The organism is Candidatus Phycorickettsia trachydisci (assembly GCF_003015145.1).
Lineage (GTDB): Bacteria > Pseudomonadota > Alphaproteobacteria > Rickettsiales > Rickettsiaceae > Phycorickettsia > Phycorickettsia trachydisci.
Genome location: NZ_CP027845.1, coordinates 634385 through 692055, shown reverse-complemented (window position 1 = coordinate 692055; position 57671 = coordinate 634385). Strand labels below are relative to the sequence as shown.

At 34.5% G+C, this 57671-nt stretch carries 38 protein-coding genes and 2 tRNA genes (2 of these 40 running past the window's edge); 21 read left to right on the top strand and 19 right to left on the bottom strand.

The annotated features are described in order from the left end of the window. The 3 genes from phytr_RS02995 to phytr_RS02985 all read left to right on the top strand — a co-directional run. Positions 1–1042, top strand: the 3' portion of a protein-coding gene (locus tag phytr_RS02995) for a complex I subunit 4 family protein (RefSeq protein ID WP_106874409.1). It extends 410 nt beyond the left edge of the window; 1042 of the gene's 1452 nt are visible here — the last part of the coding sequence; the start codon falls outside the window, past its left edge; the stop codon is at positions 1040–1042. Between the two features lies 1 nt (position 1043). Next, positions 1044–2426, top strand: coding sequence for an NADH-quinone oxidoreductase subunit N (locus phytr_RS02990; protein ID WP_106874408.1), 1383 nt, complete (start codon positions 1044–1046; stop codon positions 2424–2426). A 272-nt stretch (positions 2427–2698) separates the two neighbouring features. After that, entirely contained in the window at positions 2699–3097 is a 399-nt protein-coding gene (locus phytr_RS02985; protein ID WP_106874407.1) for a hypothetical protein, read from the top strand. Positions 3098–3170: 73 nt separating this feature from the next. Here phytr_RS02985 and rdgB read toward each other — a convergent pair whose 3' ends face one another. Genes rdgB through phytr_RS02970 form a run of 3 tightly spaced genes read right to left on the bottom strand, consistent with a single transcriptional unit; the run spans position 3171 to position 7795 of the window. Next, positions 3171–3767 (bottom strand): RdgB/HAM1 family non-canonical purine NTP pyrophosphatase, encoded by a 597-nt coding sequence (rdgB, locus tag phytr_RS02980; protein ID WP_106874406.1) that lies wholly within the window; start codon positions 3765–3767, stop codon positions 3171–3173. After that, complete coding sequence (locus phytr_RS02975; RefSeq protein WP_106874405.1) at positions 3764–6796, bottom strand: efflux RND transporter permease subunit; 3033 nt, start codon at positions 6794–6796, stop codon at positions 3764–3766. Before phytr_RS02975 ends, rdgB begins: the two co-directional genes overlap by 4 nt. A gap of 3 nt (positions 6797–6799) precedes the next feature. Further along, a complete protein-coding gene (locus tag phytr_RS02970) occupies positions 6800–7795 on the bottom strand; it encodes an efflux RND transporter periplasmic adaptor subunit (RefSeq protein ID WP_106874404.1) in 996 nt (331 codons plus the stop codon). Between the two features lie 85 nt (positions 7796–7880). On the opposite strand from phytr_RS02970, the gene phytr_RS02965 reads away from it, so the two are divergent. From phytr_RS02965 to phytr_RS02930, 8 genes are all read left to right on the top strand, one after another. Then, on the top strand, positions 7881–8864 hold the full coding sequence (locus tag phytr_RS02965; protein WP_106874403.1) for a mitochondrial fission ELM1 family protein: 984 nt from the start codon (positions 7881–7883) through the stop codon (positions 8862–8864). A gap of 6 nt (positions 8865–8870) precedes the next feature. Then, positions 8871–9827, top strand: coding sequence for a class II fructose-bisphosphatase (gene glpX, locus phytr_RS02960; RefSeq protein ID WP_106874402.1), 957 nt, complete (start codon positions 8871–8873; stop codon positions 9825–9827). 9 nt (positions 9828–9836) lie between these two features. Further along, positions 9837–12341: a leucine--tRNA ligase gene (gene leuS, locus phytr_RS02955; RefSeq protein WP_106874401.1), complete on the top strand. Its 2505-nt coding sequence runs from the start codon at positions 9837–9839 to the stop codon at positions 12339–12341. 2 nt (positions 12342–12343) lie between these two features. Beyond that, positions 12344–12811, top strand: coding sequence for a hypothetical protein (locus phytr_RS02950; RefSeq protein WP_106874400.1), 468 nt, complete (start codon positions 12344–12346; stop codon positions 12809–12811). 116 nt (positions 12812–12927) lie between these two features. Beyond that, positions 12928–13212 carry a VirB3 family type IV secretion system protein gene (locus phytr_RS02945; protein ID WP_106874399.1) on the top strand — a complete coding sequence of 95 codons (285 nt, stop codon included), beginning with the start codon at positions 12928–12930 and terminating at the stop codon, positions 13210–13212. A 2-nt stretch (positions 13213–13214) separates the two neighbouring features. Further along, positions 13215–15623: a VirB4 family type IV secretion/conjugal transfer ATPase gene (locus phytr_RS02940; RefSeq protein ID WP_106874398.1), complete on the top strand. Its 2409-nt coding sequence runs from the start codon at positions 13215–13217 to the stop codon at positions 15621–15623. Further along, positions 15620–18397, top strand: coding sequence for a TrbL/VirB6 family protein (locus phytr_RS02935; RefSeq protein ID WP_106874397.1), 2778 nt, complete (start codon positions 15620–15622; stop codon positions 18395–18397). Before phytr_RS02940 ends, phytr_RS02935 begins: the two co-directional genes overlap by 4 nt. 16 nt (positions 18398–18413) lie before the next feature. Continuing rightward, entirely contained in the window at positions 18414–20324 is a 1911-nt protein-coding gene (locus phytr_RS02930) for a TrbL/VirB6 family protein (protein WP_106874396.1), read from the top strand. A gap of 77 nt (positions 20325–20401) precedes the next feature. Here phytr_RS02930 and phytr_RS02925 read toward each other — a convergent pair whose 3' ends face one another. After that, a complete protein-coding gene (locus phytr_RS02925; protein WP_106874395.1) occupies positions 20402–20854 on the bottom strand; it encodes a DUF6314 family protein in 453 nt (150 codons plus the stop codon). Positions 20855–20983: 129 nt separating this feature from the next. Between phytr_RS02925 and phytr_RS02920 the strand changes: the two genes are divergently transcribed. Next, positions 20984–21060 (top strand) — tRNA-Asp (locus phytr_RS02920). A gap of 21 nt (positions 21061–21081) precedes the next feature. Here phytr_RS02920 and phytr_RS02915 read toward each other — a convergent pair. The 5 genes from phytr_RS02915 to xseA all read right to left on the bottom strand — a co-directional run bounded on the left by phytr_RS02915 (position 21082) and on the right by xseA (position 26702). Beyond that, positions 21082–22695, bottom strand: a complete 1614-nt coding sequence (locus phytr_RS02915) for a type II secretion system protein GspD (RefSeq protein WP_106874394.1) — start codon at positions 22693–22695, stop codon at positions 21082–21084. 336 nt (positions 22696–23031) lie between these two features. Then, positions 23032–24396, bottom strand: a complete 1365-nt coding sequence (locus phytr_RS02910; protein WP_106874393.1) for a DNA repair protein RecN — start codon at positions 24394–24396, stop codon at positions 23032–23034. Next, entirely contained in the window at positions 24386–25192 is an 807-nt protein-coding gene (locus phytr_RS02905; protein ID WP_106874392.1) for an outer membrane protein assembly factor BamD, read from the bottom strand. The genes phytr_RS02910 and phytr_RS02905 overlap by 11 nt, the downstream gene beginning before the upstream one ends. A gap of 18 nt (positions 25193–25210) precedes the next feature. After that, positions 25211–25295 (bottom strand) — tRNA-Leu (locus tag phytr_RS02900). A 45-nt stretch (positions 25296–25340) separates the two neighbouring features. Further along, positions 25341–26702: an exodeoxyribonuclease VII large subunit gene (gene xseA / locus phytr_RS02895; RefSeq protein ID WP_106874391.1), complete on the bottom strand. Its 1362-nt coding sequence runs from the start codon at positions 26700–26702 to the stop codon at positions 25341–25343. A 112-nt stretch (positions 26703–26814) separates the two neighbouring features. Here xseA and phytr_RS02890 point away from each other — a divergent pair, with 112 nt between their 5' ends. Together phytr_RS02890 and phytr_RS02885 are read left to right on the top strand one after the other, a co-directional pair. After that, positions 26815–29214 carry a VirB4 family type IV secretion/conjugal transfer ATPase gene (locus phytr_RS02890; RefSeq protein WP_106874390.1) on the top strand — a complete coding sequence of 800 codons (2400 nt, stop codon included), beginning with the start codon at positions 26815–26817 and terminating at the stop codon, positions 29212–29214. Next, a complete protein-coding gene (locus phytr_RS02885) occupies positions 29192–35695 on the top strand; it encodes a beta strand repeat-containing protein (RefSeq protein ID WP_106874389.1) in 6504 nt (2167 codons plus the stop codon). Before phytr_RS02890 ends, phytr_RS02885 begins: the two co-directional genes overlap by 23 nt. Positions 35696–35718: 23 nt before the next feature. Here phytr_RS02885 and phytr_RS02880 read toward each other — a convergent pair whose 3' ends face one another. The 8 genes from phytr_RS02880 to phytr_RS02845 form a co-directional block, all read right to left on the bottom strand. After that, positions 35719–35931 (bottom strand): DUF378 domain-containing protein, encoded by a 213-nt coding sequence (locus phytr_RS02880; protein ID WP_106874388.1) that lies wholly within the window; start codon positions 35929–35931, stop codon positions 35719–35721. Between the two features lie 169 nt (positions 35932–36100). Further along, on the bottom strand, positions 36101–36925 hold the full coding sequence (locus phytr_RS02875; RefSeq protein WP_106874387.1) for a DUF1189 family protein: 825 nt from the start codon (positions 36923–36925) through the stop codon (positions 36101–36103). A 2-nt stretch (positions 36926–36927) separates the two neighbouring features. Next, positions 36928–38307, bottom strand: coding sequence for a UDP-N-acetylmuramoyl-tripeptide--D-alanyl-D-alanine ligase (locus phytr_RS02870; protein ID WP_106874386.1), 1380 nt, complete (start codon positions 38305–38307; stop codon positions 36928–36930). A gap of 4 nt (positions 38308–38311) precedes the next feature. Further along, positions 38312–39754 carry a UDP-N-acetylmuramoyl-L-alanyl-D-glutamate--2,6-diaminopimelate ligase gene (locus phytr_RS02865; protein WP_158706838.1) on the bottom strand — a complete coding sequence of 481 codons (1443 nt, stop codon included), beginning with the start codon at positions 39752–39754 and terminating at the stop codon, positions 38312–38314. 23 nt (positions 39755–39777) lie between these two features. After that, positions 39778–41439 carry a peptidoglycan D,D-transpeptidase FtsI family protein gene (locus tag phytr_RS02860; RefSeq protein WP_106874384.1) on the bottom strand — a complete coding sequence of 554 codons (1662 nt, stop codon included), beginning with the start codon at positions 41437–41439 and terminating at the stop codon, positions 39778–39780. Next, the gene (locus phytr_RS02855) at positions 41436–41669 is read right to left on the bottom strand and encodes a hypothetical protein (protein WP_158706837.1); all 234 of its coding nucleotides are present in this window, start codon (positions 41667–41669) and stop codon (positions 41436–41438) included. Before phytr_RS02855 ends, phytr_RS02860 begins: the two co-directional genes overlap by 4 nt. A gap of 47 nt (positions 41670–41716) precedes the next feature. Continuing rightward, positions 41717–42628, bottom strand: coding sequence for a 16S rRNA (cytosine(1402)-N(4))-methyltransferase RsmH (gene rsmH / locus phytr_RS02850; RefSeq protein WP_106874382.1), 912 nt, complete (start codon positions 42626–42628; stop codon positions 41717–41719). Then, positions 42625–43071 (bottom strand): division/cell wall cluster transcriptional repressor MraZ, encoded by a 447-nt coding sequence (locus phytr_RS02845; RefSeq protein WP_106874381.1) that lies wholly within the window; start codon positions 43069–43071, stop codon positions 42625–42627. Before phytr_RS02845 ends, rsmH begins: the two co-directional genes overlap by 4 nt. Positions 43072–43224: 153 nt before the next feature. On the opposite strand from phytr_RS02845, the gene ligA reads away from it, so the two are divergent. From ligA to phytr_RS02825, 4 genes are all read left to right on the top strand, one after another. After that, on the top strand, positions 43225–45291 hold the full coding sequence (gene ligA, locus phytr_RS02840) for an NAD-dependent DNA ligase LigA (RefSeq protein ID WP_106874380.1): 2067 nt from the start codon (positions 43225–43227) through the stop codon (positions 45289–45291). Next, positions 45288–46706, top strand: coding sequence for a cryptochrome/photolyase family protein (locus phytr_RS02835; RefSeq protein WP_106874379.1), 1419 nt, complete (start codon positions 45288–45290; stop codon positions 46704–46706). Before ligA ends, phytr_RS02835 begins: the two co-directional genes overlap by 4 nt. Before the next feature lie 110 nt (positions 46707–46816). Then, positions 46817–48793, top strand: a complete 1977-nt coding sequence (locus phytr_RS02830; RefSeq protein ID WP_106874378.1) for a hypothetical protein — start codon at positions 46817–46819, stop codon at positions 48791–48793. A gap of 246 nt (positions 48794–49039) precedes the next feature. Further along, positions 49040–50926: an ankyrin repeat domain-containing protein gene (locus phytr_RS02825; protein ID WP_158706836.1), complete on the top strand. Its 1887-nt coding sequence runs from the start codon at positions 49040–49042 to the stop codon at positions 50924–50926. Between the two features lie 9 nt (positions 50927–50935). Here the strand turns inward: phytr_RS02825 and infC are convergent, their stop codons facing one another. Together infC and thrS are read right to left on the bottom strand one after the other, a co-directional pair. Beyond that, entirely contained in the window at positions 50936–51463 is a 528-nt protein-coding gene (gene infC, locus phytr_RS02820; RefSeq protein WP_106874376.1) for a translation initiation factor IF-3, read from the bottom strand. 3 nt (positions 51464–51466) lie between these two features. Next, entirely contained in the window at positions 51467–53380 is a 1914-nt protein-coding gene (gene thrS / locus phytr_RS02815) for a threonine--tRNA ligase (protein ID WP_106874375.1), read from the bottom strand. 120 nt (positions 53381–53500) lie between these two features. Between thrS and phytr_RS02810 the strand changes: the two genes are divergently transcribed. The 3 genes in view from phytr_RS02810 to phytr_RS02800 are tightly spaced (at most 4 nt apart) and all read left to right on the top strand, a layout consistent with a single transcriptional unit that may run on beyond the window. Then, entirely contained in the window at positions 53501–56188 is a 2688-nt protein-coding gene (locus phytr_RS02810; protein WP_106874374.1) for a 2-oxoglutarate dehydrogenase E1 component, read from the top strand. Continuing rightward, on the top strand, positions 56188–57336 hold the full coding sequence (gene odhB / locus phytr_RS02805; RefSeq protein WP_106874373.1) for a 2-oxoglutarate dehydrogenase complex dihydrolipoyllysine-residue succinyltransferase: 1149 nt from the start codon (positions 56188–56190) through the stop codon (positions 57334–57336). Before phytr_RS02810 ends, odhB begins: the two co-directional genes overlap by 1 nt. Positions 57337–57340: 4 nt before the next feature. Continuing rightward, positions 57341–57671 carry the start of an ABC transporter permease gene (locus phytr_RS02800; RefSeq protein ID WP_106874372.1) on the top strand. It continues 1400 nt past the right edge of the window, so 331 of the gene's 1731 nt are visible here — the first part of the coding sequence; it begins with the start codon at positions 57341–57343; its stop codon lies beyond the right edge, outside the window.

Here is a 57671-nt window from a genome sequence, read left to right as displayed (position 1 = left end):
ATTAGTGCCTATGTACATAATGATACTGATTTGGGGAGGAGAGAATAGGGTATTTGCTTCTTACAAATTTTTCATATATACGCTTTTTGGATCGTTTATGTTCTTGGCAAGCCTTATGTTTATCTTTTCATATGCAGAAAGCTTAAATATTCTTGATTTATACGATATCGAAAATCACTTTAGCTCAGAAGCTCGTAGCTTGCTTTGGGCTGGATTATTTATTGGATTTGCTATTAAAATTCCAATGTTTTTCTTTCATACTTGGTTACCAGATGCTCACGTTCAAGCTCCAACTACTGCTTCAGTGCTTTTGGCGGGTATCTTACTAAAGTTTGGAGGGTATGGTTTTTTAAGGATATTACTGCCTTTGATGCCTTATACCAGTAAATCTTTTGCTTTTATACCTCTTATTTTAAGCGTCATCGCAATAATTTACGCTTCGTTTGTAGCTATGGCACAAGAAGATATGAAAAAAATGATAGCTTATTCCTCCATTGCTCATATGGGTTACGTTACTCTAGGTATATTTAGTCTAAATCATCTTGGTATTCTGGGGGCCATAATCCAGATGATAAGCCATGGGTTAATATCTGGTGGTTTATTTTTCGTAATAGGAATGTTATATGAAAGGATGCATACTAAGAAAATTGAAAATTACGGAGGCACATTAAAGGTTATGCCATCTTTAGGTGCATATTTTTTATTTTTAACATTAGGTAGTATAGGATTACCTGGTACAAGCGGGTTTATTGGTGAATTTCTATCTTTAAATGGGGCTTTTAAAGTAAGTTTCGTATTAACAACGGTTAGTTGTTTTGGGGTGTTGTTATCAGCAATTTATAGTCTTAATTTGTACAAAAATATTATGCTTGGTCCAGTAAAAAATCGTGATATTCTTAAAATATGCGATATTGGCTTATGCGAAAAAATTATTCTTATGTGTTTAGGAGCTTTGATATTGATAATAGGAATTTATCCAAACATCATTACTGAACTTCTTGGGCTGTCCATAAGCAATTTGGAAGCAATTCAAAGGTTATGATATGCATTATTTAGCGTCTATTGAATTGTGGTTATTTCTTTCATCAAGCCTTTTAATTGGCGCGGGAATATTGTGCCAATTTGATCAAAAGAGATTAGCAGGAATATCTAATGTGATGTTAGTGGCCGTATTTGCATTGCATCAATTTAGAGATGGTATTTTACCCGATCAGTTCATTGATAATATAGCAGGTATATATGGGTTATTTGTGATTGCTGCATGCGCGCTTGCTAATTTATTCTTCATATCTGTAAAAAATAAGAATTTTGCCTGGGAATACTTGCCTCTTAATTTGCTTAATTTACTTGGTGGGTTCGTCGTATTGCGTTCTGATAATTTATTAACTCTATTTTTAGGTTTAGAGATTCAGGCGCTAGTATGCTACATATTATGCAGCTTTTTACATGACTCATATCCTTTAGCATCGGAAGCAAGCGTAAAATACTTTAGCTTAGGTGCGATCAATACTTGCATAACACTGTTTGGTATTTCATTCATATATGGTTTTGTAGGGAGTGTCAATTATTCCGTTATTTCTTCAGCTGAATTAAATCTCGCAGCAAGACTTGGAATTTGTTTAGTAATTTTAGGTTTATTGTTTAAGTTAGCAGCAGCTCCTCTTCATACATGGATGCTTGATGTATATCAAGAAAGCTCTATTTTTGCTTTATCAACTTTCATGTCCATAAGTAAGGTAACGGCATTACTTGCCTTAATTATCGTATTACGCGAAACTATGCATTCTTGGCCTTTAGAAAGGATCGTAATACCTATTTTACAATTTTCAGCTGCTTTGTCCCTCTTTATAGGTTGCTTTGGAGCTTTGAGGCAAGAAAATTTTAAAAGATTTTTAGCTTACAATGGTGTATTCAATATAAGCTACGTATTAATGAGTCTGAGTTTATTAGAATATAATCTAGCTTTGATGTATTTAATGGTATATTCAATTAACTCACTTTTGGTATTAAGTATCCTTGCTTCTAGTAATATTGATGTTGATAATTTAGAGATAAATCACTTAAGCAAACTGAAGACTGTTAGTAAGAGTAGAGCATTCTTCTTGGGGATAAGTATCTTATCATTCATTGGAATTCCGCCTCTCGTTGGATTTAGTGCCAAATACTATGTATTGTACAGCTTATTCGTGAATAATCGTTACTTGTTAGTTTTATTAGGCTTATTAACAACTTTAGTTACATCGTTTTATTATCTTCGCATTATCAAAGTTTTATTTTTTGATAAATACCTAGAAGAAAGTATTCCTTCTTATGGTTCTTCATCCTACAAGCTATATGATTTAATCAATATCTGTGGTGCAGGATTCATATTATTTGGATGGTCTGCTGTTGATGTTATGTTGCAGTTTTTGGTGAGTGGAATCTAAATGTTATAAACACTTATCCTTCTTGGTCTCTGAACTTAGTTCATCGCATATGAGGCTTTTAGTTTTATCCTTGCGTTCTTATATGTAAGATAAATTTCTTTCTAATTTATCGAGTACTTTTGAATCTATTAAAAACTCTCTAAGCATAAATTTGGATGAAATTATCAAGTTACTAATTTTGTGATACTAAGCAAGATGTCAGAGATTGTGTGTATTTTTTTAATAAAATGCTATTATGGTATTAATAAAATCAATAAAATTTTAGGATTTTTATGAAAAAATTAGTCACAGGTACCGAAGTTAGGAAAGAAGAACATCCTATAACCGCTGAATATAAAGGTAAATTAAGCGATGAAATATTAAACAAATGTCTTGAATTTGATACTTTCTATTTTTCATTAAACCAAGGTTTTGATAATGTGAATGAAAAAAGGTCTGAATTAAAACATAAAGCAGAAGAACTAACGTCATTAGTTAATGACAGCAATAAAGAATTGTTCTTATCTTACTTGGAAGATCTAATACTTAGAAGTAGCAATTATGAGTTTTTAATACCATACTATATGTGTAACGAGTTACGCGATAATATCGACAGTAGTATAGTTATCCACCACGATTGCCATCATTTTGGTCTTTTAGGCACTGTAGATGATATACTAGCTGCGGCTTAACTTATGCCCAATAATTGTTGCACTGTTATTCTTAATGGACACGGTTTTTATACTTCTACCAATCAGTAATTAATTAGAGTTTTTCTAACTGCCTTATTATATCTTTAAGAGCTTTTGATCTGTGGCTCATTTCGTTTTTCTTCTGCATGCCTAATTCAGCGAAAGTCTCGTTATACCCAGTAGGAATAAAAATTGGATCGAAGCTAAAGCCTTGTCTTCCTCGAGGTGGAAATGTGATAGAGCCATGATCTTGTCCGCTGGCTGTCAAAATTTTATCTTGATCAGGAAAATATAATGCTATAGAGCTATGGAAAAATGCATTACGATTCTCTTTACCTTTTAGCATAATTTCGAGTTTTTGTAGGGCATTTTCTATGCCTCCGCAAGCAACGCTAAATTCTTTTGACCTCACTCCTGGAAAATTATCTAATGCTTCTATACACAAACCAGAATCTTCTGCTAAACAGGTATAATTAGTCATTTTTCCATAATATTTAGCTTTATGGATTGCGTTTTCTAAGAAGGTATTGAATGGTTCATCAGGTTCAAGAGGTTTAGACTCTAAATCTGCTAATGATAATATTTTATAATTAAATGGAGCTAAAAGCTCAGATAATTCTGCTATCTTACCTTTATTAGTGGATGCAATAAGAATTTGAAAATTTTTCACGTATTTACTTCTCTATTAAACTTAACGTATACGAATGGAATTACAAATAAGGTGAATAAAGTACCTATTATCATTCCTCCAAAAATCACTAAGCCAATCGATACTCTAGCAGCTGCTCCTCCTCCACTAGCTAATACCAGAGGCATAGCGCCAAGAGCCGTTGAAAGGCTTGTCATCATAATCGGTCTAAAGCGGATTTGTGCTGCTTTGATGATGCTTTCATAAAGGCTAAGACTGCTGTGTCTCATCTGGTTTGCAAACTCAACAATCATGATTGCGTTTTTGGTTACAAGACCAATCAAAGTAATTATACCAATAGCGCTATAAAGATTAATGCTATTCCTGCATATTAGGATTGTAAGTATAGCTCCCGTGATGGAGAAAGGTACGGATAGTAGTATAATTAGTGGATCTTTAAAGCTTTCAAATTGAGCTGCGAGTACTAAGTATATAAAAAATATAGAGAGCGCAAATACGAATAATAAAGATGAAGATTGTTCCGACATTCTTTTGATATTACCTAAAAATTCAACCTTAATTTTAGATGGATCAATAATTTTTTGAGTGAGGGTGTTAATAGCATTTGCGGCCATTCCAAGGCTTGCGGTATCTTTGATATCAGCGGAGAGACTTATAGTTTTGAGATTATTATAGTGATTGTACGATTGGACTTTTGCTGTTTCTTGAATTTTGGCAAAGGTTTTTAAAGGTAACATTTTACCATCATTACTTTTAATATATACTTTGGTTAAATCATTTATATGACTTCTATCCGCTATACCAAAGCCTACTTGCACATTATAAATTAAATCATCCATTAAAAAGCTATTAATATTTTGGGTCGTCATCAAGTAATTAAGAGTGTTCCCTATAGATGGAATGGATGTGTTATACATCTGCGCTTTATCTTTATCGATAAATATATTTATACCTGGTACAGTGCTTTTATAATCTAAATCAAAATTTGACAAGAAAGTATAATTTTGCAGTTCATCTATAAATTGATATGCGGTCTTTTCTAACTCTTCCCAAGATGCATTTAATCCCTGTAGATTGAATTCAACAGCTTTACTAGCTGTTCCACTAAGTACAGAAGGTAAATTAGATGTAAAGGCAGAAACTTCAGGAATACGTGATAATTTCATATTGATCTCGTCTCTAATCTGTTTTTGTGATCTAGATCTTTCTGACCAATCTTTAAGTATTATATATCCAAATCCACCTGAAGATGTTGCAACTGATATGACGTTTTCCACTTCAGGAATTTTTTTTATTTCTTTTTGAAGTAGGTCTACGTATTGCTCTGAAATAGCTAAGCTTGTACCTTGTTTGATTAAGCAAATCAGCATTAGTGCTCCATCATCTTTTACTGGTATAAAGCTTTTGTTGGCATTTGAAAAACCAAGCACTAATAAAAAAATGCTACTTCCACAAATCATGAAAAATTTTTTTTGATTTTTAAACATCCGATGCAAGAAAGTGACATACAAATTTTCTACATAGTGGATGAAATGAGCAAATTTCGCTAAGTGTAAGGGTAGTTGTGATTCGTTATGTACACTGATTAATCTAGAACACATCATTGGGCTTAGAGTTATTGCAACGAACCCTGATAAAATAACGCAAAATGCTAGTGTCCATGCAAATTCAATGAACAATCTGCCAACAAATCCTTCTAAAAAACCGATAGGGATAAATACGGATGCAAGAGTAGTAGTCATGACCAATACCGCAAAACCTATTTCATTCATAGACTTTATACTAGCCTCAATGCTGCTTAAACCTTGTTGGACATATCTATAACTGTTTTCCAAAACTACAATAGCGTCATCAACAACAAGGCCAATAGCAAGTACCATGGCAAGTAGTGAAAAGGTGTTAATTGAAAACCCAGCAAGATGCATAAAATAAAAAGTTCCAACGAGAGATACAGGTATGGTAACGACTGGTATTAAAGTAATTTGAGCTGATCCGAGAAAAAAGTATACGACTATAAAAACCAATATTAAGCTTTCTATAACAGCCTTTATTACTTCGTTAATTGAGTCAGAAACTGGTAATGCTGCATCATATCTTACTGATATATTTATACCAGCTGGGAGAGTTTTAATTATGGAAGGTAAAGCCTTTGTCACTTGTTTAGATAAATCAAGTATATTTGCTTTAGATTGTTTAACAAGACCTATTGCAAGAGCTTCTTGGCCATTAAATTTAAAAACTGAAGTTGGATCTGTGGGTTCAAAAGAAACATCCGCAATATCTCTAAGATGAATAACTCTGTTCGCAATTTTTGTGATAACTATATCATTAAATTGTTCTGGTAATTTAATTCTTGCATCTAAATTTACAACAAAATTTAGCTTGTCAGTTTTAATAATACCAGCAGGATAGTCAGTATTTTGAGAGTTAATTGTATTTGCAATACTAGTAGGATCAAGATTATATTGATATAGCTTTAATGGATCTAATTTGACTATTACTGTATTGAATTTGGGTCCTCGCATTATACCAGTACCTACTGCATCTACCCTTTCTAGTTGCAACAATATTTGTTTTTGCGCTATATCGGTTAATTGTGCTTTAGTATAATTATCGCCTCTTACGATTAGGAATATGCTAGGATTGCTATCTGCATCTTGCTTTGATGCTTGAGGAATTTGCATATCTGATGGAAAGGCTAAGCTAATTTGAGATATCTGGGAACGTACGTCGCTAAGAGCTTGGTCAATATCTGCATCTAGCGTAAAAAAAATATTTACCTTAGATGTGCCAGTAGAGCTTTGAGATGTAATAAAATCTACCTGTTTTATAGAACGCATAGCTTGCTCAAGTACAGTAGTAACCTTATTTGCCATGTACTCTGCGCTGGCCCCACCATAGCTTGCAGTGATAGAGATTAGAGGTGGATCAACATCTGGTGCGCCTCTAATTGTAAGTTTAGAAAATGATACCAATCCAATAAGTAATATCATCAAGCTCATAACTGTTGCAAACACCGGTCTTTTTATGCATATTTCAGAGATGCGCATAACCTACTTATCGTTTGGAATTACTTTAACTTTAGATTTATCAGACAACTTATTCATTCCCCCTGATATAACAATAGAGCCTTCACTTAATTCATTAGCTGCAATTTCTACGAAGCCATCGTTACGAAAGCCTGTTTGGACTATTATCTTATGAGCTGAGTCATCTGTAACCAAATATATAAAATCACCTTGACTGCCTTTTCCGAGAGCCTCTTCTGGGATAACAAGGGCTTTATGTTTGCTAAACCTGAACTCTCCAAGAACTGTTGCGTTATCTGGTATATCTACATTTGAATCAGTAGATGTGCTAACCAAGAACCCTCCATTGTTTGGAGATAAATAGGGAGATTTAGAAATTATTTTAGCAGGGTATATTTTGTCATTTAGTTTTAAGTTAACTTCTGCAGTATCATCTAATTTATTGATGAGCTCTTCGGGTAAATAGAATGTGATTTGCTTACCAGCTGACTCATCGATAATACTGCATACAGGCTCAGGTCCAGGTGTGACGTAATTTCCTGGTAAATAATCTATGCCGCCCAACTTTCCTTTAAAAGGAGCAATAAATACCATGTTTTTATATGTTTTATTTGCTTGCTCTAGAGCGGATTTGGTGTTACTAACTTTCAACTTTGCTTGATCTAATGCATCATCGCTGATAAGTTTTTTATTATATAAAACTTGGCTGCGTTTAAGACTCAGGTTTGCTTCTTCATAATTATCCACAGCGTGTTGTTTTATGCTTTCAGCGAGTGATTTGTCTACAGCAAAAACCACTTCTCCAGACTCAACAACTTGTCCTTGCTTATCACTAACAAAATCTACTGTTCCAGCTATACTGATAAAAAAGTCCTGTCTTTTAGCTGCTTTTAATTTACCGATAGCATTATATGAGTCATAAACTTCCTTTGTTTGACAGGTGGCGGTTTTAACTGGGATAGTTATGGCAAAAGAGTGCGAAGAAAAGATCAGCAGTATTAGATATGTAATAAACCTCATTTGTATTCATAAAATAGTCATTTAAAGATATCTTAATATTGATCCCGATTTTTTACTACTTATTTTTGCTAAAAATTCGGATATAATGTGCGGTGTAGGACATAATATTACATTTAGCGTGCGAAAAAGAGCTTGGATTTTAAAAGATCATAGAGTAGGTTCAACAAATCAAATGCTTGCTTTAGCTAAGGCATTAGACCTGGATTATGAGCTAAAAAACATAGAATACAGATTATTAATAAGCTGGCTACCTAATTTTTTACTACCTGGCATATGGCACGTTGATAAGAATAAATCTGATAACCTAGACTTATCCACTAATAGGCCAGAAGTTATTATATCTGCAAGTAGGAGATGCGCTCTTGTTGCAGTTTACCTAAAAAAGCCTAATCCTAGTCTAAAGATAATCAATATAATGCGTCCTGAGGTTGCGCATAGCTTTTTTGATTATGTTATCTTGCCTCAGCATGATTTAGCTGGAAAAAGTGATAATACAATAGAAATCATAGGGGCTCTAAATGATTCTTATGATCAAATGCAAAAAGCTCCTAAAATGGACGAGATACATCAAGATGTAGGAGATTTTATTGGAATTGTGATAGGCGGTGCTACGCGCAATTTTGATTTTACGTACAAGGATGCGGCATATCTTGTAAAGTATATTCAAAAAGCAGCTCAAAACATTTCGTGCAATTTTGTTATCACCTTTAGCAGAAGAACAGATCAACGCGTAAAACAAATAGTTAAGGAAGCTTTTGAAAGTAGTGTAATTTATGATCCTTCTGAGGGATATCAGGATAATATTTATTTTAGTATTTTGAAATCTGCCAAGTATATAATAGCCACAGGCGATTCTATATCGATGTGTAGTGAAATAGCCTCAAGTGGAAAGCCTTGTTATATATATAAACCTTTGGGTATAATAAAATCACCTAAACACGAAAGGTTTATAAACCAATTAGTAAATAATAAAATAGCTAGTTTATTAGGAGAAGATACAAAGCTAGAAGATTACAACTATGAACCTTTGAATGAAGTAGAAAGAATTGCAAAATTGATCAAATTATAAAATATTATGAGTACAATAGATATAAAATTAGAAGCAGAAGCAGTTATTAATACGGAAGCCGGGGCTATTGCGGCATATGCAATGATGGGTAAGGGAGATAATCATGAGGCTGATAGGCTTGCTGTTGAAGCGATGCGAAATGCGCTTAATAAGATGGATATTCAGGGCACGATAGTAATTGGGGAGGGTGAGCGCGATGAAGCTCCGATGCTTTACATTGGAGAATCTGTTGGATCGGGTAAGGGTCCTGAGATAGATATTGCAGTTGATCCATTAGAAGGTACTTCAATACTTGCCACTGGGGGAAAAGACTCAATTTCTGCAATTGCTATGGCTGAGAAGGGTAGTTTGCTTAATGCTCCAGATGTGTATATGGATAAGATTGCCATCGGTGGATATTATTCTGATCAAATTATCGATTTAGACTATACGGTAGAAGAGAATTTAAAAAACGTCGCAACTGCTAAAGGTTGTAAGGTGAGTGATTTGATTGTTGTGGTTTTGGATAGATCAAGACATGAAAAATTAATCAGTCAATTGAGATCTTGTAATGCAAGAGTAAAGCTTATTCAGGATGGCGATTTAGCTGCAATAATCGCAGCATCGATGGAGTATGAAGTAGATGTGTATATGGGAATAGGTGGTGCACCAGAGGGAGTATTAGCAGCAAGTGCCTTAAGAACAACTGGAGGGCAGATGTGCAGCCGTCTTTTATTTCGCAATGAAGATGAAAAAGATAAAGCTCAAAGAATGGGTATTACGGATTTAAATAAAAAATATTATTTGCATGATTTAGCGAAAGGTGATGTAATTTTTGCTGCTACGGGCGTAACTGATGGTTCAATATTACTCGGAGTAAAATTAAAGGATAACATTATTATCACCAATTCTATCTCAATGCATTCGGGAACTGGTAATGTAAGAATTTTTGAAACAAGACATCAGCGTCGTAATTTCGTTTAAGGTAGATAAATGATAGCTAAAGATATAGAAAAAAAGTGGCAAGAAGCCTGGGAGAAGGACTTGTGTTTTAATGTTAAAGAATATGATAAACAAAAACCTAAATATTATGTGCTTGAAATGTTCCCTTATCCTTCAGGTAAGATTCACGTTGGACATTTAAGAAATTATACCATTGGAGATGTAATTGCTCGTCATAAAAGAAGTCAGGGGTATAATGTGCTTTACCCATTTGGATGGGATGCATTTGGATTACCTGCTGAAAATGCTGCTATTAAAGAGAAAGTGCATCCTGCTGTTTGGACCTATCAAAATATCGAATACATGAAGCAGCAATTAAAAAAAATAGGTCTCTCATATGATTGGAGTAGGGAGTTTGCGACGTGTGATCCTGATTATTACAAACATGAGCAAAAGTTCTTTATTGAGCTATTTAAAAAGGGCTTAGCATACCGTAAAGAATCTGTTGTTAACTGGGATCCAGTAGATCATACTGTGCTTGCTAACGAGCAGGTAATTGATGGTAAGGGATGGCGCTCTGGTGCTCCTGTGGAGCGTAAAAACTTAACTCAGTGGTTCTTAAAGATCACCGATTATGCAGAAGAATTGCTTTCTGATTTAAAAGATTTGGACTGGCCTGAAAATGTTAAAATCATGCAAGAAAATTGGATCGGAAAATCTGAAGGTGCAACAGTAAAGTTTGAAATCCAAGGCAGCAATCAGGAAATAGAAATTTTTACAACTAAACCTCACACTCTTTTTGGGGCTAGCTTCTTAGCCTTAAGTTATGCACATCCTATTTTGCGTGATTTAAAGGATCCTAAAATTCTAGCTTTCATTGAAAAGGCAAAAAAATATGATGATAGATCAGATCAGACAAAAGAAGGAATTGATACTGGACTTAAGGTGATCCATCCTTTAAAGCCAGATGAAACTTTGCCTATTTGGATTGCAAATTTTGTGCTTGCTGATTATGGATCAGGAGCTTTATTTGGATGCCCAGCGCATGATGAGCGTGATCATGAATTTGCTCTGACTTATAACTTACCTATCATTCAAGTAATTGATAATGAGAAGGAAGAAATTAATATCTCAAAGTCTGCATATACAGGTGAGGGGACAATGATTAATTCAGAATTTTTAGATGGTCTTGATTCTCTGCAAGCAAAAGGTAAAGTAATAGAGCATCTTGCAAAACAAGGTAAAGCTAAAAAGGAAGTTTTTTATAAATTGCGTGATTGGGGTATCTCAAGGCAGAGATTTTGGGGATGCCCAATTCCAATAATTCATTGCGAAAAATGTGGTATTTTGCCTGTGGAAGAAAAAGACTTACCTGTTGTGTTGCCAAAAGATGCGGATGTAACAGGTAGAGGTAATGCGTTAGATACGCATCAAACATGGAAGCATACCGCTTGTTACAAGTGCAAAGGACCTGCTACTAGAGAAACTGATACTTTTGACACATTTTTTGAGTCTTCGTGGTATTTTGCAAGGTATTGTAATTCGCATGCCCAGGGTATGACCGATCGGGAAGCTTGCGATTATTGGATGCCAGTTGATCAGTATATAGGTGGTATTGAGCATGCTATTTTACATTTACTGTACGCAAGGTTCTTTACTAAGGCGATGAACGAACAAGGTTATGTTGGTGTTCGTGAGCCATTTACAAGTCTTTTAACTCAAGGAATGGTGCTACATCATACTTATAAAGACGAAGATAACCAATGGATTTATCCAGATATGGTGGTAAATGTAGATGGAGTATTAAAAGATAAATCTACAGGCAAGCAGGTTTTTAAGGGCGCTTTAGAAAAAATGAGCAAGTCCAAGAAAAATGTTGTGGATCTGGATTCTATCTTAGAGGAATATGGGGCTGATGTAATAAGGCTTTTTGTTATGTCGGATTCTCCTCCTGAGAAAGAGATTGAGTGGTCAACAAATGGTATTAAGGGTTGTCAGAGGTTTATTAAGAAGATGATAGATTTTAGTGATCAACTTGCAGCCATAGGTAAAGATAAGCTTGTTGCAGGGGACGAAAGTAAAAAAGTTTTATCTTTGATGCATCTAACAATCAAAACTTTCACGGAAGACTTAGCAGAGCTTAAATTTAATAAGGCAATAGCAAGAGTCAGGGAGCTTTATAATTACGTAAGCGATCTGTTTTATAAAAATATTTTAGTGCCAGAAATAAAAGATGCATTTGAAATAGTTATTAGATTGATTAATCCTATTACCCCTCATGTTACAGAAGAGATATGGAGCACACTTGGTAAAACTTCAATACTAGCTAAAACTCCTTGGCCTGAGTATGAAGAAGTATACCTGATTCAAGAACAAGTAACTCTTTCTGTTCAAATGAATGGAAAATTGAAGGGGACAATTCAAATTGCCGTTGGTTCTTCTGAAGATATCATTAAAGAAGAGGCGCTAAAGCTTGTACAGAAAGATTTAGCGACCAAATCTTTGAAAAAGGCTATTATAGTTCCTAACAGAACTGTTAACTTGGTGGTGGCTTAGGTATGCAAAGATTATTACTGGTAATTTGTTTTTTACTCACCTCTTGTCAGCACAATCAAATTAATAGCGAAATTAGAGGCGAAATGTCTTTAATTGGTATATCGGCTGGTAATTCAATTGAAGCATCTGAATTTTATTATCACCTCGCTCGTCTATTGCGCAATAATTTAGGCCAAAATCTTAAATATAATTTAGAAGCAAATTTAAAATATGATAGTAATATTTTAACTTTATCTAAAGCAGATGATAAAAGAGAGGTATTAAATCATACGGTGCATTTTAAGTTATATGAACAAGGTAAGGTTATTTTTGAAGATACGATAAAAGTTCATAGTTCAAGTCCAATTTACGATAACCCTGTTGTTAGTTATACGGCCAGTGGCAATGCTAAAGAATTTATGGCACGACGTGCTGCAGAACTTGTGTATCATAGACTACTATTATTTTTCAAAAGCTCCCATAGCCTATAAAGTGTTATATAAGACATAATTCAACTATTTTACTAACCTAACAGAGGTTTTTACTTCTAAAGATAAGCTAAATTCTTAAGAATAGGGAAAAGATTTACCTAAAAGGACTTAAGCTTATGTCTGACATGAATTCCGATCCACTATTCGTGGGTCTCACAAGGCCTGCAATGATATTTGGTGTGAGTATCCAATTTGCGATATTCAACATCATGGTATCAGCGATTGCGTTCGTTGTTTATTCTGATTTCAGGATCTTGGGAATGGCATTTATATTTCATGCAGTTGGTTACATTCTATGCTTCAAAGAACCTAGATTTCTAGAGCTGTATTTAAATAAATTTCAATATTTTGGCGATTGTCCTAATAAGGTATATTACGGAGCCCATTCTTATAAAGTGTAGTAATGTTTAGAATATTTAAAACTCAGCCACTTAAATCACCTTATTCTAAGAAAGAGGTTTCGGCAGCTAAATTTATACCATATAGGTGTCACTGGAATCAAAATACTATTTTGACCAAGAGTAATGAGTTATTGCAAGTTGTTAAGATTAATGGATTTGCCTTTGAAACTGCTGATGATATTGAGATTGAGATCAAGAAAAACATGCGTAATCAGCTGTATAAAAACGTTGCATCGGGCAGTATTGTTTTATACTTCCATACAATACGTAAAAGAAAATCTTTGCTTGATAGTGATCATGTCGCAAAAAGTGTAGATAGATCAGATTTTACGAGCTATCTTAATCATATTTGGAATGCAAAATATTCAACTTCGGATTCATATTTTAATGAAATCTACGTCTCAATACTCTATAAGCCAGATAAAGCTGGTTTAGCTATGCTTGAGTACTTAGTGAAAAAATTTAAAGCTACTTCTGATAAGCATGAATGGGAGAAAGAAATGCAGGAAATGACAGAGAATATTGAGGAGCTTACTACTAGGATTGTAAATACTTTCTCTGACTATGGGGTTGAACTTTTGGGTTTGCGTCAGATTAATGGGGTCTATTATTGTAGCATCTTAGAATTTTTAAGCACGATTGTTAATTGTGGTTATAATTCAAATGTCATTGTGCCTCAACAAACCATAGACGGGTACCTATGCAATCATCGATTATTTTTTGGTAATAGATCAATTGAAGCATCTGGGCCAGGAGGTAAAAGATATGCGGGTATAGTGAGCGTTGCAGATTATGGACCCTATACCTATGCTGGGGTTTTGGATAGATTTTTGCAATTGCCATTTGAGTTTGTCATTACTCAAAGTTTTGTATTTGCTAACCGTACTGTTGCGATACAAAAAATGCAGCTTCAACAAAATAGGATGATCCAATCGGAAGATAAGGCAGTTTCTCAAATTAAAGAAATTTCTGTTGCTCTGGATATGGCCATGAGTGGTGAAATCAGTTTTGGTGAACATCATTTCACAATTATGTGCGTTGAGAAAAACGTTAAAGCTTTAGAAAATGTGTTATCCATTGCTGCAGTTGAGCTTTCAAACTGCGGTATTAGGGGCATACGTGAGAGAATTAATTTAGAGCCTTGTTATTGGGGCCAATTACCGGGTAATTCACACTTTTTAGTACGTAAATCAACAATTAACACATTAAACCTTGCAAGCTTTGCTTCGATGCATAACTATCCTTTAGGTAAAAAGGAGAAAAATCATTGGGGGGAATATGTAACTATTTTGAATACGACATCCGGAACGCCATATTATTTTAATTTCCATGTTAGAGATGTGGGACATACGTTAATTATTGGACCAACTGGTGCGGGTAAAACGGTACTGATGAACTTTTTATGTGCTCAAGCTCAAAAATTTAAGCCTAGGATGTACTTCTTTGATAAGGATAGAGGCGCTGAGGTATTTATTAGAGCTTTAAGGGGCATTTATACAATTATTGATCCAGGTAAACAGTGCGGATTTAATCCACTTCAGTTACCTGATACTGGTGAAAATCGAACTTTCTTAATTGAATGGCTAAAAATTCTCGTTAGTAGCAATGGAGAGCACGTATCAGCGGAGGATGTGAAACTTTTATCTCAAGCTATAGAAGGTAATTATCGATTAGAACAAAAAGATAGGAAATTATGTAACATTACTGCTTTCCTCGGAATGGATGGTCCAGGCACGCTTGCAAGCAGAATTTCTATGTGGCATAGCAGAGGAGCATATTCAAGAATTTTTGATAATGATATAGACTCTATTGATTTAAGTAAGGCTAGAATATTTGGATTTGAAATGGCTCCTTTACTTAAGGACCCAGTTAGTCTTGCTCCAGTGCTTTTATATATTTTCCATAGAATTAACTTATCTTTGACGGGATATCCTTCGATGATCGTTTTAGATGAAGCCTGGGCGCTAATTGACAACCCTATTTTTGGTCCTAAAATCAAAGATTGGCTCAAAGTTCTGCGTAAACTCAATACCTTCGTAATTTTTGCTACACAAAGTGTTGAAGATGCTGCAAAAAGTAAAATAAGTGACACTTTGATTCAACAAACAGCAACACAAATTTTCTTACCTAACCTTAAGGCCACCGACGTTTATCGTACGGCATTTATGCTTACGCAAAGAGAATTTAATTTAATTTTAAAGACTGATCCTAGTTCCAGGTATTTCTTGATTAAACAAGGTGTTGGCGCTGTTGTTGCTAAAGTAGATTTGAGTGGCATGAGTGATATTATTAATGTTTTATCTGGACGCTCTAGTATTATCACTATGCTTGATGAACTAAGGGCAGAACATGGTGAGGATCCTGCTAACTGGTTGAAAATTTTCTATCGCAAAGCAAGGTCAATTAAATGATGAGAAGATTTGCTAATATATTTCTTCTAATAACCCTCTTATCTCACACCATAAGTCGTGCTGAAATTACAGCAGATAGCACATATTCAGCTTTAGTTGGACCTGCTGCAGCGGATAAAGGAAAATCTGATAAGGTGAGTGCTGCGATTGTGTCTGTTGCTAGCTCTATTACGACGATGGTATCAGATGTTATGCAGATGACATGTGAAACGCAAACTTTTTTGAATTTCGTGAAAGGAGAATTAATAAATTCGTGTACGCCAATGCCTTTAATGTCTTTCGCTCTTAAAGCTTTCTTCACTCCTAATACCCTTCCTGCTTTTCTTAGGCTTGCAATGAATCAACACGACCTTCTTGGTTATGATAATTGCTCGTATTATCATAGAGCTGACTACTATAATACGAAGGTGGAGTTTGGTATGTGTGCAAATTATAAGCTTGTGCCTAATATGGTGATATATGGTTTGGGTGGAGGTGCATATGCTGCCATAAAAGGTATGGTTAAAGGCGATAGTTTTTCTCAAATTCAGTCGGCTTTTCAAAATGCTATTAGTCTCTCTCCACAGAAAATTTATGAGCCATATTCTAAGAGTATACTTCCAGGTGCTCAAAAAAGTGAGATTTTTACGTTAATAGATTTTCCTATACCTCTTGTTCCAATTGTACCGATTATGCCTCTTGCTATTAAAAAGTATGATGATAAGGTATGTGTCATAATTGATGATGGATATATGCAGAGTCAGATCGGGTGTAAATATATGAAAGATCCGTATCAATATTCTAAGTATATGCCTTTCAAGGGGGAGTCAGCCGTCACCGTTGCTAACGTACGTGCTACTTCAGATACTAATGGTACTCCTTATTCTGCTTTACAGACTGCGGCTCAGCAAGACTTGGGTTGTAATAATCTAAATACTTGTTACTACTCTGCAGTACAGGCATCAAAAGCCTTATTACCCATATCATCTCCTATAATTAACTGTGTACAAAGTATGCTGATGAACGTTGTAGGGGCCTCTTCAGTATGTACTAATACTCCTTTACTTAATGACCCTACAACTGCTATAGGTTCTAGTACTAGTGCTTTTTATTCTTTGCAGATGGTACTTAGACGTTCCGTAATTGCTTTACTTACGCTTTATATAATCTTAGGAGGGGTTAAAATTGCTCTTGGTCGTATGACTAGTTCGTCTGAGATTATAATGTTTTTTCTCAAGGCAATGTTGGTAAGTTATTTTTCTATTGGTCTTGTTTATAACGGAAAGACCTTCAGTGGGATGATAGATTGGGTATTTCCTACATTTTTTGGCGCTTTGAATGAGATGGCTGGGTGGGTAGCTGGTGCTGGTACGTCTGGTTTATGTGCTTATTATGATTCTGATTATACGGGCACAAGTTATGCCTTATGGGATGCTTTAGATTGCAGACTTGCCACATATATAGGGATCAATGGAGCAGCCGACTTATTCACTTCACTGCGTGATAATGGGATGGTTGATAGTGGTTCGCTCACTCCTAACTTGGGTGCTGTGAATTATTCTGTTCCTCCATATATGCTTCTTTTATTGCCGGCGCTGTATACGGGCAATATGTATCTATTTAATTTAGCAATAGCTTGGCCAATTATGGTTTTGTCTATAGGTGCTTACGTTATAAAAGTAAGCATTGTATGTATGATATTTATAGCAATCATGGGGATTATGGCTCCTTTGTTTGTCCCTATGGCTCTTTTTGAGTTTACCAATGAATATTTTGTAAAATGGCGAAACACGTTCTTGTCTTTTGTTCTGCAACCTATGATAAGTGTTACGTTTATGGTCATACTATTTTCTATATATGATTATGGTTTTTATGGTGATTGTAAGTATCTTCCTTTTTACATTAAGTCGCCAACTGGAGCTACTTTAAAATCTTTTTATATAGATATTAATAGTGGAAGTACCGGTAATTGTAATAAAACCCTAGGTTGGTGGTTATCTGAAAAGTTTGATTTTAGTGGGGTCCCTTTAACAAATGGTATTCCAACTGTAACTTTACTGGACCTCAATGATATAGGTTATGCCGCAATGATAGATAATTCACTTCAAGCACTTCAAGGTATAGGAAATATTGCAATTAATACCGGTACTAGTATTTTAGGTGCTGTAGGAAGTTCTTTTAATTACGATTCTTCAGGTAATTTTTTCAATGTTGCTATGGCTCCAATGAAAGAGTTTTTTCAGCTTTGTATGTCTATGATGACAGCTTGTTTTACGCTTTACATAGGATATCAATTAACAGAACAATTATCTCAATTTGCTGCAGAATTAACTGGTGGTATGTCTGTTAGTGGAATGGTAGGTAGTGCGAAACAAAGCTTTGATAAGATGCAGCAAGTAGCTGATGGAGCTTTCAAAAAGTTTCAAAACGCTAGAAATCAAGCAGGCTCTGGAGCGGGGGGAGGACCAGGTGGTGCTGGGGATAACTTTAAACGAGGAAATATCAAAGATTTTGCTCAGAATCTGATGAATAAAGCTAAGGGTGGAGGAGATGGCTCGGCTGATGCTGGAGATAAAAAAGCTGGAGATACAATTAAACGCAAGGGGGCTGAGGGCAGTGAGACTAAATTGACGTCTCAATCAAGTAGCAGTAAAACAGAAGGAAGTATATCTATGAGTAGTTCTGCTAGTTCATCTGGTACTAAGGGAAGTGCGAAAATGTCAAATAATATCACAATAAATTCTGGTAATTCGACAAAAGGTTCTGATGGAGGAACAACAAGTGGTAAAACTTAAAAATACATGGCTATAGATGCAAAAATATATTAATAAAATTTTTGGACTTTTAATCATATGCTTGATGTATTTACCACTAGCGCATGGTGCATGCAGTAATTATACGAATATTGCGTCTACTATTGATCAGACATATTTAAAAGCTAAAACTCCTTATGGCTATGTTTATAATAGCCTAAATATTTTAGGCTCTCCTTGCAGCGCTTCAGATACGCAGATGCAATTGTATGTATATAATGATAGTACATATACTAGTAGCAATACTACAAAATATACTTTTAATGTTGGGCAACAGGTTCCATTAAATACTTTGGGCAGTCTTTTTACTCAAAGCATATTTTCTAATATTTCTCTTAGAGCAGATCTGCATAAAGAAACAAATCAACTGTGTTTGATTATGGATACAATTTATGGAGATTTGCCTCTTACTTGTCAACCTACGGCAACTGATTTTAAAGCTAATACTAATACCGCAAATAATACTTCGCCGCTTGCATGCTTTCAGTCCGATGCTTGTACGTTCAGTTTAGGTAATAGCCATAGTAAAGTTTTAATGAGCATCACAGGGTTGATGGTCGAATGTGTGAGAGATTCTTTGAATAATTTATTTTTTATGCCGGGTTTATGTGTCAACAATGGTAGTTTAAATTCATTTTATCAAGTGACAGATTATTTGCGCAAAACTATAGGTGCGTTACTGACTCTATACGTCATAGGTTATGGTATTAAGCTTCTAAGTAGTCATGGATTTCAGGATGGTCAGTATAGTTTCAATTTTTCTTGGGGCGATGCGATTATGCGAGTAATTAAAATGTTGCTTGTTGTATATTTTACCGTAGGAGTAAACGTATTTTCTGTTTTCAATACTAACATATCCAAGAATTTGCAAAACGGTATGATAGACATAGCTTTACCGCTTTTGCAAAAAACTACGACAGACCTTGCCAGTATTGTTTTTAGTGCTGGAAGAAGTAATGTAAATGGGGGTTTGTGTCAATTTGACCCAGCGACATATCCAGATGGATATACTTATTATGCTTTATTTGATGCCATAGATTGTAGGATAGGATATTACTTAGGTTATGGACTTATATATAATTCTATGCCTGCATCTACAAGAACTTCTCCTAATACTTTTGCTATTTTTAAAGTTATTACAGCTTTCCTATCGAGTAATCTGATACTTGTTGTTTTTAATGTGTTTTTTATTTACGTTTTTCTTAATGTTTTATTAGTGACTTTTGTAGGTACTTTTATAGTATATTCCGTAATGATTGCCGTGATGGTCTTTATATCGCCATTAATTATTCCTCTAGTGCTATTTGAAAAAACGAAAAATAGCTTTAATGAATGGTTCAAAATGACATTATCATTTGCTTTGCAGCCAGGTATTATGTCGGTTTTTATTGCCGTGATGTTTATGGTATATGATCAGGCAATATATGGTGATTGCATTTTTACTCAGTCCACATACCCTCTTGGTACTGCTAGAACTGTCGTAACATACGATATTAGTAGCACAAATACGGTAACCTGTAGCAAGAGCGTTGGTTGGAAATTATATCAGCTTTATACAGACAGTACTTATTGGCATACTAAATCTGGTCTATTTTGGTCTACTGATGTAGTAAAGACTGATTATACATTTACTTTGGCTTCTTTTAAATTAGCTATAATATCGTTTGTGATTTATAAAGTAGCTATGGCTGCTCAAGGTTTTGCCGCGAACGTTACTGGGGGTCTTAGTATACCTTTAGGAGGTTCTGGTGGTGGTGCTCAAGGTGGTGCTTCACAAGGTGGAGGTGGTGGAGGCGCTAAAGATAAAGCAAGTGCTCAGAATAAAGAGGGGGCGTCCGATAAGATTGGAACTAAAGGCGGAGGTGGTGCTCCACCTATGAGGGGAGGGGCTGCTGATAAGTTGACGTAGGGTAGATAATATATGTGTGGTACTTATTTATCTGATCATTTTTCCTTATATAATTTTGTTATTTTCTACAGTAATGTCTAAATCATCTTTAGAGGTAATTTTGTATACTCTGTAATGATTTTATAAGACTTAGATGGTCCTTTTACCGCATAAGTAAGTGTAAAATGGTCTTCTTTAAAAATGTACTGAGCTGTGTACTTATCTTTAATGCACAAATGTTCTCCCATCATTTTATCTATATCTAATATCTTTAATTCATAAAAAAATCTCCCATCATTAAAGTACTTAGATACAGATGGCTTTGTTGGGTCATATTTATATCGATATTTTTGTGTACCTGTATTGACTTTGCCACGAACATTAACGTTTACTTTTTCTGAATATAAAAGAAGATTAGTATCATCATGAGATGTAATAAACGTTCCGTGGCCTGTGATTTTAAGGTTTTCATGCTGAATTTGAGATATTATATTTCTTGTTATCTTCCAAATGCCTGGTAAACTCCTGAAAAGTGTGTGAAACGTTAGCATATAAACTTCTACATGGGGTTATGTAATAGAATAACATTAATATTTTGCTCATAGAAAAACAATAAAAATATTTAAATCAGTTCTTTGAAGTAGATCGAAAGGATGTTAGAATAACTAGGTGTTTTAATAGGGGGCATAGCTCAGTTGGTTAGAGCATCTGCCTGTCACGCAGAAGGCCGCGGGTTCGAGCCCCGTTGCTCCCGCCAATCAAAGTTTTATGAGTAATCTTACTCGTCAAATTCGACAATACTTGGTCTTGGTTCTAATATTTCACCTTCTTCATCCAATAAATATCTAGAGAAGTCAGGTTTTGCGGTTTCGCTATCAACTACAACCGGGCGGAGTAATAATACAAGCTCTTTTCTTTCGACATGCTCTTGTTTGGTTCCAAATATTCTTTCAAAGAATTTAATTTTTGTAGCTGGACCTGATCTGATCATTCTGACTGTATTCTGCATTAAACCTCCCACTACTATTATATCTCCATTACGAGCTTTAACTACCGTATCTGCCTCGCGTGTATCTACTGAAGCTAAAGGTATTGTAGATTCTTGTCCTGAGAGCTTAAAGCTTCTATCTTCTTCATTGATAGTAGTAACAGTAGGGTGTACGTGCATAATCACTTGGTTATTGTGAGTAATTGTTGGAGTTGCATCCAAAGAGATCCCTGAAAACATTGCTGTAAGTGTTGGGGTGGCAATTGCGTTATTTGTGTTGTTATTGTTATTATTGTTGCTACTAGAAGAGGTAGAACTTGTTACACCTGTAATATGATACTGATCTTCACCAAACTTAAATACAGCTTTTTGATTATTAAGTACAGATATTTTAGGGGAAGATAATACAGATACCTTACCTTGTGTTGCTAATGCCTCAATTGTTGATTTAAATGTATTTTGATTAGTTGCTTTTATAGTCATTCTAGATGATGGCATACTCATATCTAATTTTGAATTTATGGAATCTGAGCTAGTAAGTGTCATACCGCTTCTTAAAGTTTCTAAGATGTTCCAATCAATTCCGGTTGAGAATTCGTCAGACAAGGTTACTTCTAGGATTTTTGCTTCAATATGCACTTGCTTAGAACAAATTTTATTAACCTTGTTAATGAATTTTTCGACATTTTTCATAGCTTTAGGAAATGCGCTAACAACTATAATTCCGCTCTCCTTATATATGCTAAAGCTTGGTTCTCCATCCGAAGCCATCGGATTACTTGTTAGAGCAGTGTTAGTTTGTCCTACTACTCCTAGCAATATGTTAAGGTTTTGAGCTATATTGTTCCAAAAACTGTCTTCAGTTTGTGTTTGAATTGTTGTTTGTCCCGAGTTACTTCCTCCTGTAGAGCTTGATAAAGAACTTCCTCCTTGTATTGATGTTGTTGAGCTACCACTTCTTTTAAAGTTATGGTAATTAATCGTGAAAAATTTTGTTTTAAGAGTTTTGTAGTCAAGATTATAGCCAAAATTGCTTTTCGCATAACCTATATTATACAAACCACCTAATTGATCTAGTAAATCTTCTAAACATATATTGGAGTAATTGATGGTGAGTAGTAAATCAGGATTTTGAGTTATATTAATTTGGGTATTATAGATTCTGGAAAGTAAAAGAGACAAATTACGAAAAGTTAATTCTTTAAAATGTATATCAGCACGTTTGCAATAACGATGCTTAATGGCATTAATAGTCTCGATTGGCTTTGCTTCACCTTGAACTTCAGTAAAGGTTTGAAATTTGTTTAGATCTTGAATATTTTGGTTGAATTCCTTAGGAAATTTCTTATTACAACCAAATAGCAGAACTAATATTCCTAAAAATATTTTTAACTTATTGCGCATGTAAATAAATCATTTTACACCTATCTATTTGCAGCAGTATTAATTATGCTTGCAACCCACATGGATAATGACATATTAAATATGATTTTCAGTAAATAAATTAGCACTTTGAACAAAAAAAGATGCATTTATTTTAGCATATGATAAAGTTGCCAGATTTGTGCTAAAAGTTTGTTTCAAATATTATCCATAATTGACCTTATTGAAGGTTCTTTGAAGGTGAGATTATGTTATATCGGGTATTGGTTGTTCTATCGTATAATCAAGACTTTACAGATAGTAAATTTGAAAATATTCGTAAAAAAATAGAGTATTAAAGATTATTAATAAGATAAGTTATATGCAAATGATTTGATGGTTAATAGATAAAACACTTAGTTGCTTTTTTATAAAGTTTTCTATATTTTTTGAAGTTTGTTCTTGTTTAAAAAGAATAGTAGGTTGATTTGCTTTCTCCGTCAGTGCTAGTTTGATACTAGCAACAATATCGTTTTTCATATCAAGATCGAGTAGGACAAACTGGACATTATCTAGTTTTTTAGGTATTGCTTCGATATTGATCTTAAATATTTCATTGCTTGCGATTTGGCCTACATATTGTTCCAAATCTTTGGCTGTTTTTTGACGTTTTTGATTTAAAAAAGATGCTTGTTTTTGATATTTTATGAATAACTCATTGTTGTAAGACGATTGTTCATTTTTTTCTTGTGTATATTTCCTTAATTTTTGTAGTTTTAATAAGCTTTCTTGGAAAAACAAGTGCAAACAATTTACATCTACTTGGTGTTTTCTTGCTAATGTCCTGATCTCAAATAAACGCTCTTCAATTTCAAAAATTTGATGTTCTAGGCTTGATTCATATACTTTGTTCTGCAGGATTTTTTTACAAGCATCTAAATTTATCAAAGACTGTTCCAAATGATTCAAGGAACTTGTCAGGGATTCTTCTTGGCCTAGTATTTTTGATACCTGGGCAAAAGATTCATTTAAATCAACTTGACTAAGGTGTTTTAAAGCAGATTTAATTAATTTTTGGTTAGATATAGTTTTTTGTAACTCTTTAATTTCTTCTAATAACACTTTCTCTTCATTAGGTCTAACTCCTGCTTGACTTAGATCATTTATGGCAGATTCTAAATATTCTATTTCTTCTTGAATACTCTTTTCTGATAAGGTTAAGCTTTCAAGTTTTAAGATACCATCTTGCCATTGATTATATAATTTATTAATTTCTTGTTTATATATTTCTAACTTACCATAACGATCAAGAATATCGGCATGATTGGTGGGGTTGCTAAAATCTATGCCAAATGTACAATTTTCTAATAATTTTGAGGTGATTTCTTTAATCATATGGTGAGTTACTTGCTGATCATTAATAAAAAAAGATGCCTTTTTATCTATTTTTTGGTACCTTTTAATTATTATTGTGTCATCATGCTCAATTCCGTTATCTTCAAATATTTGCTTTAAAGAAGGCACTTTAGATGTATCAACTTCAGAAGTTAAAGTGCAGCTGTTTTTACCTTGTTGAATATAGTCGTAGCCATTTAAGTTGTATCCAAAGCAGAGTAAAATAGCATCTAGTATTAACGATTTTTCAGCCGCTTTTTTATTATTTAGAGCAGATACCCCATCTGTAAAATCGATATATACAGACTCGACAATTAAAAAGTTCTTGACCGATAAATTAAGTATCATCCTTTAAGTTAGGCTTAATTCGAGCTTTTTGAGCCCATATGCTGTCAGGAAATTTATTAGTGAGTCTATTTGCATAATAGGATGCTTCATCCTTCAAGCCAAGAGAGAGGGTAGCTTCATATAGTCTAAATAACGCTTCGCTTTGATGGATACTATCTGTTGAAGCTATTGGTAAAAATCTATTGATTGCTGCTATAGGGTTATTGCGTCCAATCATGTAGTACTTACCTATGTACATCTCCCGTGCATTTATATAGTCATCTATAGTACTTAATTTTGCTCTTATATCGTCCCTGTGTTTACTGTAAGGGAATTTATCCAATACCTCTTCCAAAAAGTTTTTAGCATCTAAAGTGTCATTTTGATCATAATATATGTCATGTATATGTTCAAAAGCTGCATTAGCTCTTAGATAATACGCCCATTCAATTTTATAATGGACAGGATGTAAAGAAATAAAATTATCTAAAATGTCAATACAATCTTTGTAGTCTCCTTGTAAGTAATATGAATATGCTTCCATTAGTTCAGCGTATGGAGTTATTTGTCCCCCGGGTTCTTCATAATAAATGTTTGCAAATTTTTCTGCCGCTTTTTTGTACTTTTTTTTGTTCAACAATTCAACGCCTTCTTGATAGGTACTCTTCTGATTAGAGGTGGAAGGACCTTCCAAGGTGCCTACCGTATATAAAGTAGAGTCTGGTGTAATGTTACTTGAAGCATATTTTTTGATTTTAGTGCAGGATGCTAAGAAACATAGAGACAGTAATAGATAAAGACCTTTAGATTTCAACATACTTAATTACTCTTTTATTGGTACCTCTGACTGGACTTGAACCAGCACGCTTAAAAAGCAGCAGATTTTGAGTCTGCCATGTCTACCATTCCACCACAGAGGCATAACGCGTTCCACAACATATGATTTGGTATACAGCTATTTAGGATCAATTCTTCACATTAACATCTGCAATAATTGACCCATCTTGAAATTGCATCTCTACTTGAGTGCAATTATCAAATTCCTTTTTATAACTGATAATTCTATCATCTTGTTTGATGATAGCAAAGCCCCTTTTGAGAACATTTTTTATATCTAAAGTTTCAAGTAGTGATTGATGTAAGTTAATCTCGGCTGTTTTTTTGTCCAAAAATATGGTGATTTCATGTTTCAGCTTAGTTTCTTGGCCTTTTAATGTCAGATTTAGGTTAGATAAAAAGTATGACAGATCAATTGAAGAGACATCTATTTTAGACAATTCAAGATGTTTAATTTGAAAATATTTATCAGGTAGTTCTAAAAGAGCAAAGCATAAATCATCAAGCCTTTGTTGTTTTTGGGATATAAATATATCAAGATCTAGACTACCTCTGTAAGCTGCAAGCAATTTTTCTTTATTATGAAAATAATTTTTAAGTCCTTCTATTAAAATATTTATATAGTTGTTCAGACTAAATTTGAGATCTTTTAATACTGGTACAGCAAATTCTGCAGCTGCAGTGGGAGTAGGGGCTCTGACATCTGCAACAAAATCAATTAGGGTAAAATCTGTTTCATGTCCCACCGCAGAAATGATGGGTATCTGGGAACTAAATACAGATCTTACTACTACTTCCTCATTAAATGCCCATAAATCTTCAATAGAGCCTCCTCCTCGTGCTACAATTATTACGTCAGGACGTAGTTCTCCTGCTTGAGCGTTAAAGTTGTTAATAGCATCAGAAATTTCTTTAGCAGCATTTTCTCCTTGGACTGTTACTGGCCAGATAAGTACCTGCGAAGGAAAACGATCACTAATACGGTGTATTATGTCTTTTATAACAGAACCTGTGATAGAAGTAACAACTCCTATAGTTTTGGGTAAAAATGGTAAAGGTTTTTTGTAAGCCTTATCAAATAATCCTTCCTTTTCGAATTTTTCTTTACGCTCTGCCAGTATCTTCATCAAATTACCAATGCCAGAGATTTCTACTTTATCAACGCTCAATTGATATTTGGATTGACCTGCGTAAGTAGAAATTTTGCCAACAGCAACTACTTCAACGCCATCTTCTAGTTTGATATTGATTTTACTCATGGCTGATCTCCAGCAGGTACAGGCCAGAACTGCTCCTTCATCTTTTAGATTAAAATAACCATGCCCAGATGCGGCAATTTTTAAGCCTGATATTTCGCCTTTAACCCTTACATAACCAAGGTTTGCCTCAATAATTGTTTTAATCTCACTTGAGATTTGACTAACAGAATATTCGTATTCATGAAAAAGGCTTGGGCCATCAGATAATTTAGCAGTTTCAAATAGAGTCATAACTTTTTCGTAACAGTTGAGAAGTTATTTTTATTATCAGCCATAAGTATCATAGCAATTACGGCTGCAAGTGATATTAATATTATTTAAACATCTATTCGTGTTTTATACAATGGAAAAAAATATTTTTGATAAGGTATTTAAGGATCTTGACCTAAGTTATTTCATACCTATGGTTAGTCATTATGATGAACAGACCTTATTAACTAAGAACGGCAGATTAATACAAACTATAGCAATTAAGGATGTGCATCGTCTTGGAAATAAAATTACGGGTTTATACGACGTTAGGACTGAGTTGCGTAAATCAATAGATCAGCACGTTAAAAATAATCAGGTTGCAATTTGGATTTCTACGGTTAGAAAGGAAGTTGATTTTTCTGATGATGTTACCTATGAAAAACAATTTGCTCGAGATTTAAAAGATGCTTGGGATAATAAAAATTATCTTAAAAAAAGACTTGTAAATGATCTTTACATAACTATCGTATATCAACATTCCCCTTTGCACTTAACTGATTGGCAGAAATTTATCAATTCTCTGGATGCTGGATTTATTTGTGATCTTCATACCGAAAGATTAGAGTTGGCACACGAAGATTTGAATCGAATCGTAGATTTGATGTTATATGATCTGAGGATGTTTGAAGCTAAAAAGCTAAAAGTTACCTTTGAAAATGGTAAATATGTATCCCCTTTTAGTGCTTTTTTAGGGCGGATTATATATTTTGACAGAGTTGATATAGATCTGAAAGATATGGATCTAGCGCTTGATGTTGCTCCTACTAAATACGTTATAGGACATGATACTTTAGAAATTCATAAAAATGATGTAGCAAAGCATGTGGCAATTATAGGACTAAAGGAATATCAGGAGGTATCTCCATCTCAGCTTCATTATTTATTAGGTCTTAACTGCACAATGGTAATTAATGAGCTTTTTTCTATAATACATAAAGACGATGCGCAAAAACCTTTGAAAGAACTAGATTATTTGTCAGGTTTGAGAGAAGATGCTTCTTTAATACAAGCTGTAGGAATTAGAGAAATTACTTCTGAGAATCATGAAGAGCAATTTTGTACTCACCAGATTAATATTTCTATCACAGAATCTGATTTAGAAACTTTAGAAAAAAATGTTTCTAAGGTAGCCGAAGCTATGGCCAAGATAGGCTTAATATGCGTAAAAGAAGACGTTGACATAGAATATGCTTTTTGGTCAAGAGTTCCAGCAAATTTTCAGTTGATTAAACGCAATCAGACAGTACTTAAGAAATATATAGGTGCTTTTTCTTGTCTCTATGCTCTTCCTGGGGGAAATTATGAAAATGTATGGGGTAAGCCTTTGGTTAATTTTGCTACCAATAAAGGTAGTATTTATTTCTTTAATTTTCATCCCAATGATGTGGGGCATACATTGGTTTTGGGTGCTAAGAATAGTGGTAGGACTACGTTAGTAAATTTTTTATTTACTATGTCCATGAAATATAAGCCAGAAGTGCTATATCTTGCTAGTCATTTTAAGAGCAATGCTCTAATAGAAGTTCTGGATGGTAAAATTTGTGATCATCTATCTCTACCCAATCCTCTTTTGTTTTTAGATGAAGAAGAGTTGTTTGAATTTTTGAGTATTGCTTGTAATTTGCAAAAAATGTCGGACGAAGAGAGTGATATTTTACTACAAGTTGTGCAATCCGTACCAGAAATGCCTGTAGAACAAAAGTTTTTAAAGAATTTAGCTACTCTTGAAGTATTAAATACTCCAGCTGCTAAAAGAATTAAGGATACCCTAGAATTATTTACAACTAGATACAAAGATTTGTTTTCTAACAGTATTACAGACTTTGATTTGGATTATATTTGCTATTTTGACTTAAGTTTTTTCACTGAAGCTGATTTTGAGAAAAAGAATTATCCAAAAGAAGAGAGATATGTTCATCAATATCGGGAAGATCTCAAAAAACATCATGCCTTGAGAGGAGCTGTGATGTTTTTATTTTTCAAATTTTTTGCTAAGAGAAATTCTCCGAATCGTAAGAAAATTTTAGTGATATCTGATCTAGATGATCTTATAACAGAAAAATATTTAGCAGCAGTATATTTAACAGAAGCTTTTGAAGAAATGCAAAGGCAAAATGGAATAATTCTAATGTCTGTGGATTCCGGTCAAATGGATCCAGCAAGTGATCTATGGGCCACTATTGTTGCAAACGTAGCGACGAGATTTTTACTATCGGGAGAGAATTTAATACAAAATATTGCTGAACTGATGAATTTTACTGAAGAAGGAGAGGAAGTGTATAGAGCTCTTCCACCTAAAGGAAATTATTTTTTAATCGAGCAAAAAGATTTTATGGTTAGTGCTGATTTGAATTTAGTTGATTATCCAAAATTACTAAAAGTCTTGTCCCTAAATGCCAATGATTACGCTGATTATACTCAAATTCGTAGCTTGAGGCTTAACAAAGAAGAATTTTTAAATAAATTGTATGCAGCTTTCGAGATTGAGTAAATTTATTTTTATATCTCTTCTACTCTGCTTTAGCAATGCTCAAGCAAGCTGGTGGAGCAAATTTGTTAATGCACTAACAAGCCTCGTTACTCCCGTAACAACCCCCACATACTATTTCGGAGATCCTAATCATCCTGGTGTCAATGGCAGAACATGTGTTGGAAGTGCGTGTACTGACAATAATAGAGTAATAACTCCAAACTATATGAAGATTCTGCCACCTTATAACAGAAAAGCAGGTAGAGGGCCTACAGGGCGAGAAGCTAATTGTTTATATCGATATGGCATTGCTGATAAATTTGAGGTAAATCAATGGACGTGTGCTGAAGACCCTGGAAGTAATTCTACTAAGATTAAGCTGAGAAATTTGGTATGTTTTGGTGGATGTTGGGCTGAAACTTTTCAGCTAGACGGATTAAAGGGAGAATGTAATTTTTTCAGTACAAAGTACTTAATTACTACTAAAAGAGTGTGTGCTCGTATTGCTTCTCCTTCAAGTGATGGGTTTGCGGCTGATCCTGGATACATGCAAGGCACCGATCCTGTGTATGGGACCAGAGGTCAACATTTGGATACTTATGGAGTAACACAATGGGATGATTTAGTAGCAGATCGGACGGGTGCTCAATATTCTATTTTAAGGCCTAAAATTTGTGCTTATGACGATCCTTGGGTCTTAGATCTATGGACTGTACTAGATCCAAACATTTTAAAATCTTCCGTAAATCCTATAGTTTATGGCAACTTTTCCTTAAGTGATTTAGTAAGCGCCATAAAGGGATTTTTGTTGGGGGGGGCGATTAATGCTGTTTTTCAGCATATTCCTCTTGACCTTTTCGATATTAATCCAGTAATGCAACCATTTCATGGAGGTTCTGCAGTCCAAAGTCCAATTGCAACTATGTTATTAACTTTATTGCAATTATGGCAACAATGTCAATTGGGAACTGGGTTTAATATGGCTGAAATTATAGTTTCAATGTTAGCTTCTTCAATGGGTGCTAATCAAAAAACCTTAAAAGTAATAGGTAAACTTTTTGAGGTATGGGCTATATTTCTTACACAAGAGACTTCATTCTGGATAATGATTTTACAAAATAATAGTCAAGTTAATAAATATGCTGATGCGAATTATGGTTGCATCAATTTTCCTCTAGGAGATTATCCTCCAAATTATTGTCCTACTTCAGCGAGTATAGTGACTGGCTTATTGGATTCTATCTGTTCTACAGATCCAAAAGGAAATTTATACCAAAATTGCTACGGTCTGACAAGCGCCCAAACTAATCAAACCACTCCATATACATTATGCAGTCCAATAACTTGTGTACACAGTAATTTTGACAATAATTTCTTAAATAACACGGTGCGTATAGGATATACTCATCCTGTTCAGGCTTGTTCGGGTAATGTGACTAAAAATTGTGTGAATATTTCCCTATCTCTTACTAGAACTAGCGCTTTGGCAAATAATAACCTGGTCTTGGGTTCCGCATTGAGCTTATCACAAGTTGGTAATATTACAATTAATTCGGGAAAGCAGTATAGGGTTTTATATCAAGTGCTAGATTCATCTATGACTAATATTGTGGAAGTTTCGAATTACTATTATGTCGATCTACCAGATTGTGGAAGTACAACTAATACTAATGGATATACGCCTCCTAGTAGTATGGGTTCAGTGGTCCAATCAACACAATTTTGTCAAAGCATTTGGGGAGTTGATGTGGGTGAATATTCGGATAGTTTTAACCTTTCAGTTACCGCAACTACAACAGCCCCAACAGGACCTTTATCTACCTCTAGTTCTCCAGTTTCTTTACCTTATGTAGATGTATACACTGGAACAAGCTCCAGCAACAAATTTTATATTCAAATAGATCAAAATACAGAGGATTATAGTCATGTTTGTGCTTATCAAACATTCCCTGGTACTACTTATCCTGATGTTAAATTAGATTGTATTGATCGTGTCGACATTCCTACGCCGAGCATTACATCTTGTAGTACAGCAACCCATATATCACCATGTGCTACTGTAACGTGGAGTGCTAAAGGTAAGAGTGGTACTCCTTATAACGCAACTGCTACAATGACGGTGCCGCAATTTACTTCAGACTGGTCTTCTTTACCTTCTGATCCAGTTTTATATCTTGGTGGGGCTTCCTTTACTACTCACGTTGTAGATACAAATAACCTTACCATACCTTATCAACCAACTACTTCAAGCGATAATCGTATAGTAAGCTACAGCGGTAATACTATGTATGACTCTATGTGGGGCAATTATTTAAACAGCGCTATGCCATCTTCATCATGTGATCAAGATACATGTGCAATATACTTAAATGGTTTGGAGTATATTGGGGGGCATTACGTAAGGGGAGGATCTTATCTGTGTATAGATAATACAAAAGGTTGTCAAAACGATACGACTCAGTGTATTTTAGCAAATAATTATACTGCTCTTGACGGTAGTTCAACTTGGACTAGTATCAGTCCTAGTGATCGGGTAAGCCCAAGTGCAACTACTCCTAGTTTGTCTTCATCTGATTACTATAATTATGGCGATAATACTTCCGTACCGTTAGGTCAAAATGTCCGTAGCAAGATAGGTTTAGAAAATTCTAGTGCATGTATTACCGTGCCTCCTGCAACGTGTGCCGTTTCAAGCGATAGTGTTACATATATGGCTACATGGCCTGCAGCTAGTAGTGCTGGAGCATTAGCAACCGGAAGTTGTGTGACTAATTATATACCTGTAGATTCGAGTTTAATGACTAGATATTGCTTTTTACAATCAACGGGAATAACCACTTGGGATACTAATAGCACAAGGGTTTCTAGTACTTTTGGTGGTTGTGTGGCTGGTTGTATTTATAATATTAGTCTTTCTCCTTCAAATGGTTCATCTCTTAATGGAGGAGGGAAGATCACTGTTCAAAACAATTCCACCAGCACGAAAAGTGTTGATGGGGGAACTATAGTACTTAGCACAGGTAGCGCTGGTACTAATACTATAACTAGTAGTGGTACTAATACCATGACGATTAATTTCACGTTGCCATTTACTTCATCTCAAGCAGATCTTTATTTCACTAGCGTGCAATTTGCTGATTATATCCAAATTCTTGTAAATGGTACTCAAATTACTACAGATAGCTCTACCATAGCATACAATGGTACAAGCTATCCCCTTTGGACTTCTGCCTCAACTGACGTTGGTGGTTGGCGTAACTATACTACCTTGGATTCTAACTTAAGTAACTTGAATGCAGCTCTATTAAATAACTTAAAGGTTGAATCTAATACGATTACGATTAACGCAAAAACAGTTGGTGGAGGTGGATTTTATATAACTATGGCATACAATCAGCTTTGCTACAGTCAGTGTAGTAGTGATGGTGCTGGTTATGCAACATGGACTCAGACTGCTGTAGGTGGCATTTCAGCTGGTACGTGTAATTCTGGATATATTGCACTAGATTCAACCAAAATGACTAGGTACTGTGCTTTATCTAGCAGTGCTGGAGTTTTGGATACGGTATCTACGGTAAGTTCTACGGTTAGTGGTACATCTAGTAATTCTAGTAAGGGAACAAGTTTTGGAGGTTGTGTGTATGGAACTTGTGCTGCTGTTACATCGGCTAATTCTTCTACAGGTTATGCTACGTGGTCGAGCGCAAGTTATGGATCATCATCAACGGGTAGTTGTATGACGAATTATGTACCTGTTAACACAGGTAAAATGACCAGATCATGTGCAATTGTGAATAATGCTGTGACACTTGAAACCATCAATGCCAATGGTGCTACGACAAGTGGGAATTTTGCTGGTTGTATTTTAGGAAATTGTGCTGGTGAGACCGCTGGTAATGCTACTTGGCCGTCATCCACAATAAATGCTTCATCAACCGGCACATGTAACACTGGATATATTTCAGTCAATTCTTCTAAGATGAGCAGATTGTGCTCCATAACAAACAATGTCGCAGCTCTTGAAACCATAAATGCTAACGGTGCAACATCAAGTGGAAACTTTGCTGGTTGTCAATCTGGTTGTTCTAATGATAGTGGAGGTAATGCGACCTGGACAACTGTAACTACCGGAAACAACTCAGTTGGTACTTGTAGTAGCGGTTACACAGCTGTGAGTTCATCATATATGCGTAGATCTTGCAGTCTTGTAAATGGTTTAGCTCAACTTGATGCCCTGACGAATGGAACTTCAACTAATTTCTACGGTTGTTTATCTACCTGTATTGCTCTTAGCCCTACTGCAACACCAGGTGGAAGTAATACTGCAACGGTTACTCCGAATAGTAACGGTAATGGAGGTAAAATAGTATTCGCCAGCACTGGCTCGACTTCTACTAGTTTTGTAGCTTTTTCAAGTGCTGGAACATATACTTTTACTGCTAATTTTAATATACCTAGCGGTATAAGTCTTTCTCAAGTAGGGATATATTTTACTACGTTAAAATATAATGATTATATTAGGATTTCAGTAAATGGCACTCAGATTACTACTGACACTAATACAATTAATGGTTATGTACTTTGGTCTAGCGGTTCTAGTGATGTACTAACTTACCAAGACTACACTACTCTTGATCCAAATTTTACTAATTTGAATGCTGCAATATTAGCTAATTTAAAAATTGGTCAAACAAATACTATTACTATAACAGTTAAAGCGATTTCTAATATAAGCGCTTATCTTTATGCAAGTCTTGGATATAATACAACCTGTTATCCTCAATGTGCTGCGGATACAACCGCAGATGTGACAAGTGGTTATGCGACATGGACAGCAGCGCCTGTTGGAGCTGTAGCTACAGGTACTTGTGGAAGTGGTTATACCCCAGTAAGTTCTAATATGGCCAGAACTTGTAATTACGTCAGTGGCGTATCTCAATTAGAGACTTTAGCGAGTGATGGTACTTCAAATAATTTTGATGGTTGCATAACTAACTGTATCTCTTCTACACCTACAGTGTCTGGAAATATTACAGGAACAGTGACTCCAGATAGTACCGGTACTGCAGGTACTATAGTATTCATGAAGAATCCCATAGCTGCTGGAACAGGTAATACTGGTACAGTTAGCTTTAATATACCTACCGGTGTAAACCTATCTCAAGTTAGTATGTATTTTACTGTGTTAGAATATAATGATTATCTTCGTATCTCAGTAAATGGTGTTCAAGTTACTAATGACAATGCTACGATTAATGGTTATTATGTTTGGTCTAGTACTGCTGGTGATGTACTGGTTGCACAATATTACAATACTCTTGACCCAAATTTTACCAATTTGAATGCTGCAATCATATCTAACTTAAAATATGGTGCGAACACCATTACTATAACCATGAGAGGAGTTGGTTCTACAACTGGTGGTACTACTGGTATAAATCTTTCTTACAATTTACCTTGTGTATGCGGCGTAGATTCGAGTGCAGATGTAACAAGTGGTTATGCAACATGGACAAGAGCCACTGTAAATAGTACATCAACGGGAACTTGTGGGAGTGGCTTTGGTGCTATAAATAGTTCTAAAATGAGCAGAACATGTAATGTAGTAAATAGCATACCTCAATTAGATACGATTACAAATGGTACTTCAACTAATTTTTCTGGTTGTGGTTGCGCTGCAGTAACAACAGCATCTAGCACTAGTGGTTACGCAACTTGGCCAGTTACTTCTATCGGGAGTCTTTCTACTGGTACTTGTGCTAGTGGATATAGTGAAAATGGCTCAATGACTAGGTATTGTCAAACCAATGGTAGTAGCGCTTATCTTGATACAGTATCCACTACAGCAACTGATTTGTATAGCGGAACGTCTAGTAATTCCACACATGGAGCTAGTTTTGAAGGATGTACAAAAGATGAAGTATATGATTTCCATTATTATGTCACAAATAATAGTTGGACAGGATGTGCTCTCAATATCTATAGTGATACTACCACGTATGCTCCCTATTACTGGGTGCATATGAATACTTGTTGGGGTACAGGACAAAATGGTATTAATGCAACTAGTACCAATGACTATAGGATAACTTTTTATGTTGCAACTGAAGCTGCAAAACAATATGTTTCAATGGATTACTTGCAGTTTAATGATTATGTGAGAATTTATATGAGTAATGCTAGTACTTATTCTGGTAGCTTAAATAGTAGTACTTGGACTCAAATAACAAGTGACAGCACAACCTTTAGTGGTTATGCACTTTATTCCACTTCTAATACTGATACAGTTTGGCGTGATTATAAAAATGCTCCAGGGGGCATTGGCAGTTTAACAACTGCAATTCAAAACAATCTGGTGGCTGGAGCATATAATACAGTTAGGGTATATTTAAGGGTAGTGGGTGGTGGAGGAATAAACTGGGGTATGAAATTCTACAGTCCATATAACACACTTCCGTGGACGGGAGCTAAGGCTACAGTGAATACTGAGACTGGTCCGTAAAAATTATTAGAGCACACTTTATACTAAACATATTTTTTGATTACGTGAAACAATGAGGATATACCGCTTAATCCTACAACGATATAAACAATCTGCGTTATTAGGCTTCCTTCGCCTAAAAGTGCTGATACTAGGTTAAAATCTAGTAGTCCTACAAGACCCCAGTTAACGGCTCCAACTGATGCCAACAAATAAGATATAGATTTGACTAATTCTGAAGTTTGGTTTTCTGCCATAAATTTTACCTATAAATTAAGCTAAATGTAAAGTACTTATATATAGCATTAACGTAAAGCTATATATCATTATTTATCATAATCTTATTTTATAGATTTGTAAATTGTAAAATAATATTTAGAAAAGCTAGAACGGTACTAAAGAGAATTAATGCCTGGTTTTGTGTTGCTATTCATAAGCTTTTTCAGCTTTAAGTATAGCTATAGTTGCTAAAGAAAAGTTTAATATTGTGTAGTAGCTGAATAGTTGTAAGGGTATGAGTAGCTGAATTGCTGAAATTCCTGCAATTGCAAACATTATTGTGCGGATACAGTTTTGCAAATCTTTGTTTAAGATAAATTTCACGACAAAACTAATAATTGCAATTAGAAAAATATAGCGTGAAAAAGTAACGCTAGCGAAAACAAAGCAAATTGCAAAAAAAATTCCGCTCCATATTTGGTACTTAAACTCACTGATATAAAAACCTATCAAAGTTTTTAATCTATCTCCGTTGATTACGGAAGGTTTAGTATCAATTTTGTAGTACGGTATAATATAAGGCTTTTCACTTGAGTTAATTATTAAATTTTCTTTTGAAAGTACTATTAAGCTGCTTTGCGACCAGTCGTTTTTGCCTGATGAGGTGATACTTAGTAATTTTTGTGTTTCATCAAAAGGATTTGCTATGTCAAGTGCCTCATCTTTTTCTATAGCAATGCTTTTGCCATCATATTGAATTGTTGGAAACTGCGTAAAAAAACTTTGAAGCAGGCTACTATAATAGTTTTGCTGATCGTATTTTAAGTAGTTCACTATTTGCTGCAGATCAATAAACAATATAGTGGATTTGATAATGCTTGCTATAAGTAGACAAGATAGAAAGTATTTAAACCCAAAGCCTTGAAAATTTTTGTATATTTTCTCGTAAAATTTAACTGAAAATAGAGACAAAAATAAGTTGCAAATTAATAGCTTCCAGATATTTAAATATTGATTTAGCTTAGCTGTCATCTTTAATTTTTTAAAAAATCAACGGCCTGGTGTAAATTTGTCGACTTTGACCCTTTAAATAATAGCACATCTCCATCTACAATTAAATCATGTATTGAAGCAAGAAGTTTATTGGTATCTTGAAAAAAGTGCTTCTCAATGCCCTCTACGTGATCATATAAATGTTTCATCATTTCTCCAACAGCGATAAACTTATATGCGCCAGATTTTATAAGCGTTGGCTTTAAATTTTGATGAAATGTTAAGGAATCTTTTCCTAACTCAAGCATATCCGACAATACTACAACTTTTTGTTCAGATTGGAAATGTGCAAAATTTTCTAAGGCAGCACTAGTAGATCCAGGGTTTGCATTAAAAGCATCATCTATTATTTTGAAAGACTTATCGAACTTTGTAACAGATATGATTTTACCTCTCCCGTCTATATTTTTTAAATCTTTAAAAGATGTTAAAACTTTATCTAAATCAAGTTCTAGATGCATGCAAGCCAGAATAATCGCAAGAAAATTAGCGGCATTATGTTTTCCTATGACCCCAGTGGTATAGTTGAGTATCATATTCCCAACCTGGATTTGTACTTGAGCTAAAGAGTTATCGAGTAATTTATAATCAAGTACGGCTGCATCTACTTGAGATTTTTCTCCTCCAAAATATAGAAGTTTTTGTATGCCATTTAATGTTGCTTCCTTTTGAATAATCTCCAAACATTTTGTATCTAATGATTTATTGATGATACCTATGGCGTTAGGTAAGGTGCCTTGGAAAATTTGAGCTTTTTCATAAACCAGTTCGTGAAAAGAAGAAAAATTTCCTATATGTGCAGATAGAACATTTGTGATTATGGCTATATCAGACTTGACTAATTGTGCTAAAGGCTTAATTTCATCTAAATGATTTGTGCCTATTTCCATCACAACGTATTCAGCATCCAAGGGCAGGGATGCAAGAGTTAGGGGTACTCCCAGGTAGTTATTAAAACTTGCTTGACTGCACGTAGATTTTGCAAATTTTGATAAAATTTGCGTTAAGTAGAATTTAGTCGAAGTCTTGCCACAACTGCCTGTAATAGAGATAAATTTAGCTTTTGACTGCCTGCGTCTGAAAGCGGCCAGAGATAAAAGAGCTTGGTATGTATCTTCAACAATTATAATTTTTTCAGTTTGTTTTAATTTTGAAGGAATATGGCTAGCAATTACAAAGCTTGCGTCTCGTTTCAAGGCATCTTCAATATAGTTATGCCCATCTGTTTTTCCTCCTTTAAGTGCTATAAAAATATCTCCAGGCTTGATTTCCTTGGAGTTAGAACTCACAGGACCTCCATCAAATCCTATATCTTGGTTTAGTGCTAAAGATAGGTCTTCCTTACTCCAAATGTATTTCATATGATTATTCTGATAAACACTGTTCTATAATTTCTACATCACTAAAGGGCATCTTATGATTACCATAAATTTGATAATCTTCATGACCTTTGCCAGTAACTAACAGTATGTCATTAATATTCATTATTTTCAATGTTTCTTTTATAGCAATTTTGCGATCCGCAATTTCTATATAATTACCTTTGGTAATACCGTGAATAATATCAGATCTAATAAGTTGTGGATTTTCGGATCTTGGATTATCGTCTGTAACAATCACTTGATCTGCTAACTCAGAAGCAACTTTACCCATTATAGGTCTTTTGAGTTTATCCCTATCGCCTCCACAACCGAATATACAAAAAATTCTTGCCGAATCTGAATTTTTTAATTTTTGAAGCTCTAAAAGGATATTTTGAAGAGAATACGGGTCATGTGCAAAATCTACAAAAATATGTCTGAAATTTTTAGGATCAGGAATTTTTTGCATTCTACCTGCCACAGGTTTTACATGGGGAATAACCTTCATTATCTCTTTTAAGCTAAAACCACATTTATGGACTAACAAGGCTGCAAAGACTAAATTATAGCCTTGAACTTTTGTTGTTATATCAGTCTCAAATGCATATTCGTGATTATGATACACAAATTGTATTAGCTGTCCATTAACATCATGATATTTAAAATCTATTCGAGCATCGCAAAATGCAGACTCTCCTATAATCTCAAATTTAAAAGGTAAGTCAAAATTCATCTCATCTGCTATGTTACATACTTGTTCAGATATAAAAATATGATGTGTAGGAGTAAGGTTATTTCTAAAAAGATCTAATTTGGCCTGAAAGTAATTTGATAAAGTATGATGATAATCTAAATGGTCTTGGGAAAACGAGGTGAACGCAGCACAGTCAAATTTAATTTGCCCTAATCGTCCTTGATGTATGCCCAAGCTTGACCCTTCTAAGCAGGCATAATCAGCTTCCCGTTCTTTGAGTTGAGATAATATCTTATAATTTGTAATTAGATCATTAGAGGTTAAGAATGCAAGATTTAAGATAGAGTTATCAAGATTAACGTTGGAGATTGCGCCAAGCGTTCCAATACTTCCAGCTTTTTGTCCTAACAAAATGAATATTTGTCTTACATAATCTGTAGTAGAGGTCTTGCCATTTGTTCCCGTTATAGCAATTTTATGTCGTGGTAAATTGGAGTAAAACTTATCTGCGCAGTACCAAAGAGCTCTTGTTACGTTTTCAACGTAGATTACTTTTTCTTTATTTTGGAATCCTGGATGATCTGTAACAACAAGTTTTGCTCCTTTATCTAAAGCCTGATTGATGTAGTTGACGGGGTCGTATTTTTTATAAGAAGGCACAAAAAAGACCTCACCTTCACTGACTATCCGTGAGTCAATACAAATTCCGGAAGGATTTTGTGATAAGATATAATCGTATTTTTTATATGGCAAGATGCGTTATCTTAGTTTATTTTCTAATTTAAACTTGTAAGCTTTATACCACCTGATGGCAGCTCTTTTTCATCATCATAAGGTAAAATACCTTGGAATGCAACAATTCTGGAGATAATTTTCGATGTTGCTATTGCTGCGCTTGCTCCTCCGGTGACAGTTCTGTGAACTTTAGTCGGTTTTGGATCATCAAGCATAACATAGACTAAATATTTAGGGTTTGTATAGGGGAATATGGACACAAAATTTGCAATTCGACTATTTTTATTATACTGCTTGCCTTGTGCCTTATTAGCTGTGCCACTTTTTCCGCCAACTAAATACCCTTCAACATCAGCCTTTCTTCCTGTACCATTGGTAACAACTAGTCTTAGTAAATGTTGAATATTCTTAGAAGTTCTTTCTGAAAATATTCTCTCTCCACAAACTTGAGAATCTTGCTTAACTAAGGTTAAAGGGTAGAAAATACCTCCATTTACCGTTGGTAAGATGCTCTGGATCAAGTTAAGAACGTTAGTTGCAATCCCATAGCCATAAGAGATTGTTACCGTACTGATGTCACTCCATTTTTTTGTGTTTGGCAAAAGCGGGGTAGTAGTCTCGGGAATTTCAGCAAAAGATTTTTTATCTAGTTTTAATTTTTGTAAGTACTTCTTGAAATCAGCTTGGCCTATATCAAGCGCAATTTTGCCTGTACCTTTATTTGAAGATTTAGCAAAAATCTCTGCAACACTATGTAGCCCTTGGCTTGGTGTGTAGTCACTGATTTCAAATTTACCTACTTTTAAATGACTAATATCGTATTTTTGGTTAAGATGTTTTACAGCTCTTGTTTCCATAGCAATTGCCATTGTTAGAATTTTGAATACAGAGCCAAACTCATACACTCCTAGCGAAGACTTGTTAAATAGCTGTTTTGCTTTTGCTTTTCCTGGATTATGAGGGTTAAAGTCAGGTTTACTTACAAGAGAAAGTATCTCGCCATTATTTGGATCAACTACGACTCCTACGCCTCCGGATGCGTTAAATTCTTTGATTGCGCTATCTAATTCTTCGCTTACGATATTTTGGATACCAACATCAACGCTTAATTGTAAGGGATGATGTTTATTGTTGTTTTTATGGTCTGATAAAAGGGAATTGTCAAAGAACCTTTCAATTCCAGCTAAACCTTTGTTATCTATGCTGACGTAGCCTAGTATGTGAGATAATAGATTACCATAAGAATAGATTCTTTTAAAAGAAGTGTCAAAATCAACTCCTGGAATACCTAGTTCATTTACTTGCTGAACTTGAGAAGGATTTAAGTTCCTTGCGAGCCAAGTGAATTTATGTGACGATTGTAGTTTGTTCAATAATTTCTTTTGTCCACCTGCCTTGATAATTTTGGAAAGTTTGGTTGCAGCTTGTTTCTTATTATAAATTAAATCCGGATGAGCAAAAAGGGAATACGTAGGTATGCTAGTAGCAATTAAAGAACCATTACGATCTACTATATCTTTACGATAATAAGATATAAAACTAGAATTATTATTTTCTAATCCTGGTGTCATTGCTAATTGCAGAAGTTTTGTGTTTATAATGCCAAAAGCTATAATGAGAATTAGGATGACGGAATAAGTCCTGGCAACAGCCTTTGAAGGTTCGCAGTGCCAATAAAAAAGATAATTTTTGAATTTCATCATTTCGTTAATAGTATACTTGCTTGTTGAAAATCTTTTACAATTTGCTTGTAATCAACGTTTTGTAACTTTAAATGTTTATGTGATAGAGCGCTTAAGTATTTAGGTGAAGTGATGTAGGCAATTTCAGCATTAAGTGTTGCTATGTTTTGTTTTTCTTGCATAATTTTTGAATCAAGCAGTTTTGACATCACGGTCATCTCATAAAAGTTATTTTTGAAATGAAAATTCATATGTATAAGTAAGATTAAAACCAAAATATTTAGACAGGTTAACAATTTCATAAAAGTGCAATTTTTTGAGCGGCACGTAGTTTAGCAGAACGTGCTCGTGGGTTATTTTTTACTTCTTCATCAGATGGTTTAACGCTTTTGTGGGTTAAAAGCTGATATATCGCATCTGAACTTGAATTATCCACTTTGGCGTACTTAGATTTGGCTACTTTTTTTGCAGAATTAGCCTTTAAGTAGTCTTTAATAATCTTATCTTCCAAGCTATGAAAGCTAACAAGAACAATCTTGCCTCCTGTTTTAAGCAAATTTGCTGCTGATGCTAAAGACTTTTTTAAAGCGCCTAACTCATCATTTATAAAGATTCTAATGGCTTGAAAGGTTTTGGTTGCTGAATCAATCTTAGTATGATAACGATTTACGGTTTTACGTACTATATCTGCAAGCTGGGTGGTAGTAGTAATAGGAGACTCCTTTCGGGATGCTACTATTTGTTTAGCAATTTGTTTTGCCTTCACTTCGCCTCCATTGTGAAAAATGACATCTGCAATCTCTTTCTCGCTTGCTGAGTTTACAAAATCCATTGCAGAATATCCTTTTTGACTCATACGCATATCAAGCTGCGCTGGTTTTGCAAATGAAAATCCGCGATTTCCTTCATCTAGCTGCATTGATGATACGCCCAAATCCCATACAATCCCATCTACCTTGCCTGTGACCAAATCTCTAATATCTGCAAAGTTACCTTGCACAAAACTAAATTGATCTCCAAATTCTCGTTCAAAATCGTTTGCTACCTTTTTGGCATCGGGATCTTGGTCTATTGCAATTACATTTGCTGCATGAGATAAAATTTTGCGTGAATATCCTCCAGCTCCAAAAGTGCAATCTATATAACGTCCTTCTGGTTTGGGAGATAAGTAATGCATAACTTCATCTAACATGACAGGTACGTGTTTCATAAATTTTTTAAAACATTTTTATTTGTAATAGCTGTGTTTCTTGCCTTATTTAAATACTCCTCAAAGCTATCTGGTTCCCAAACTTCAAACACTTCGCCTTTACCGACAAACATAACCTGATCTTTTATACCCGCATATTCATTCAAAAATTTAGGAATTATAATCCTTCCTTCTCCATCAAAAGATAGCTGGACAGATTGACCAAACACAATAGTTTCAAATGCATCTCTTTCCTCAGAGTAAGGATCAAGAGTTGCAATCACCTTACTCATATGCTCTAAACGCTTGAAGCTACAAGCTTCAATACATGAGCTTTTTATAGATGGATACAAAACTAAGGTATTAGGTTTTTCGGCCAAAACAATTGACCTGAAAGATACCGGAACAGATATACGTCCTTTCTTATCGATATTTCCAGAATATTTAGATAAAAAAAGTGACATACATCTTTGGTATTTTATGGGTATAATTGGATATTATTGGTTTTATATGGGATAAGTCAACTAAGTAGCATAAAAATATAAAAAATTTGTGACTGAGTGTGTTTATTGTTACTCTGTAGTAATAAATTTGAATAAGTATGTAAGCTAAGGTGTATGCTAAGTAAATATCAAGAGATAAATATAGAAGAGCTAAGTAAAAGTGAAGCAAAAAAGCTTTTAAAGGAGTTGAGTAACGAGATAGAAAAGCATAATAAGGCATATTATGTTGAAAATAAGCCTTTAATAAGTGATGCGGGTTATGACTTGTTGGTGCGAATAACAAAATCCTTGCAAGAAAAATTTCCAGATATACACTTACGGCAAGATGTATTACAGCAGGTAGCACCTAAAGCTCAAGCGGGATTTAGTAAGATTACTCATAAAGTTCCAATGCTTTCTTTGGATAATGCTTTTGAGGTAGAAGATTTTGACGATTTTATCACGCGTTGCCAACGCTTCATACTAATTGATCATTTTCCGCAATTATGCTGTGAACTAAAAATTGATGGTTTATCTTTTGCTGCTACTTTCGAGAATGGAAAATTAAAGTATGCGGCAACGCGAGGCGATGGTTATGTTGGCGAAGATATTACTGAGAATTTACGCACAATCAAAACTTTTCCTCAAAATCTTCAAAATGTTCCAGATATATTTGAAGTGCGTGGTGAAATATATATCTCTAAAAACGATTTTCTTGAACTAAATAAATCGCAATTAGCTAAAAATCTTCCTACATTTGCTAATGCTCGTAATGCTGCCGCTGGATCCATAAGGCAGCTAGATCCGAGTGTTACGGCAGCAAGACCTCTAAGATATTTTGTATACAGTGTTGTTGATACTGATAATTTATTTAGAACTCAGGATGAGATCTTAAAATATTGCGAGAATCTTGGTTTTCGTTTAGAACAATATTCTCAACTTGCAAGTAATTTGGATGAGGCTATCAGTTTTTATGAAAAAATTAAAAGTTTAAGAGATTCATTAGATCATGAGATTGATGGAGTTGTATATAAGGTTAATGACTTAGCTTTGCAAAAACGCTTAGGTTTTGTTGGAAAGGCACCAAGATTTGCGATTGCCTATAAATTCCCTGCGTTTTTAGCCACAACTAAGATTAAGGACATTAAGATTCAGGTCGGCAGAACTGGTGCTATAACTCCTATTGCTGAACTTGAAAAGGTCAATATCTCTGGTGTTGTTGTGGGAAAGGCTACGCTGCATAATTTTGATGATATAGCTCGTAAAGATATTAGGATAGGGGACTGCGTATCTTTATATAGGGCAGGGGACGTTATACCTAAAATTCAGGAAGTTGATTTTTCAAAGCGTCATGGCAATGAAAGAAAAGTAGATTTACCAAGGTTTTGCCCATCATGTAACACGCCTTTAGAATTTAATGGCGACGATGCAATAATCAGGTGTAATAATATTTGGAACTGTCCCGATCAACTTTTAGAGAAAATTATTCATTTTGCCTCGCGTGATGCATTAAACATAGTGACTTTAGGAGATCGACAGGTCAAATTCTTACGAGATCAGCAATTCATTAAAACTCCTTTGGATATATTTTATTTAAGTCAGCATGCAGATGTTTTAACTGGGTTAGATGGATGGGGTAAAAAATCTGTCGATAATTTACTAGCTAATATAGAGAAGGCTAAAAATACATCTTTGGATAAGTTTATATATGCCTTAGGAATAAGGTATTTAGGACAAACAAACTCATTCATGCTGGCCAAAGAGTTTAAAACCGCTAATAACTTTTTGAGTGCTTTAATCGAGCTAAATAAAGATAATAAAGAGATATTGGAGAAGCTTGATTTAATAGATGGAATGGGAGCAAAAACTTTACAAGGAATATATGAGTTTGCATTACATGAGCCCAATATCCAAATGGTAAGGAATTTTATTTCTGTTTTAAGTATTAAAGATCTTGTATTCGAGGCAAATTCTGCTATCAGTGGTCTTAATATAGTATTTACTGGCACTATGCAGTCTATGTCGCGCAGTGAAGCCAAGATGATTGCTCAAAATTTGGGAGCAAAAGTGGGTAGCGCCATTTCTAGTAATACTGATATACTGGTTGTAGGTGAGGGTAGTGGCTCTAAGCTAAAAAAGGCTAAAGAGTTAAGTATTAAGACCCTTTCGGAGCAAGAATGGAAGGAATTAATTAAGGAATGAGTAAAAAAATTACAATATTTTGGTTTAGATATGATCTGCGAATCATGGATAATCCTGGATTATTTGAAGCTGTCCACAGAGGTGCAGTGTTACCTATTTATATATTGGATCAAGAGCATTTTACGATAGGAGAGGCGGCAAAATGGTGGTTACATCATTCACTAGCAAGCTTGAATAAATCATTAGATTTTAAGTTGAATTTTTATGAAGGCAATGCGTTTGATATCTTAGAGTCACTTGTGAAGAATAATAAAGATATAGATGCCATATATTGGAACAGGTGCTATGAACCAAAAAGTATAGAGCAGGATAAAAAAATCAAACAATATTTTGATAAAGAAGGTTTAGAATGTAAAAGTTTTAATGCTTCTTTGTTGTGGGAGCCTTGGGATATACAAAAGGGAAGTGAGGGTGATTACTATAAGGTTTTTACTCATTTTTATCGTAATGGTTGCCTTAAATCTAACCAGCCAAGAAACATGGTTGAAAAGCCTAAAAAACTGGATCTAATAGGCTCTAATTCTAAAACTCTTGAAGAGCTAAATCTATTACCAAAGATAAAATGGCATAGAAAACTTGAAGGTAAGTACGATATAGGAGAAGAGGGTGCTCAAAAGGCCTTAGCTCAATTCTTATCACACGGATTAAAAGGTTACAAAGAATTACGCAATTATCCAGCAAAACCGAATACCTCAAGGTTATCAGCTCATTTGCACTTTGGTGAAATATCGCCGCATAACTTATGGCATGCTGCTCAAACAAAAGGGTTGATTAATGGCCATGATGCAGACTTGGATCATTTTTTAAGTGAGCTTGGTTGGCGCGAATTTAGCTATTATGTCCTGTATCATTTTCCCGAATTGTCTTCAAAAAATTATCAGGCTAAATTTAATAAATTTCCTTGGAGCGATGATGAAGAAGCTTTTGATAAGTGGAAAAGGGGTCAAACAGGTTATCCCATAGTAGACGCAGGTATGAGAGAATTATGGGAAACTGGATTTATGCATAATAGAGTGCGAATGATTGTAGCTTCATTTTTAGTGAAAAATCTGCTTCAAGAATGGCGCAAAGGTTTAAAGTGGTTTGAAGAGTGTCTACTTGATTCTGATATGGCAAATAATAGTTTTGGTTGGCAGTGGGTTGCAGGATGCGGATTTGATGCAGCTCCTTATTTCCGGATATTTAATCCGGTGCTACAGGGTGAAAAATTTGATCCTACAGGTGAGTATACTAGGCGTTTTGTTCCTGAGCTTGCTAATCTTCCTAATGAATACCTTTTTAAACCTTGGGAAGCAAGTAGAAGTGTTCTTGAAGGAGCGGGCATTACTCTTGGAGTAACTTATCCTCATCCTATAGTAGATGCTAAAACTTCTCGTGATAGGGCATTGCAAGCTTACAGAGAATTAAGTTCTTAGCTGATTATTTATAAAAATTTTTGAATATTTACACAAAGATTAAATAGTTGATATTTAATAAATAGTTAATTATATTAAAAATATTAAGTAATAAAGTAAGAATTATTTATATGGATACAGACGATCCTCTTATAGCAAAGATAGTGCATTTCATGGAAGATGGTTCTAGGGCAATGGAATTGTTTGCGAAAACAAATGAATATAGGTTGTCTCAAGAGGAATATGCTAATAAGCTCAACGCTGCTATCAAGGATAATAATCCAGAATTATTTTTTTCGATAATTAAAAAAAGAGTTCTTTGTCAAAATTTTGATATAACCCTCAAATATTACTATTTGGGGATAATAGTGCCTACTATGATGACTCTTGCGGCATATAAAATATTATGGCCTGAAGACAAATATACTTTTAAGAATTTTTTTTATATTACATCAGCTTTAACTCCATTGTTTCTTGAAGCGTTGATAGGAAGTTTGACAAAAAGTGGACAATTTGGTCCTCCGGGATTACTAGAGCTTACGACTTTTGCACTTATTAGTTATCATTTACAACTTATAACGGAGATAAAAGATGTCGAAGCAACAGATTTTATAGCGGGGCCGTTATTTGGAATATTAGGAAGAGGGGGGTGTCTAATGATCGCATATGGTTTATCTCAAATTAAGGGAATGCAAAACGTTGACGTAGAACTTATATCGGGATCGTTTGGAACATTAGGGAAGGGTATGTGTCTAATGATCTCTCAAGTTCAGAACCTGTTTCGGAGTTTTAGTTTTGATAAGGATAAAGAAACCTACCAACAAGCCCTGTTAAATTTAGTAGACAGTGGAAATGTAGATATGGTTAAAGTATTATTATCAGAAGTACCTCGAGCTATACTGAAAGCAACGGGCCAAGATAATTTATCTCCATTATTAATTACTGCTGCTAAACAGAATAATCCTCAAATGTTTAAGCACTTAGTGGAAAATGGATTTGCGATTAGATTTGATAAATTTCCTGAATTTTACGAAACCCCAAATGGGGATTATATATCTTTAATCCTCCGACATTTATTAATCCTCAAAATATCTACATCAGAAGAAAATTTTGGTGAAATAAAAGAGTTTTTAAATAATCCTGAGTTTAATGATGTTATCAAGGATAGTGCGCCGGCAATTGTACGTAATGAAAATATTTTGGACCTACTTATAGATATTAAAGGAGCAAATTTGATGCGCAATAGTGATTCATTGTTACATGTTGCCATTAATTATCGCAAATATAACTCTGTAAAAAAATTAATAAAATGTGGCGTAGATGTACACTTACCCTCTATCATTTCTAATTTTACGTACGTTTTAAATGTAGCTCATTATCAGCCCGAAAGATGTGATGTTAATCTTCTTAAAATTATAGCTGTATTTATCTGTAACCAAGTGCCTATAATTATTGATTTATCTCGAATAAATTTAATAAACATAGATCAAATTTTAGCTGTAATGAGCCAAGGCAGTAACCCCGAAAACCCAGAAAAAGAATTTAGTCTGGATAAATTAGAATTATTATGTGGTATAACTAATTTATTGATTGCTGGAGCGGAGGCAAAGTCGATAGAAGAATATAACGATTATTCAACCGTGGGGTTAATTGTCCTACCAGAAAATTACAATATAAAACTTCAAGAATTTGCTAATAGAAACATAACTATACTAACTTTTTCTGAGGTTAAAGAGGCTTTAAAACATCATACAATAAAGGAATTTTGGCGGCTTCATAAAATACTTCAAAATTTTCTACATAATTTATATACACTAAAAAACACTATTCAATACCAAGAATTATGGGTTCAAAAATTATTAGAAAATATAGAAGTTATTGAAGATTCAATAGGTTTATTGTCATTGTATTACCTGAGCAAAACGCCATACGATGAACCTATAAATACTAATGGTAGAATAGTGCACAAAATTTTTGGTTCCCTAACATCTAAGGAAATAGGCCATTTGGCTATTACATGCCAACATCCCGAGGATGTTATGGAACCAGCCCATCTGTTAGCTCAATATAAATCAGCTGATGTGGTTAATGATGATCCAATAAGTTAAATTTGACTCAAAAACCTTAATTGACATAACATCTGGATATTAGAGTTACTGTTTAGGCTTTTTTCAAAAGGGAGAAAATCATAACGAGGTACTAATTCTCTGTTTTAGTCCTATGTTCTGACTATCTAATTGCCTAATAATTTTATCCTCAAAATTTTATCAACTTTTTTCTAACTAATTCTGTAATAAGACCAAATAATTTTATAAAGTGAGAAATATTAAATTTAAATGATTTGGTAAATTTTTTTGAAAAATAAACTAAAATATTATACTAGTGAAGGAGCTAGAATGGCAGCGCTTTTTGTTAGAGCACATAAATATAGGTTATCTTCACAGGAATATGCAAATAGATTAAATTTAGCTGTCGTAGACGAGGATGCGGAATTAATTAGTTCTATGATTAAAATGCGCGTTCTTAGTTATAACTTTGACCGTGCAATCAAACATTTTTATATAGCTTCAACTTTTTTCACGATAAAACATGCCTCATCTAGAGTATTACACCCTGATGAACAAGATACAATCAAGCACTTTCTATATCTTGTGTCGTTTGCAGCTCCATTATTATTTGAGTGGTCGAAAGGTTTGACCAAAAGCGGACAATTTGGACCTGCTGGTTTATTGGAATTGATAGCTATTGGAATTATTAGCTATCATTTTCAATTTGTAACTGGAGTAAGAGATGTGGAAGCAACAGATCTTGTTGTAGGTCCATTCATTGGAATGTGCATAAAAGAGATGTGTATAATCGCTGCATGTTTTTTATCTCAAGATAAAAATCAATACTGTCACTTAGGAAAAGATAAAAAAATCTACCAAAAAGCTCTATTAGATTCCATAAACAATAGAAGTATAGATGTAGTTAAAGTATTAATATCAGAACTGCCTCACGCAATATTAGAAGATATAGTAGATCAAAATGGTTTATCTCCATTACAAATAGCTGTTAAACACAATAACCCGAAGATATTTAATTTATTAGTAGAGCATGGTTTTGGGATCGAATTTAACACATTTTCTAAGCTTTTTGATTGTATTGAAATGGCAGATTTCATTACACCTAACTTATATAATTTATTGTTCTTAAAAATATCTGGAACAAAAAACAAATTTAATGAAATAAAAGCATTTTTAAATAATCCTGAATTTAAAGATAACTTAATAAGTTCTGTGCCGACAATTATGAATAACGATGATATTTTAGATTTGATTATGGATATTAAGGGAACGGGTTTTATGAGGGATGACGAACTGTTATATCACGCTTTTGTTTATGGTAATTATAGTGCTATTAGGAAGCTAGTAAAGTATTGTTCGGACTTAAACTCCGTATTTTTAGAAAGCTCTTTAGAGAGAGCCAAAGATGATCAAAAAAAATCTACAAACTTTATTAAAATTGCGGTTATATTTATCTGCAATCAAATCACTATAGATGTTGATTTATTTCGAAAAAATTTAATCGATATAGATCAAATCTTGGGCATAATGAGTGAGGGGGGTGGTTCTGATAAGATGAAAGAAAAATTTATTCTCAATAAATTAGAATTACTATGTGGTATAGCTAATTTATTAATTGCTGAGGTAGCAATAAAATTGATAGAGGATATTAAGGATGGTGTAACAGGAAAATCAGTTACCTTACCCGAAGAATATAATATAAAACTTCAAAGATTTGCTAATGAGAATATAACTAAGATAGACTTTTCGGAAATTAAAAAAGTATTAAAAAATCCTCTAACAAAAGAATTTTGGCAGGTTCATGAAATACTTAAAAATTCTCTACATACTTTATATAAGTTGAAAAGTATCATAAAACATCAAGAAAAATGGGCACAAGATTTGTTAGAGAGTATAGAAGTGATCGAAGAAGCTTTGGGTTTATTCTCCCTGCATTACCTAAGTAAGACATCGTATGATGAGTCTATCGGTGAAAATGATAAAATCGCGCATCAAATTTTTGGTTTCTTAACATCTCAAGAAATAGGTATCTTAGCTAATACATGCCAACATCCTGAGAACGTTATGGAACCTTCTCATCTGTTAGTTCAGAATAAACTATGTAACATGATTGGTTATGATTCTACAGTTGAATCTGAATTAAATACGTTGATAGGAGTAACCGCTGGACACTAGAGTTATTAATTAAGCTTTTTTCAAAGGGGCAAAAATCATAACGAAATGTTGGCCTTCCATTTTAGGTGTATGTTCTGGTGCACCTAGATCGGCAAGTTGTTCAATAATTTTACCACCAAGATTTTCGCCAACTTCTTTATGCGTAATCTCGCGACCTCTGAACATAATAGAAACCTTAACCTTATCACCATCCTCTAGGAATTTGCGAATATTTTTTACTTTTGTCTGTAAGTCGCCAACCCCAATATTGGGTCTAAAGCGCATCTCCTTGATCAAGGTAATTTTTTGTTTTGATTTAGCTTTACGAGCATTTTTCTTAGCTTGATAGCTGTATTTGCCGTAATCAAGTATTTTACACACTGGAGGTTTAACATTGGAAGAAACCTCTACTAAATCTAAGTTGGCATTTCGAGCCATTCTTAAAGCTTCTTCGGTACTGATTACACCTATCATTTGATCGTTTTGGTCAATCAGTCTTACTTCTTTTACTAAAATATTATTGTTTATTCTAGTTTGATTATTGCTGCGGATGTTCATGGGCTAGTTAGTGCCTCTTTTTTGACTTTCTTTTTTGATATACTTGATGAATTCCATTAATTCCATTTTTTGATTTGAGTTATTTTGTGTTCCAAATTTTCTTACAGAAACTTCTTTTTCTTCAGCTTCCGCTTTTCCTACAATAGCAATAAATGGTATTTTTTGCCCTGAAAGATTGCGAATTTTATAACCTATTTTGTCAGGTGATATATCTATGCTACACCTGATACCTGCTTTACAGATTTCATCATATACAAATTTAGCATAATCATCAACCTCGTTTGTTACGCCTGCAACACATACCTGAATAGGCGATAACCAAAGGGGAAGGGAGCCATTATAATGCTCTAGCAAAACCCCAATAAAACGCTCAAAAGTTCCAATAATTACTCTATGCAACATCACTGGGCGAACTTTTTGTCCGCTTGGTGAAACATAGGTTGCATCTAACCTTTCTGGTAAAACAAAATCTAATTGTAAAGTACCAAGCTGCCAATCTCTACCCATTGCATCTTTTAATACAAATTCCAGCTTTGGGCCATAAAATGCTCCTTCACCTGGGTTTAGGTCGTAACTTAAACCAGTCAACGCAATTGCATTTTTTAAAGCTTCTTCAGCTTTATCCCATACGGAATCATCGCCCGCTCTAACAGTTGGTCGGTCTGAAAATTTGATTCGAACATTATCAAAACCAAAATCTTTATATACTTCTGTAAGCAAATTACAAAAGCTTAGAGTCTCATCTGCCACTTGCTCTTCTGTACAAAATATATGAGCATCATCTTGAGTAAAGCCTCTTACCCTCATAATTCCGTGAAGAGATCCGGAAGGCTCATGCCTATGACATGAACCAAATTCAGCCATACGCAAAGGCAAATCTCTATAGCTTTTAGTTCCTTGATTAAAGATTTGTACATGAGCGGGGCAGTTCATTGGCTTGAGAGCTAGTACTTCTTTTTCTACTTCTGAAGTAAACATGTTTTGTCCAAATTTTTCCCAATGACCAGAAGCTTCCCATAATTTTCTGCCAAGCAGTGTTGGGGTCTTCACTTCACGGTAACCATGCTGCGATATCTTATCTCTAATATAATTTTCTATAATGCGCCAAATTGTATAACCTTTTTCATGCCAAAAAACCATTCCTGGTGCATCATCTTGCAAATGAAATAGATGAAGATCTTTTCCAATTTTTCTATGGTCGCGTTTTGCTGCTTCTTCTAGGAAATATAGATAATCATCCAAGCGCTTTTGTGTTAGCCACGCTGTACCGTAAACTCTCTGCAACATTTCATTTTTGCTATCTCCTCTCCAGTAAGCACCAGCAAGTTTAGTTAACTTGAAATATTTGAGATAAGAGGTTGAAAGTCCATGTGGCCCACGGCATAAATCTAAAAATTCGCCTTGCTTATATACGCTAATTTCCTGATCATCAGGAATGCTTTTAATAATCTCAACCTTATATAGCTCACCTATTGAGGTAAAATGTTCTATTGCCTTTTTTTTGCTCCAAATTATCCTTTCGAACTGATTGTCTTGAGCTATTAGCTCCTTCATTTTTGCTTCTATCAACTCAAGGTCGCTTTCATGAAAAGGCTTTGGAGTTGAAAAGTCATAATAAAAACCATTTTCAATTACAGGTCCTATTGTCACTTGCACATCTGGGAATAGGCTTTTTACCGCTTCAGCCAAAACGTGTGCTGCATCATGACGTATAATTTCTTCGACTTTTTCAGTATCCTTTGTAGTAATAAAATTTATCTTCTCATTTTTCAAATCGTATGCTTTTACTAAATCATATATCTGACCTTGAACTTCAATAGCAATAATTGGGTGTTTTTTATCGTGCGATAATGCTGCTGATATCTCTTTATTTATGCTGGAACTTGAAGGCAGTTTAGTTAATAGTTCATCACTCATTTATTTCTTACTAATTTTTTTACTACAATATAATATTTGTGAGGTTTTTTAGCTCTAATCATTAAAAATTTCTCGCTAACACGTTTACAATAATGTAAAGGTACTATTAAGGCAAGTATAATGAAGGACTTTTTATTTGCTGCTAACGCAGAATTCTTAGAACAATTATATCAGGAATATCTTGCAAATAAAGCTATTCCTCAAGAATGGCAAGAATATTTTGATCTGCTCGAAGGCAAACCTAGGCAAGTTGTTAAGGCAAAACCTCAGGAAAATGTTTTTGTTAAAACTATAGAGTCATCAAGTTCCATTAAATACAAGGCTCTGAGGCTCATAGATGCATATAGACAAAAGGGGCATTATCTCTGTGCGCTTGACCCATTAAACATAGATAAACCACAAGCTCCTGAAGATTTGGGGTTAAGGTTGCAAGACTTTGATATACTTGATGATAAAATAAACTGCGACATAAATTCTTATGCTTTTAGTGTTGAGATCATAGGCGTTGCAGCATTATTTGCTAAATTACAAAAAACTTATGCTGGATCTATTGGCGTTGAGTTTGAACATATCCAAAGTCAGGCAGAGAAAAATTGGTTATATAAAGAATTTGAAAATATTTCTAATATTGAGTTATCGCAAGAGATAAAACAAAATTTACTTAGCGGGGTACTAGAGGTTGAATTCTTTGAGGGGTATCTTAATACAAAATTTCCTGGTTTTAAAAGATTTTCAATAGAAGGTTCCGAGAGCGTTATTGTTGCAGCTGAAGTTTTTGCTAAGTACTGCATTGACAACCCTGATATAACGGAGCTAATAGTCGGTATGTCACATCGCGGTCGCATCTCTCTTTTAACAAAAATTGCTAATAAGCCTTATCATAAGGTTTTTTCTGAGTTTACGTATGAACCGGATAGAAATTTATCAGATCATATTTATAGTTCAGATGTGAAATATCATTTAGGTTATAGCGATGAGAAAAATAAATTATGTAAAGTTCACGTATTAAATAATCCGTCGCACCTTGAATCCGTAAACCCAGTTATGGCTGGTGTGATGTATGCAAAAAATAAATATGAGCTGGGATCAAAGCATGTGGCGGGTCTTGCGATACATGGTGATGGTGCATTTTGTGGTCAAGGGGTCGTAGCTGAAACGCTTTCGATGACGATGTTGGCTGGTTATAAAACTAAAGGTATTTTGCATATTATCGTAAATAACCAAATTGGCTTTACAGCAGATACAGATGAGCTCAGAGCTTCAAGATATCCAACTGAGTTCGGGAAAATCGCGCAAATTCCAATACTGCATGTCAATGGACACGACTTAGAAGCAATCTATAAAGCGATAAATTTAGCCATTAAATACAAAGAAACTTTTAATAAAGATATAATCATCGATATATTTGGATACCGAAAACAAGGGCATAATGAAGGAGACGAGCCTGGTTACACTCAGGGCCCTATGTATAGTATTATTAGAAACTTAATTCCAATTTCTCAAAATTATGCCCAAACTCTTATAGATCAAAAAATTATAGGTGAAAATTTTGTAACAGATGCTAAAAAATCTCTGAAAGATAAGCTGGATAGTGATTTTGCTAAAATTTCTAAGCCCGTTGTGTCTCTACTACCTCAAGAAGATTTGGTAAATCCTATTTCGGGCGTGCAGGCTAACATCTTAAAAGAGCTTGCCCAAAAGATTTATAATTATCCAGAAGGTTTTGCGATACATCCAAAATTAATCAAATTATTTGAACAAAAACTTAAAAGCATTGTGGAAGAAGAGGTAATAGATTGGTCTACTGCAGAAGCTTTAGCTTTTGCTTCGCTAATTCAAGAAGGGATAAATGTGAGATTAAGTGGTCAAGATGTGATGCGAGGTACGTTTTCCCAAAGACATAGTGTGATTCACAGCCAGACTGATTCAAGAAGTAATTACGTGCCTTTAAATAGCATATCACCAAATGCAAATTTTGAAGTATATAATAGCTTTTTATCAGAATTTGCAGTAGCTGGCTTTGAGTACGGTTATTCTATCGCTAAACCACAAGATTTGGTTATTTGGGAAGCGCAATTTGGTGATTTTGCCAATGGTGCCCAAATTATCTATGATCAATATATTTCAGCGGCCTTGTCGAAATGGAAACAACAGAGTTCTTTAGTAACTTTATTGCCTCATGGTTTCGAAGGGCAGGGGCCAGAGCATAGCTCAGCTAGAATTGAGAAATTTTTGACCCTAGCTGCGCAAAATAATGTGCAAATTTCACTTTGCTCAACCCCTGCATCTTATTTTCATCTCTTAAGAAGACAATGTCTGCAGCAAGCTAAACGACCTTTAATCATTTTTACACCAAAATCATTGCTACGTCATAGACTTTCAACCTCTAACTTAAAGGAGCTTAGTGAAAATACAAGTTTTACAAAAATCATTGATGATACGGTAGAGATTGCGAATAAGATAGTTTTTTGTAGTGGTAAGGTTTATTACGACTTAATAGAGTACCGCGTGCAACACTCTATCACAAATATCGCAATTGTGCGCATAGAACAGTATTATCCTTTCCCAGAATATGAGATTGTAGAGGTGGTGAAAAAATATGCGGATGCTACTGAGATTGTATTGTGTCAGGAAGAGCCGCAAAATATGGGGGCGTATCACTTTTTATATCCAAAGATGTTAGAAATTTTGCCTACTAAACAAATAAGATATGTATGTCGCCCACCATCTGCTTCGCCTGCTTGCGGATATGCAAGTTGGCATAAGCAAGAACAAGAATTATTAATAAAACAGGCTTTAGGGAGTTAATCATGTATGAAATTAAAATACCGTCACTTGGAGAATCTATCACTCAAGCGACTCTATTGAAGTGGCATAGAAAGCAAGGGGATCAAGTGAGTCTTGACGATTTACTGTTAGAAATAGAAACGGAAAAAGTGACCATGGAAGTCAGGGCTCAGGCGAAAGGTATATTAGAGTCAATTTTGGTCCAAGCAGATCAAACCGTGCAAATAGGTCAGGTCGTAGGGGTAATAAATGAAGGTGGCTCGGTTCAAGTACAAGCTCCTATCGCGGCTCCTAAAATAGATGTACCTCAGCCAACTGAAATTAAAGTTTCACCTGCTGCAAAAAAAATTGCAAATGATGAAAATATTCCTTTAGACAATATCCAAGGCAGCGGTAAGGGAGGAATGATAATGAAGTCTGATGTATTGGGTATTAAAGTACCTATACAAGAACCTGTGCAAACTAGTACTGAAGATGTAAATAAAGTGAAAATGTCTCGTTTGCGTAAAACGATTGCTCAAAGACTTAAAGATTCACAAAATACCGCAGCAATTCTTACGACATTTAATGAGGTGGATATGTCTGCAATTATGGAGTTGCGTCAAAAGCATAAGGATGATTTTGAAAAAAGGTATAAAACTAAACTTGGCTTTATGTCTTTCTTTGTCAAAGCAGCAGTTGCTAGCCTTGAATTAACGCCTATTGTTAATGCTCAGATTGATGGTGACTATATTGTGTATAACAATAATTGTCATATTGGGGTTGCTGTTGGAACTGAGCAAGGTTTAGTAGTTCCAGTATTGCGTAATGCACAAAATTTAAGTTTTGCAGAAATAGAGATGACAATTGGTGCCTTGTCCGTAAAGGCACGTGAAAATAAGATTGAAATGAAAGACTTATCTGGGGGTACATTCACTATCTCAAATGGTGGAGTTTATGGTTCGCTATTATCGACTCCAATTATCAATCCTCCTCAATCGGCTATATTAGGAATGCATAAGATTCAAGAAAGACCAATGGTGATTGGTAAAGAGATTAAAATAAGGCCAATGATGTACCTAGCGCTTTCTTACGATCATCGTTTAATTGATGGAAAAGAGGCGGTGACATTTTTGGTTAAGATAAAGGAATTTTTAGAAGAGCCTGAAAAGCTATTATTAGATCTATAACCTGATGTCACATTATTTATCTCAATTTATTAACAACTCTAAAAGCAGACAATACGGTTTTTTAGCTAACTTAACAGCTATTGTTTTAGTTATAGCAAGTTTAGCATTCTTTAGCTGGAATGGTAAAATGCTTCATATTCCCATTAGTAAGATACATCCAGATGAAATTAATCTTGAATGGACTAATTTGATTTTTTATGGCATGCGTACGATTTTTAGAATGATTATAGGTATATTTATTTCTTTAGTTTTTAGTATCTGTTACGCAAGTATAGCAGCTTCAAATAAGCGAGCAGAACAAATCATGATGCCTATATTAGACGTTTTACAATCCG

Bases quoted from the DNA above. Each gene is read 5' to 3' on its own strand.
- phytr_RS02990 (WP_106874408.1), top strand. From the start codon at position 1,044: ATGCATTATTTAGCGTCTATTGAATTGTGGTTATTTCTTTCATCAAGC.
- phytr_RS02985 (WP_106874407.1), top strand. From the start codon at position 2,699: ATGAAAAAATTAGTCACAGGTACCGAAGTTAGGAAAGAAGAACATCCT.
- phytr_RS02975 (WP_106874405.1), bottom strand. From the start codon at position 6,796: ATGCGCATCTCTGAAATATGCATAAAAAGACCGGTGTTTGCAACAGTT.
- phytr_RS02970 (WP_106874404.1), bottom strand. From the start codon at position 7,795: ATGAGGTTTATTACATATCTAATACTGCTGATCTTTTCTTCGCACTCT.
- phytr_RS02965 (WP_106874403.1), top strand. From the start codon at position 7,881: ATGTGCGGTGTAGGACATAATATTACATTTAGCGTGCGAAAAAGAGCT.
- glpX (WP_106874402.1), top strand. From the start codon at position 8,871: ATGAGTACAATAGATATAAAATTAGAAGCAGAAGCAGTTATTAATACG.
- leuS (WP_106874401.1), top strand. From the start codon at position 9,837: ATGATAGCTAAAGATATAGAAAAAAAGTGGCAAGAAGCCTGGGAGAAG.
- phytr_RS02950 (WP_106874400.1), top strand. From the start codon at position 12,344: ATGCAAAGATTATTACTGGTAATTTGTTTTTTACTCACCTCTTGTCAG.
- phytr_RS02945 (WP_106874399.1), top strand. From the start codon at position 12,928: ATGTCTGACATGAATTCCGATCCACTATTCGTGGGTCTCACAAGGCCT.
- phytr_RS02940 (WP_106874398.1), top strand. From the start codon at position 13,215: ATGTTTAGAATATTTAAAACTCAGCCACTTAAATCACCTTATTCTAAG.
- phytr_RS02935 (WP_106874397.1), top strand. From the start codon at position 15,620: ATGATGAGAAGATTTGCTAATATATTTCTTCTAATAACCCTCTTATCT.
- phytr_RS02930 (WP_106874396.1), top strand. From the start codon at position 18,414: ATGCAAAAATATATTAATAAAATTTTTGGACTTTTAATCATATGCTTG.
- phytr_RS02925 (WP_106874395.1), bottom strand. From the start codon at position 20,854: ATGCTAACGTTTCACACACTTTTCAGGAGTTTACCAGGCATTTGGAAG.
- phytr_RS02915 (WP_106874394.1), bottom strand. From the start codon at position 22,695: ATGCGCAATAAGTTAAAAATATTTTTAGGAATATTAGTTCTGCTATTT.
- phytr_RS02910 (WP_106874393.1), bottom strand. From the start codon at position 24,396: ATGATACTTAATTTATCGGTCAAGAACTTTTTAATTGTCGAGTCTGTA.
- phytr_RS02905 (WP_106874392.1), bottom strand. From the start codon at position 25,192: ATGTTGAAATCTAAAGGTCTTTATCTATTACTGTCTCTATGTTTCTTA.
- xseA (WP_106874391.1), bottom strand. From the start codon at position 26,702: ATGACTCTATTTGAAACTGCTAAATTATCTGATGGCCCAAGCCTTTTT.
- phytr_RS02890 (WP_106874390.1), top strand. From the start codon at position 26,815: ATGGAAAAAAATATTTTTGATAAGGTATTTAAGGATCTTGACCTAAGT.
- phytr_RS02885 (WP_106874389.1), top strand. From the start codon at position 29,192: ATGCAGCTTTCGAGATTGAGTAAATTTATTTTTATATCTCTTCTACTC.
- phytr_RS02880 (WP_106874388.1), bottom strand. From the start codon at position 35,931: ATGGCAGAAAACCAAACTTCAGAATTAGTCAAATCTATATCTTATTTG.
- phytr_RS02875 (WP_106874387.1), bottom strand. From the start codon at position 36,925: ATGACAGCTAAGCTAAATCAATATTTAAATATCTGGAAGCTATTAATT.
- phytr_RS02870 (WP_106874386.1), bottom strand. From the start codon at position 38,307: ATGAAATACATTTGGAGTAAGGAAGACCTATCTTTAGCACTAAACCAA.
- phytr_RS02860 (WP_106874384.1), bottom strand. From the start codon at position 41,439: ATGATGAAATTCAAAAATTATCTTTTTTATTGGCACTGCGAACCTTCA.
- phytr_RS02855 (WP_158706837.1), bottom strand. From the start codon at position 41,669: ATGAATTTTCATTTCAAAAATAACTTTTATGAGATGACCGTGATGTCA.
- rsmH (WP_106874382.1), bottom strand. From the start codon at position 42,628: ATGAAACACGTACCTGTCATGTTAGATGAAGTTATGCATTACTTATCT.
- phytr_RS02845 (WP_106874381.1), bottom strand. From the start codon at position 43,071: ATGTCACTTTTTTTATCTAAATATTCTGGAAATATCGATAAGAAAGGA.
- ligA (WP_106874380.1), top strand. From the start codon at position 43,225: ATGCTAAGTAAATATCAAGAGATAAATATAGAAGAGCTAAGTAAAAGT.
- phytr_RS02835 (WP_106874379.1), top strand. From the start codon at position 45,288: ATGAGTAAAAAAATTACAATATTTTGGTTTAGATATGATCTGCGAATC.
- phytr_RS02830 (WP_106874378.1), top strand. From the start codon at position 46,817: ATGGATACAGACGATCCTCTTATAGCAAAGATAGTGCATTTCATGGAA.
- infC (WP_106874376.1), bottom strand. From the start codon at position 51,463: ATGAACATCCGCAGCAATAATCAAACTAGAATAAACAATAATATTTTA.
- thrS (WP_106874375.1), bottom strand. From the start codon at position 53,380: ATGAGTGATGAACTATTAACTAAACTGCCTTCAAGTTCCAGCATAAAT.
- phytr_RS02810 (WP_106874374.1), top strand. From the start codon at position 53,501: ATGAAGGACTTTTTATTTGCTGCTAACGCAGAATTCTTAGAACAATTA.